The sequence below is a fragment of the Streptomyces sp. CA-135486 genome, from assembly GCF_050936555.1.
Classification (GTDB): domain Bacteria; phylum Actinomycetota; class Actinomycetes; order Streptomycetales; family Streptomycetaceae; genus Streptomyces.
Map to the genome: position 1 here is coordinate 3803903 of NZ_JBNJMM010000002.1, position 57352 is coordinate 3861254.

The window sequence follows — 57352 nt, forward strand, 5'->3', positions numbered from 1 at the left end:
CGTCGGCCAGCACCCCGTCCACCTCCTGCTGTACCCGGCGCAACACCTCACGATGCTTGGAGAGCAGGTAGAAGGCCCAGGTGAGGGTGACGGCGGTGGTCTCGTGCCCGGCCGCGAAGGTGGTGATGATCTCGTCGCGCAGCTCACGGTCGTTCATCTGCTGGCCCGTGTCGGCGTCCCGCGCCGCGAGCAACATGTCGAGCAGGTCGTTCCCTCCGCCCTCGGGTACTCCCGCCGCGCGGCGCTCCTCGATGACGCTGTACATCATCTCGTCGATCCCGTCCATCACTTGATGGAAGCGGCGGTTGCGCGGGGTGGGCCAGCCGGTGGGCGGGCTGAACGGGTTCTGCAGACGGTCGAAGGCGTAGTTGACCGCCACGTCCACGGCCTCGGGACTGAGCGCCTCCCGGGTTCGGCTGACGTCCGTGCTGAACATACAGCGGCTGACGATGTCCAACGTGACCCGCATCATCTCCCCGTGCAGGTCGATCTGATGGCCGGAGGCGTAGGAGGCCTCCATGTGGGCAATCTGGTCCGCCGTGGACTCCGCCATCGAGCGGAACATGCCGGAGAGGGCCTGCTTGGAGTAGATCGGCTGCATCATGCGCCGGTTGCGCATCCAGCTCTCGTGGTCGTCACTGGTGAGCAGGCCCTCGCCCAGGATCAGCCGGAGCGGGTTGTCCGGGCCGAGCTTGCCGTACGTGGCGCTGTCGGTGAGCACCTCGCCGGCCAGCTCGGGGCTGGAGACGCCGTGCACGACGACCGGGCCCAGGCGGTAGCGAACGAGGTCGCCGTGGTCCTGCCATCCCTTTTGCATGGCGTCCAGGATGTTCCTGCGGAAGTCCACCACGTTGCCGAGCATCGGCATGCCGTCTGCTTCCGGCGCGGGCTGCAGCCGATCCTGCGGTCCGCTCGCTGTGGTGACCGGTGCCGCGTCCAGCGCGGACCGTTTGTCCTGTCCGTGTGTCATCTCCCGCACCTCCTCCTCCGTCACTTGCGCCCCAGGGCGCAGACCCAGCCGAGAGAGCGGCGCGGCTCGGCGACGAACCGGGTCTCTCGGAACCCGGCCTTGCCGAGCATGTCCGCCAGTTCCGCCCCGGAGAGGATGTGCAGCCCGTCGCGCTCCGACCGCTCGGTGAACCGCCGACCGAAGAAGCGCTGCACCAGGGACGGGTTGGTGTCCGCCTCCCGGCTCATCTCCAGGGTGATCGACACCTGGCCCCCTGGCCGGAGTACTCGGTAGGTCTCGGCCAGACCCTGCATGGGGTCGGGCCAGAAGTAGAAGGTCTCGATGGCACACACCTGGTCGAAGCTGGCGTCTTCGTACGGCAGGGCGGCCGAATCGCCGTACCGGACCTCCACCCGGCGCCGGGCGACGCCCTCGACGTTGCGCCGCACGGCCTGGCTCACCATGTCCATCGAGTAGTCGACGCCCGCGACGAAGCCCCGGGACGCCCGCTGGGACAGCAGCTTCACTGCCATGCCGCCCCCGCACCCCACGTCGAGGACACGCTGTGAGCGGCGTACGTCCATGTGCTCGATCGCCCACACGGTCAGGGAGCGGTGCTGGAGCGCCATCAGATGCCCGACGAGCTGCCCGGCGGAGCCGGCTGGCTGCCGGAAGTTCGTCTCGACCAGTTCGAGCGGTTTCTTGAGCAGCGTGCCGATCATCCGGGATTCCCTTCGGGACTTCAGTGTGGGACGCGGATCCTGCTGGCGGCGGAGAAAATGACCGCGGCCCTCGCGGCCGGGAAGGCGCCACCGGGAGCGCACATCACGCCTGGATGTGCGCGTCGCCGTGCCGACCGGGGCTCAAGTGACGACCCGTCATGTGTCCGTCTCAGGAGTCGGGCACACTCAACACTGCCCGGGGCGCCGCGCGGAGAGGGCAGGATTCGAACCTGCGAGGGCTTTCACCCGATCCGAGTTGCCTCGGAACCCCGTTGGGCCACTTCGGGTACCTCTCCCGGCGGCGAGGAGCAACCGAGGTCTTCCTCGCCGGTGCCCTTGATTGTGCTGCAGGGCTCTGACATTCCGCTGATACGGTCCTTAGACCCCCAGCTCACTTCCGGACAAGGCGCCTGACGCAGGTGAGGGCGGCAGACAGCCGTGACAGATGTCAGCAGACCGGGGATAGGGTGGGCCTCGTGGCAGACCGCTCGCTGTCCCTCGTACGCGAGGAGAACGACCCTCACTGCCTGCGTGAGGACGAGCCCGGCACGTTGCTGGCCCGGTCGCGCTGGCGTCGGCTCGTCGTGCTCGGCGACGGCAGGACGGAGCGGCGCGCCGAGCGCGTCGACGGCTACGGCCAAGAGCCCTGGTACGACAGGGTCGCCGGCGCGCTGCGCTTGGTGCACCCGGGGCTCGCGTACCTCAACCTGCTCGGCAGACGGGAGCAGCGGGCCGCCGATGTGCGCTCCAGGCAGCTGCCCGAGGCGCTCGCCTTCAACGGCGACTTGGCGGTGGTCCATCTGGCAGGCCACGACCTGCTGCACTCGGCGTTCGACACGAGCGCGCTGGGGACAGAGATCGTCCGGATCGTCGCTCCGCTGCGCGAAAGCGGTTACGACGTCATGCTGGTGGAGCCGTTCGACCTGACGCAGTCACCCTGCGTGCCGCCACAGCACGAGGAAGCACTGCGCACCCGTCAGCGGTTGCAGACGGGGCGGTCCCACACGCTGGCTCTGCGGCACGGAGCGCTCCATGTGGACCTGTCCGCCTGCCTGCCGGAGGCGGGCGCGTCCGTCTGGGCCGGCGAGCGGATCACACTGAACGGCCGCGGGCACGCCGTCGCGGCAGCCGTGGTGGTGCGCGCGCTCGGGGAGTATCTGCGGGCCGGCCGCCCGGCGTTCCCCGCCGTGGGCGAGGGGACAGGCTGACTTGGCCGCTGCGCGGGCCTCGGCGGCTGCCGGCCCGGGCTGGTCGCTTCGTCGGGGCACTCAGCTTTCGAGACTCTCTTTGAGCCTTCGCAAAGTGGTGCGCATGCCCAGCTGGTTGGCCAGGTAGCGCTGGTCGGCGCGGGTGCCGGTGAAGACACGGCCGAGGAATTGGGTGAGACCACTCCACCGCCCGGTGCGCAGGTCCTGCCAGTGCTCGACCACCCTGGTGCCGTCGGCCTCCGCGGCGAACCGGTAGCCCCACAGGGCCACCGGAAGTCCGAACGTTGCGACCCGGAACGCGAAACCTTCCCCAGGCTCGGCCTGGGTGACGCGGCATTCGGTGAACCACACCCACGGCCCCTTGCGGTTGAAGCCGATGAATCGCGCGCCGAGGGCCACCGGCCCGCGCGGCACCCCCCACACGGCTTTGCACTCCGGGCTCCAGTTCCCCATCGCCCGCACGTCGGCCACGGCGTCGTACACCCGCTCCACAGGCGCCTCGATGAAGATGCTCTCCTCAACCTGCCACTGGCGTTCGACCGGACTCATCGCCTTGATTCCCCTCCGGCGCCGTGTACCTGTCAGGCACGGGTGAGCAACAGTACCGCGTTCTGGCCGCCGAACCCGAAGGAGTTGCTGACCACCACTTCGACCGGCGTCGCACGCCCTTCCTTGGCCACGACGTCCAGTTCGATCTCGGGGTCGAGGGTCTCCAGGTTGGCGGTCGGCGGGACGAACGACTCCTCGAGTGTCAGCACGGATGTCACCGCCTCGATTGCTCCCGACGCGGCGAGAGAGTGGCCCACCACGCCCTTGACCGAGGTGACCAGGGGCCGGTCGCCGAGCACTCCGCGGATCATGCGTGCCTCGGTAGCGTCGTTGATCACGGTCGCCGTGCCGTGCGCGTTGACGTGGTCGACCTCGTCGGGTCCGATGCCGGCGTCCCGCAGGGCAGCGCGGAGCGCGAGTTCGGCGCCCACGTATTCCGGGTCCGGTGCTGTCGCGTGGTAGGCGTCGGCGGAGGAGCCGTAGCCGCTGACCATGGCACGGATCCTGGCACCGCGCGCCCGGGCGTCCTCGGCGCGCTCCAGAACCAGGACGGCGGCGCCCTCGGCCGGCACGAATCCGTCCCGGTCGGCGTCGAAGGGACGCGAGGCGGCAGTGATGTCGTCACGTCGCCGGGACAGCGCGCCCATCTGGCTGAACCCACAGACCAGCGAGGGCGTCAGGGGCGCCTCGGCGCCCCCGGTGATCACCACGTCGCAGGCGCCGCTGCGCAGGAGGTCACGCGCCGTCCCGATCGCCGTCGTGCCCGAGGCGCAGGCCGTCGCGGTCACCAGGGAGGGCCCACGGGCGCCGCACGCCATCGACACATACCCGGCGGTCATGTTGACGGACAGCATGGGGATGAGCCGAGGGGAGACTCTGCGCGGTCCCGCATCGAGGAGCTTGCGGTGCTGTTTCTCCCAAGTCTCGGCGCCACCGATGCCGTTGCCGAGGACGACGCCGACACGGCTGCCGTCCCAGGTCGCCGGGTCCAGACCGGAGTCGGCGACCGCCTCCGCCGCGGCCACCAGCGCCAGTTGGCTGGAGCGGTCGAACTGCCAGGCCTGGCGGGCGCCGAGCTCTGCGGTCGCGTCGAAGTCGGTGACGGCGCAGGCGAAGTCGGCCGGGATGTCTGCCAGGGCCGGTACGGCAGTGGCCTGCGTGCCGGCTCCCAGACGGATCCGCTCCCAGGAGGCCGCCGTCCCGATCCCGGCCGCGGTCACCATGCCCACGCCGGTCACTGCGGCGTCGAAACGACCGGCCGTGCCTGTGCGTTCTCGCCGCATCAGACGGCCTTCAGCTTCTCTTCGATGACGCCCGCCGCCTCAGCGAGGGTGGAGTTGGCGCCCAGTTCCTCCTCGGTCAGCGGCACGCCGAACTCCTCCTCTGCGGACACGGACAGTTCGACCAGGGCGAGCGAGTCCATTTCCAGTCCGCTGAAGGTGTCGTCAGGCCGGATCTCGTGTCCTTCCAGCCCGAAGCCAGTGGCCAGCAGCTTGACCAGGCGGTCATAGACGTTACTCATAGCAGGCTCCTTCGTGTCGGCCGTTGTTCGGGTGGTCCTGAGAGCCGGCGGTGGCCGGTGGCCCGGGGCCGGGCGACCGCCGGAGACGGGTGGGTCGGGGATGTATCGGTGGCAGGCGGCCAACTGGCGTGCAGGGACGCTCAGCGGGCGGGAACGCCGGTCACCTCGCCGAGTGCGGCGGAGGGTTGCTCGACCTGGTGGAACCGGTCAAGGAGGCCGATGTAGGCGGGGTGGGCCTCGGGTTCGAAGCTGAGTGCGAACGGCTTCAGAAAGTTGCCGAACAGGGCGCGGTCCCCGAAGAGGTGGACCGGGATGGCCAGCAGCGCCCATTCGGCACCCCACAGCCAGATCCAGGCGAGCACGACCAGCCCCTGGGTGACCAGGCTGTGCATGACGTTGTAGAGGACGAAGTAGGCCTTGGAGATCCGCTTGTCGGGGGTGCGGCGATAGGCGATGGCCCCGGGGAGGTATCCGATGAGGTCGATGTAGGCGAACAGGCCGACCGCCGGAAGCCAGCGGACCTCGTCGAGGTGCGCGAAGAAGAGGACGGCGGACACCACCAGGCCGAGCCCGTACTCCAAGCGGATCAGCCGGTAGGTGACGGGCGTCTCGAACAGATTCCTGGCGTCCATCAGCCAAGCGCCGACAGGCTCGGGGCGGGCTTGCCCGCCGCGGCGGCAACTGCCCGGGCCACCGGCTCGTCACCGAGCACGGTCGCACCGTCGAACAGGCTGGTGACAACCCGCGCGATGGTCTCCTTGAACACCCTCTCCGCCACCGGATCCAGGATTCCGGCCAGGCTGGGGATGCCGAAGTCGAACTCGGCGCCGAAGGCGACGAGGCAGCCCGAACCGTCCGCGCTGATCCGCCAGTTGCCCGAGAACTCGGCGAAGTCCCCGTCGATCTGCTCGAAGGAGATGGTCAGGTCGGCCCGGTCGTATTGGTCGGTCTCGGTCCACCGCAGAATTCCGTTGCGGAAGTACACCTCCCACTCACTGGTCTCCTCCTCGTCCGAGAGCCGATGGACTTTCACGTCCCGGACGACGTCGGTGAGCTGCGGGTAGAGGGCGAAGTCGCCGATCCGGTCGAACGCCGCCTCGGCATGGACACCCTCGATACGGAGCTTCACATGTGCACTACGCATTGTTTCGGCCGCTTCCTGCTGTGGGTGTGTAACGGACCGCCTGCGCACGGCATGCGCGGTCGAATGCCTCGTAGAGGAAATCCACGTCGCTCCGGCTGAGGACGGCGGGCGGGGTGAGGCGGAGGACCAGGTGCGAGTTGAGGGAGTGGTTGGCGATCACGCCCTGCATGATCAGTTCGATGAGCAGATCCCCGGCGGGCCCCGGTTCGGCGAACTCGATGCCCAGCAGGAGCCCCCGGCCGCGGACCTCGCGCACGGTGTCCCCGTAGTGCCGACGGACGATCCGGCGCAGCTCCGGCAGGAGTTCGTCGCCGAGCTCTCGTGCGCGCCCGACCAGATCCTCCTCTTTCATCGCCGCGATGGCTCCCTGTGCGGCGGCCATGGCAAGCGGGGCACCGGAGAACGTGGAGGTGTGCAGATACGGGTCCCGGTCGAAGACGGAGAACGCCTCCTCGGTGGCCACGACGGCCGATACCGGTACGACACCGCCGCTGAGCCCCTTGCCGACCAGCATGACGTCCGGGCAGACGCCTTCCGGGTCCGCCCCCCACCAGGTCCCCAGCCGCCCCAGACCGGTCTGGATCTCGTCGAGCACCAGGAACGCCCCGTAGGTGCGGCAGAGCTCCTGCACGGAGCGCAGATAGCCGGCCGGCGGGATGACGACCCCGGCCTCGCCCTGGACGGGCTCCACGAAGACACAGCACTCACCGGGGGCTTCGGCGAGCACGGCTTCGAGCGCGGCGGCGTCTCCGTACCGGACATGCGTCGTCTCCGGCAGCAGCGGCTGGAAGGGAGCCTGGAAGACGCTACTGCCGGTGAGGCTGAGTGCCCCCATCGTCTTGCCGTGGTAGCCGTTCTCCGTGGCGACCAGCCGGTGCCGGCCCTGGGTCCTGCCGAGTTTGATCGCGGTTTCCACCGCCTCGGCTCCCGAGCCCGCGAAGTGGACTCGCCGCAGGCCGGGTGGGGCGACGGACACCAGGGCCTCGGCTGCCAGCGCCGCCTGCGGTTCGAGGAAAAGCCTGGTGGCGACCGGGTGGGTGGTCAGCTGCTCGGCGACGTGCCGGATCACGGTCGGGTGGCGGGCACCGGTCAGGAAGACGCCGTAGCCGCCGCAGTTGAGGAAGCGCCGCCCCTCAGCCGTGGTGACCCAGGCTCCCTGCGACGCCACCTCGATATGGCCGCCGAACATTTCGCCGAGGGTCGCGCGGCCCTTGTTCATGTAGTCGCGGTAGAGACGCCCGAGCTCGTCACGCCCGAGGGCGCGCCCTTGCGCTGAGGTGGTACGGGTGCCGTCCTCGCTCCCGAGGGCCGGAACGAGAGGTGTGGACGTTGATGTGGGTGTCATGGATCTCCTCAGGCCAGGCGCAGCGGACGGCCCGCCACGTGTTCCAGGTACGGGCCGGTGAAGCTCGTCCGGGACGGCGGGTGGAAGGAAATGCCGTGGGAGGCGGCGGCGAGGCAGGCGATGTCGGAGGAGCTCATGAACGCGGTGCCGCCGAGCAGTTCCACAGCCTGGTTCCTGGCGTCCCCGAGCGCGTCCTGTGCGCCGTACCGGGCGACGAGCGTCCGGGCGAGGGCCTCGTTGTCCGTGTCGCCGGCCGTCACCATGCGCGCGATGCCCTCGAGGAGCTGGGCGGCCGTCTCCAGCCGTATGACCAGTCCGGCGCGTTCGGAGTCGCTTCCGCGCTTCTGGTCCAGGACTCGCTCGACCAGCCCGCTGACCATACCGAGGTAACAGCTGGAGATGAGGAGCTCGAACCATATGAGCCCGACCGTCTGCAGGGCGTCCAGCTGCCCGGCATCACCGAACGTGCTGCGCATGACGAGCTGTTCGTCGACGTAGACGTCGGTCAGCCGGATCTCGTCGCTCTCCGCGCCCCCGAGCGCGTGACTCGACCAGAACGGGTGGACGCTGATCCCCTCGGTCTCCCGGGGGACGAGCAGCACCGCCATCTCCGTCCCTCCGTCGTCGGCGGGCAGCGCCGCGCTGGCGGTGAGCAGGTCCATGGAGTGGGACAGGCTGCACGGCTTCTTGGAGCCATTGATCACGTAGCCGCCGTCGGCCTTCGCCGCGGTCACGGTGGGGGAGAGGATGCCCTGCCCCGGCCGGCCTTCGGCGAACCCCGAGGCGACAAGGAGCCTTTGTTCCGCCACCCCTTCGAGCAGCGCCCACTCCATGCCGCTGCTTTTGACGCTGTCGGCGAGGGTGAAGAGGGTCGCGACGGAGAAGTGGTGCATGGTGGTGGCCACCGACAGGGACGGCGCGCGGGACGCTATGGCCCGGGTCACAGCCATGGCCTGGCTCGGATCTGCTCCGGCCCCGCCGTACTCCTTGGGTATGACCAGCGCGGGTCCGCCGCAGGTGCGAAAGTGTGCGATGGCCGGGCTGCGAGGAGCCTCCATTTCTTCCAGCGGGATCCCGACGAGGCGGTCGAGCAGGCCGGGAAGGAACGATTCACAGGTCTGGCGTGCCGCTTCCAGTGAGCGCATGGTTTCTCTCTGCTCCCTCGGTTCTTCGTTCTTCTGGCCTCTCCCGCGCCGCGGCGTCAGTGCCCGGCGTCGCGCATGGCGTTCCAGGCTCCGAACACCGCCTCCGAGGGCCGGATGCCGTCGGAGACGCTCACACCCTGGATGTGGGAGGTACGCAGGATGGGGTAGTTGGCCTCCCCGAACACGCCACCGGTCAGGCCGGTTCCGCCGTGCGTGGGCAGGTAGGGCAGGAACCCGATGTGCGAGTCGTTGACCTTGAGTAGTCCGCCCTTGGTGACGCGTGTGACGAAGCGGTCGACCACCTCGGGGTTCCGTGCCCACAGGGAGTTCCGCAGCCCGTACGGGTTGCTGTTGACGAAGTCGATGAACCGGTCGAGGAGCACCCCGTCGGGGGCGGCCTCCGCCACGACCAACGGGAGGAGGGGGAAGAACGTCTCGTGCCGCACCGCCTGGACCTCCCGTGCCCGCTCCATCCCGCGGACCAGGACCACCGTCGGTTCGAGGAAGATCCCGGCGGTGTCCCTTGTGCCGTCGGCCTGCATTGCGTGGCCGCCGCACACCAGCTCCGCTCCCGCGGCCAGGGCGTCGTCAAGGCAGGCGAAGAACTTCTCGTTCCGCAGCACCGGGGTGAGCAGGACGTCCTCGTCCCGGACGGAGCCGCCCCGGACCCCCCGCGCCTTCTCGGCCAGGAGCGAGGCCAGTTCGTCGACGATGTCCGGATGGGCGAGCACCTGGTTGGGGATCATGCACAGCTGGCCCGACCCGTAGAAGCTCTCGGTGAGTGCCTCGGCGGCGAAGTCCAGGTTGGCGTCCTTCCACACCACCACGGCGTCGTTGCCTGCGAGTTCGAGAATCGGCTTCTTGCCGGCGGCGACACAGCGCTCCTGGAACCGCAGGCCGGCCTCGCTGCTGCCGAAGTACATGATGTCGTCGACGAGCGGACTGTCGAGCCATGCCGTGAGCATGGGGGCCGGGTCGCCGCACACCGCGCCCAGCGTGCCCGGCGGAGCTCCGATCTCCTCCAGCACGGGTGCGACCACCTCGTGCAGCACGTACATCACGCCCAGGGGGGCACTGCGCGGGGCTCGCACGATGAGGGCGTTGCCCGCCATCATCGAGGTGACGCCGAGCAGGGCGCTGGACAGGGGGGCGTTCTGCGGCGGGTTCAGACACACCACGCCGTCCGGCCGGCGGCGTACGGAGATCCGTCGCTCCCGGTGCCGGAACTCCTGCAACATCTGGCTGCGGTAGAACCCGAGCGACTCGGGTCCGAAGCACTCGAGCGCCCCGGACACCTGCCAGCGGGCCAGCGCGAGAGGGTGGCCCTCCCGCATCAGGATTTCGATGGTGCGGTCCGCCTTCTCAGCCAGTCGGCGTCGCAGCAGCGTGCCGAACTGGTCCAGCCGGACGTCCAGGGGGAACGCGGTCCACTCGCCGACCGCCCTGGACGCCGCCTCGATGGCCTGGGTCACGGTCTCACGGTCTGCCCGTGCCACCCGCCCCACGATGCCGGGGGGCAGGTTCTCCGGGGCCAGACGGCCGCTTTCGAGCTTTCGCTTCAACGTCAGGCTGGCGAAGGCGTCCTCGAGCAGCGCGTCCGAGTCGACGACGTAGACCCACTGGTCGCTCGGAACGCTTTTGCCGTCGATGAGGGATGGATAGGTCAGCAGACCGGCGCTGTCCCCTCTGGGATTGTCGGTGCCGGCATCGTCGAAGTGTGACGCCGGAAGCGTCGTACGGGCGCTGCTCACGCAGATCCTCCGCTTCCCCCGCCCCGCCCTCGGCGGGCGGGAATGTCCAAAAGTGTGCCTCGCACAGACCTTCGCAGCCGGTCCTGACAATCGCCGGAGAGGGACCTGAGATGCGCGTATCAGGGCGATGGAAGCGCCTCCCGGCAGCATGGCCTGGTACGCCCGCCGGACCGGACACGACAACAGGGGGAAGCGGATGACCACAGTCAACCGGGAGATCGGCCGGGACGAGGTCCTCTCAGCACTCCGGAAAGGGTCGGACAACCCCAGTGCCTTCCTCGCCCTGAACACAGGGAACGAGTACTTCACCGATCCGGCCGTGGACGGCGTCGTCGCCTTCCGCAGAGCCGGTAGGTATCTGATCCAGTTCGGCGGAGTCTTCGCTGCGGAAGCCGACCAGGAGCGCGTGCTGCGTGCCTTCCTCGACTTCGCCCGCTCCGGCAGGCGCAAGGTGGTGGCGATCCAACTGCAGCGCGCCGACGCTGATCTGTACGCGCGGTGCGGCTTCACGGTGAACCAGGTCGGCTCGTCGTACGCGGTGCGGCTGCCCGGGTACACCCTCCGCGGTACGCGCTTCATGAAGCTGCGCAACAAGATCTCCAGGGCGAAGCGCAGCGGCCTGGAGGTCACGGAGGTTCCCTACGAGGAGTGCTCCGGCGACATCGCCGCGATCGACCGTGAGTGGCTGCGGTCCAAGGGGCGTCATGTCAAGGAGATCGAGTTCCTGGTGGGCGAGTGCGGCGGGCCGGTGCAGCATCACCGGCGGCTCCTGGTCGCAAGACACGACGGCGCCATGCTGGGCTACATCTCCTACTCACCCGCCTACGGGTCGCGCCCAGGTTGGCTGCACGACCTCAGTCGCAGGGCGGCGGCGGCTCCGCCGGGCGTGATGGAGGCGATCAACCTGCACGCGATGGAGGGCTTCCGGGACGAGGGCGCCCAGTGGCTGCACTTCGGCTTCACCCCCTTCACGGGCCTCTCCCCTGAGCATGAGGTCCCGGGCGCGAGCGGGATGACGAGCCGCTTCATGCGACTCCTGGCCGACCGGGGCGAGAAGGTCTACCCGGCAGCCGGCCAGCTGGCATACAAGGAGAAATGGGGCCCGCAGCTGGTGCTCCCCGAGTACCTGGCTTTCGACGGACGCGCCAGCTTCGCGGCGATCTGGCAGATCCTGCGGGTGACCAAGTCGTTGTGAGGCCTGCCTTGTTGGCGGTTCCCGTGTGGGGCCCCTGGCGTGGGTGACTCTGCGCCAGGGGGAAGGGTCGTGCCGCCGATGCCCGTCGAGGCCTTCCGGATGGACGTCGGCGACCGGTCTGCCGAGTGCGCTTAACCCCCGGCCGGCTGTCCGGAGGGCGCTTCCCCGGACGGTGGGGCTGTCTTGGGCGTGCTGGCGGATTCGCCGGCGTTCTGCTGTTCGGGCATGGGTCTCCTTGTGGGCTAGCGGGTCGCCGGGCGTAGGCCGCCAGGGCGTGGGAGCCGGTGTACGACGGCGAGTGCGGGGGTGGGTGTGCCCACTGCCCGTGCTCGTCGGTTGTGGGGGTCTGGTGTCAGTGGCTGTGCGGCGCGTATGGCTTCTCGGTGGATTGCCGGATGCTCCGCCCGGGCCGCCTCGGCGGCCTGTTCGAACCTTCCGATCGCGGCGTCGTCCTGCCGGTCGCGTGCGCAGCGCTGTCCGGCTCTCAGGAGGGCACGGGCGAGTTCCTCGGCCGGCACCACTGGTCCGGCCTGTAGCAAGTGGGTTGCGGTGAGGGCGGGATGACGGCCCGGCAGTGTGTCCAGGGTGGTGGCGAGGTTCGCGTGCAGCAGTTGCCGGGCGGCGGGGGTGAGGGTGGCGAGGACCGCGTCGCGCAGCATGCCGTGGAATCTGTAGCGTCCGGCGGGCCCGTCCGGTTGGGCGTCCTGCCAGAGGAGGATCCGCGCCTGGCAGGCGTTGTCGATGAGCGCGAGCAGTTCTTCGCGGGAGAGGTGCTGAAGGTGGGCGAGGACTTCGATGTCCAGGACTTCACCGTTCACGGCCGCGTGCACGAGCATGGTGCGTACCTGGTCGGGCAGGGCTTCGAGACGGGTGAGCACCACGCTCTGGACGGCGGCGGGGATCTGTGCGGTGGGGCCCATGCGCTGGGCGGGGGGCAGTTCGAGCAGTTCGAGCAGCAGGAACGGGTTGCCGTCGCTGCGGCGGTGCAGTGCGGTCGCCTCGACGATCGAGTCGGCCTCCCCGGCAGCGGTCAGCAGCTGGGCCACGTCTTGGACGTCCAGCGGTGCCAGGTGCAGGCGGGCCGCGCGCTGCCGTGCCAGTTCGGCCAGGAGCCGGCCGGTCTCCGGTTCGTCCGGTGCGCTTACGGCACACAGCACGGCGAGCTTCTCCTGGCGTAAAAGGATGGCGAGTCGGTGCAGCAGGCGAAGGCAGGCGGGACAGGTTCCGTCGAGGTCGTCCACCATGCACAACACCGGCCGGGCAGCGAATTGCCGTACCAGTTCGGCGAGGAGGGTGTCTTCGGACCGGTCTTGTGGGCGGGGTTGGGCAACGCCCTCGCCTTCGATGTGCGGGGCAGGCGTTTGGCTGCGGAGCTCGGCGAGCAGTCGTGCGGCGGGGCCGAGGCCGGCGCATTTGCGGCTGTTGTCGACCGCGGGGCAGCAGCGCAACCGGGCCACGGCGAAGCCTTGTTCTGCCGCACGTGCCGCGGTCTCCTCGAGCAGCCGGGTCTTCCCCGAACCGGCCTCGCCGGACAGCACGGCCCAGCACACCCGCCCGCCGGCTGCCGCAGTCAGCAGAGCACCCAGCCGGGCCAACTCCCACGACCTCCCCACCACGGGCAGTTGGCCGCCGCTGCTCTCGTCCCGCGGGGCGAGAGCGATCCGCTGGGGGCGGGCCGGACGCAGCACGGCGGAATCGTGGCGCAGGATGGCAAGGTGCAGGTCCCGCAGCTCCGGCCCGGGATCGACGCCGAGGTCTTCGGCAAGTGCGATGCGGAATCGCTCGTACTGCTGCAGTGCCTCAGCCGAACGCCCGGTGGCATACAGCGCCCTCATCAGCAGCGCCCAGGATGCCTCGCGCAGCGGTGCGGAAACGATCAGACCCTCGGCGAGACCCACCGCGGCCTGAGCCTCACCTCCTTCCAGGAGGAGGGTCACCCGGAGTTCTTCGGCCAGTTGACGGCTCGCCTCGAGTCTCGCTATCTCCGCTGCGGCGAACTCATGGTCGGCGGCTTCGCGCAGCGCAGGCCCCCGCCACAGCTTCAGCGCCTGCTCGATCTCTTGGCGTGCGTCGACGGTGCGGCCTGAGTTCTGCAGTTCCCTGGCCCTGTTGACCGAGGTCTCGAAAACAACGCTGTCCAGTGCATCGCGTGGGGCTTCGAGTACGTACCCACCCGTGCGGCGCACCAGCAGCGTGGCTGGCTCGTTGGTGGCGCGGCGCGGCTCAAGTACCGTACGCAGCCTGCTGATATGTGCGTGCACCGACGAAACGGCCCCCGAAGGGCGGCGGTCAGCCGGCCACAGATCCCGGCATAAGTGGTCGACCGAGACGGGTTGGCCGCCTTCGATGAGCAGCCGGGCCAGCAGCACTCGCCGCTTCGGGGGCCCCAGATCCAGGCCCTCGGTTCCTTGCCACGCTTCGAGGGGGCCGAGGAGTCCGAATCGAATCCCTTGATCTTGCACATTCGTCCCCGTTCGCCGAAATGAAATGAAGTACCGGACTGGGTACGCAGTGTTTTCCGGCCATACCTGTATCCGCGGTGTGCCGCCGTTGACTCGATGAAGCTTGAGCGGTACCGCATAATCGCCTGGTCGCGGCACGGTCGGGAGCAGATTCGTCACTGCCGTAAAGCACTCGGCGCAGGCATCACAAAGTCTGCTCGGGTACGCCGAACCTCACGGCACCACCAAGTGGCGTAGGTCGACTAAAGCGCCGGTCTGTCCCGCCCGCACGAGCACACAATGCTGTCGTCCTGCACTGACACGCAGGTGGGACTGGGCCCTCGCACGTGGCGCCGCAAGGCTCCCGCTCGCATACGGCGGGCGGGTTCACGCAGCAGTCACCAGCGACTTCACCACCTCCGTCCGGCTCGGCGGCACCCGACTCCTCCGCTAATTCTCCCGGCGTCGCTTCGCTGGAGGCCGGACGCTCACTGTGACCCAACTGCTTCTCCTTTCCCACGCGTTCTCGTATTTCCGCGCGAACGGATCGCACGCCGGTTGCGTGAACTGAATGGTGGCCAGTTTTGCCGGTCGGTCGCGGCAGGCCCATTGCACCTATCGCGCCGCATTGATGTCAAGTAATCCCTTGGCATTCTCCTTCCTGTCATTTCACTTCGGGCGAGAAATGCAACTGACATGGGGTCAAACAGGCACCGCGAGGGGGCGAAAAGTCCGAAGTAAGCCCAATAGGTGATCTATTTCCCGGGGGTGAACGGGCAGGAATCGGAGGCAGAACCAAGGGATCCGGTCTGACGGCCGACCGCATAATTTCCTGCGGTCACAGCCCGGTCCGTTCCCGCTGTCGACCACACGCGGGACGTTGGGACCCACAGGTCCCAGGTATCGTGCCGGGGCTTGTTGGCCAGCACGAACGGCAGGCCAGCGGCGCACAGGCCGGCGGGGAAGCTGTCCTGATCGCCGTAGACGTGGTCGGCGGGCACCGTGCGGAAGCCCGGCCGGGGTGTTCGCCCTGTTGTTGTCCCGTGCCATTGAACCGCAGCGGGAACGATGCGCTGCTGTGCGGCTGTTAGAGTCCCGGACCGATGAAGGGGGGCCGCTCGTGGCCAAGGTCAACATCAGTCTCGATGCCGAACTGGTGGTGGAAGTGATGGTCCTGGCCGGGGTCGGCTCGCCCCAGGACGCCGTCGAAGCGGTCGTGCGTGACTACATCGCCCGGGGACACCGAACCGAGGCACGCACCGAGCTCAAAGACCAGAGCCTGCGCGAGGTCGAGGTCAAACCGCAGGAGCCTCACGGCTGACCACCGTGATCGCGTGACGTCGCTCCTGCTCCATTGCACGCGTCCAAGGCTCGAGGACAGGGCAGTTGCAAGTGACGAGCCTCTCGGGATCCCATTCCGGGAGGCATGGCCACCAGACTGTGCGAGTGACGATTCGAGTACGCGCCCGCGAGGTCGACGACAACGAGGGCAGTCGGCTGCTGCGGATCATTCTGGCGAAACCGCCACGCCGACGACCGGCGCCTACGCGCCGTCGTCGACAGGGCGAACGTTGCCTGATGCGGCGCTGGATAACATCGGCAGGGGCAGTACGTCCTCCAGGCGCGCGCTGCACGTTTCTGCTACCCGGTGCGGCAGCACTAGGAGCAGGACGGCGTACCGAGGCGGGCGGCTCCGGTCGTCAGCCGATAAAGCCCGCTGTGGCCCTGCCGGTTCGGCCGGACCATCGCAGGCGGTCACGCTGTCGAGATCGCCTGGCGCTCAGCATGGGAAACCTTCACTGATGCCCTTCGCGTACCGGCGATGGCGGGAATCGTGGCCAGGACAGTGGCCGGCGCGACGCTCCGGGCTCGTGCGGCCGCCATGGGGCGGCGAGATGGTGCTGCAGGTCGATGTGACGGAATTGGTGGACTGTTCCTACCTGGCGCAATACACCGCGTCGTTCGTGGGCGTCGGTGAGGAAGGCGGTCAGGTCCCGGGGGAGGTGTCGGCGCGCCGCCAAGTGGTAGCGGGTAAGGGTGTAGTACCACCAGGCGTTGTGGCCGAGCGCCGCCGCGAGGCCGACGGTGAGTCCGTAGGCGAGACCGCGGTCGATGATGTGGGGCGGACTCATCGACATCGCCTGTCCGCCGGTGGTCCCTCGGCCCAGACCGTAAAGAAGCCCGCCCTGTACGGCGTATTCGACGCCGTAGCACAGCAGGAACGCGGCGCCGACCGCGAGGCCGACGACAGTCCACAGCCTGCGGAAGATCCTTCGGTCCTGCTTCAGGAGGGCGGCCGGTCCGACCGAGGTGGCGAGATCAGCCGGTTTGCCGGCGAGGCCGTGGGCGATTCCGACAGCAAGCCCGAACGCGCATGAGAAGGCGAGCATGGTCGTGAAGGTGTAGGAGGGAGTGCCGGTGAGGAGCGACTGGATCCTGAGGACCCCCCAGTGGGTGACGCCGATGGTGGAGCCGCTGGCGAGGCCCACCGAAAAGCCCCGCCAGTTCCAGGCCCACAGCGTGCGCACGGTCGGGATGGCGTTCGGGCGGCACGCGGACAGGCTGCTTGCCCGAGCGCCGATGGCTCCGCCGGCCAGTGCGTAGACTGCCCCGTTGACGAGCGCACCGACGGCCGCGGCCGTCGGGCCGTAGTTGTGGCGGAACGCGAACCAGAGGACGGCCCCGGCGGTGAAGCCGAGGGCACACATGCGCCAGTCCCAGAGCCGGCAGTGTGGGCGCCCCGAGGGCGTCCCGGGCTGCCGAACCGCGAGTCTGCTCGACAGGGCACCGACGATTCCGCCGGCGAAGCCGTAGGCGAGTCCATAGGCCAACGTGGCCGATAGCCATCCTGGCTGCCCCGTGCTGAGCACGTGGGGCACGCCCTCGGCGACGCCCCCAATCACCCCTGCGACGATGCCGCAGCCGATGCCGCCTGCGATGCCTCCGGCCAGGCCCGCGACGACGGCTGCGGGCGGGCCCGTCTGCCACCCGGAGTCGAGGCCGGCGAGTAGCGCCGTGAACCTGCCCACCACGCTGGCGGCGGTCCAGGCGACGACACCGAGGACAACTCCTGTCACCACCTGGGCGATAGGGGACGGCAGCGCACGGCGCACCTGCCACCAGGCCAGGTCGGCAGTACCGCCCAGGGTGTGTTGCAGGTGTCGCGCCAGAAATTGCAGGGCGTGCTCGGCCTGCTGGGGAGACCAGCGACACGGATACCGCGGATGTGGCCGGTAGGCGGCCGGCACGTACGCGTCGAAGAGATGGGCCCGGACAGCTGCGGTGTCGGGGAAGCGGGTCGGATCGCACAGGTCGGCAGGCGTGGGGAGGACAGTGGCTTGTTCCCCTGGCCGGGGGTTGTACACCGTCCTGGCCAGAAAGAGCATCAGTGGTGTGGTCAGTGCACGCGCCACGGGGGCATCGGTGCCGAGCAGGCGAATCACCGGATCCCAGCGGGCAGCCGCCGCTGTGTGCTGGCCCCCGGCATCCCGTTTCAGATAGTCGGCGATGTCCGGCGCGTCCAAGGGGTGCAGCTCCACGGCGGCGGCACCGCAAAGCCTGACCGGTACCCCGCGGGCCGGGGCCTGCGTGTCCCCGTACTCCGTCACGCGGCTGGACAGCACCAGCGGCTGGCCGAGTGGCAGGGCGGCGTTGATCGCATCCAGCGCCATGGCGCGGAACGGTTCGGGAATCTCGTCGAACCCGTCCAGGACCGGCAGGATCAGTTGGTGCTCCAGCAGTGCTCGGGCATGGCTGACCTGCCCAGGGTGCTCCGCATGCCCCACCTCTGGGCTGCCAAGACCGCTGTAGTCACGCGCGAGGCGTTCCGCCATCCAGAATTCCAGCGTCTGCTCCGCAGGATTCCACGAGGCCAGCGGGAACAGCACCGGAACCGGGCTTCCCTCTGTGCGCTCGGCGGCCAAGGCCAACAACAGGCGGATCAGCAGCATCGTCTTCCCGCTTCCCGGGTTGCCGAGGACCACAAGGCGGCGGGTCGGCACCCGTTCCAGGAACACCTCGGTGATCTCCCCGCCTGTCCCGGCCAGTCCAGCAGGCCCAGTGGCCCAGCCGGAGGGAGGAGCCGACCGGCCGGACGGCCAGTCCCCGGCCATCTCCCGCAGGAGGGACCACGACTCGCCGAATCGCGGATCGGCTGCCTGCCAGGAGACCGGGAGCGGATAGGGGTCGTTCAGCCGCCGCACCCGGGCCTCCGACTCCCACTGGCTCCGCACGGCCACTGCCAGCCGATCGGCGATCTGGGCCACGCCGTACCCGTCGGCTGCCTCCCGCCGATCGGCCCGGAAGGTTGCCCAGGACAGGTACAGGCCGCCTACGGACGGAAGCAGAGCCGCTACCGTCTCTGCCACCCGCAGGTCGAAACGGACGGCAATGCACACGGCCCCGGCCATGCCGCCAACTGCCAACACGAGATAGAGCACGCCAACCCGCCGCGTCCGCCTGCCATTCCCCATGGCCGGATTTTCCAGCGGCAGGAACAGGAGGCTTGCGGGAACAGCGGCCCCGCCCCACGTACGAGTGACAGGTTGCCGGCCTCGCCCGGGATTTCGCTGTGGTCGGGGCGCACCTTTCGTCCCGGCGGGCTGGAGGCCGGTGCCCCAGCCGATCCGGTCAGGGCAGCCCCGCCGCTGCTCGCGGCAGCTCCGTGCCGACCGCCGCGCCGAGAGGAGGGTGGGACGCGGTGAGGGCGGATGGTCAGCGAGGTGGTCCGATGATGCGGTTGCCGCGCAGGGCGGCGGCTTCGGCGAGCTTGGCTTTGGTGATCTCGAACCCGTCAGGGCGGGGGGTGGTGACGTCGTGTCCGGCGTGCCGGAACATTTCCTCTATGCCCGCGGGGGTGGCGATGAGGAGGAGGTCTGCGCCGTCGGACGTGATGCGGTAGCCATGGGGGATGTTGCGGGGCAGGTAGACGACGCCGCCTTCGGACAGCTCGTGGCGTTCGTCTCCGACCCACACGAGGGCTTCGCCCTTGAGGAGGAGGAACACCTCGTCCTCGCGGGTGTGGAGGTGGAAGGGTGGGGCCTCGTCCTTGGGGACGTCGAACCGTCCGACAGTGAGCTGTCCTTCGGTGGCCTGGCTGTCGAGCAGGATCGTGAACAGCCCGCCGTCGAGCCATTCAAGGGTCTGCTGCTGGTCGGGTTGGGCGAGGTAGGCCATGGTCATGGACGTCTCCGGGGTGGGTGCGGCGGCTCGCGTGGGGCGAGTCAGGCGAGGAGGAGGCCGACGCCGGCGTCGGCGACGACCTGGAGCGGGGCCCAGTTTGAAGCGCGGTAAGCATGGGGTAGACGCTGCCGACGTCGTTGGTGACGCCGGCGATCGCACCACGAGCTCTTCGGATGGGCTGAGCCTGGCGTCAGGATCGGCGCAGTGACGTGATCACGAATGCGGGGATCACCGCCGCGCCGACGATCAGGTGCGTCAGGGCCAGCAGGAGCTGGTCGGATGTCGTGATGCCGGCCCCGTTGTAGGGAAGACCGCCGACGAGCACCAGAACCGTGAGCGCAAGCCAGATGACGGTGGCCCGCCGTGGGACGAATCGTTCCAGCAGCTCCAGGAGTCCCCAGCCGATCAGCGCCGGGACGACGGAGGCGGCGATCACCACGCTGATCAGGATGGGCTGGGCCGGCCGGCCGAACACAGCGGGAGTCCTGAGGTCGTACCCGGCGACGTCGGTGAGGACGAGCACGTACGCGAGGTTCGCGAGGAGAGCGATGCCGATGGCGGCCGGTCGCAGTACCCGGGCGGGGGTTTCGGTGAGGCGGCGGGTGGATGGTCTCGGTGCAGACGATGTGGTGGGCATGATGGTTGCTCCGTTGGAAGAGGTGGGGGTCAGCTGATGACGGGCAGGATGAGGTGGGAGGCGTGGTCGGCGTCGTGGTGGATGAGGTCGCGGCCCACCTGGTGGCCGTAGTAGTGGTGGAACAGGCCGTCGGCGACCGGGGAGTCGCCGTTGGCGATCTCCAGGCGGATGCGGCTGCCCTTGGGGAAGAGGTAGGAGGTCGGCCAGACCTCGATCTCGTAGCGGACGACGGTCCCCGGCTCGATCGGCTGCGGCGGATGGGTGCGGTGGGAGGCCTTCAGCCAGCCGCGGGTGACCATCGCGGAGGGCGGCGGCACGTTCTTGGCGACCTTGCGCATGAGGGCCTCCTTGAGCTTCGGAACGGCCTTCTGCTCGGAGACCTTGACGTGGAAGTCGGTGTCGGTCTGGTCGGACTCGGCGTACAGCACCAGGGTGATCTTCCCGGTGACCTCGGTGTCGTGTTCCAGCGGCGGGGTGGTGAAGGTGAGGATGCCGCGGGTGGGCTGCGGGATGCCGTCGGTGATGACGGTGGTGCCCACCGTCCACTCGGGGTTGGGGTAGTCGTAGGCGGTCGGCTCGCCGGCCGGCCGGGTGGGTCGGGTGGTGGTGAGGCTGCCGTCGTTGAGTGAGCGCACGGCGTGTGCGGGTTCGGGGTGCAGGTAGAACGTGGTCGGCACGGCGCGCTGGGGCGGCCATTCGGATTCCGCCCGCGGTCGGCTCCCGGTGTTGCCGACCTGGATACGGACCGGCGGGCCGTCCATGACACCGTTGTTGACGCCCTTGAGCCAGTGGTCGTACCAGGGGCGGATGTAAGTGTCGAGGAACTCGGGTTGGTAGTAGCGCTCGTGGCTGTCGATGCCGGCGAGCACGACGAGGCGCTTGTCGGCGCCCTTGAGCCGTTCGTAGCCGTCGAGCTGACCGCGCAGGTGAAGGCCGACGCCGTACCACCAGGCGATGTTGAGGACCGGGACGTCGATGTCCTCCACCTTCACCGCTCGCTGGTCCCACCAGTCGTCGACGACGGGCCGGTCCAGGGTCATGCCGATGATGTCGGCGGTGATGCCGCCGGGCCGGGGCGGGGTGCCGCCGCCGATGGTGGCGCTGGCGCGGAGGGTGTCGGTCGACCAGAAGTTGAGGAACCCCATGGAGTAGACCCCGCCGTGGTAGACCGCGTCGTGGTAGAGGTCCGTGAACCCGCTGTAGATCAGCGCGCAGGTCAGGTGCGGCGGGCGCTGCGCGGCGGCCAGCCACTGGTTCACGCTGTAGGCGCTCTCCCCGATCATCGACACCTTCCCGGTCGACCAGGGCCGGGAGGCGATCCACTCGATGGTGTCGTAGAAGTCGCGCTGCTCGGCGGGCCCGAACAACTCGAACTCCCCCTCGGACCTGCCGGTGCCGCGCTGGTCGCCGACCACGACCGCGTAGCCGTGGCCGGTCCAGTAGTCGAGCGGGCCAGTCTCGATGTACCGGAACATCGACACCGCCGGCAGGTACAGCAGGTCCTTCTGGTAGGGCGCTACCGCGTACAACGCCGGGAACGGGCCGTCCCCGTCGGGCAGGTACACATCGCCGCAGATCCGGACGCCGTCGGACGCCGTGATCCACTCATCCTTGATCGCGTACATGACCAACTCCTAATTTCCCCACATGTGGAAACTAATTTCAGCGTATGCTGAAACTGTCGCGGACGGAAGTCCCTTCTCTGACCTGTTACGGAAGGTGATGCGGTGTGACTGGGCGAGGCCCCCGGGGAGAGCGCGGAGAGCAGGCGGACAAGATCATCGCCGCCGCCCGCAGATCCTTCGCCAGCCGTGGCTACGCCGCGACCTCACTGCGGTCGGTCGCCCAGGACGCCGGCGTCGACCCCGGCCTGGTGCACTACTACTTCCGCACCAAGACCGGGCTGCTGGAAGCGGTCATGCAACCCCCCGAGGCGTTCGGCGCAGCCGTGGCCGCCGCCGCCGAGCAGCCCATACACCAGCGCGGACGCGCGTTCGTACAGGCCACCTTGCGCCTGTGGGAAGACCCCGCCTCCGCCGAGATCCTGCGTGCCATCATCCTCACCGCCGCCCAGGAACCCACCGCCATGCACCGCCTGCGGCAGTTGTTCTCCGAACTCGTCCTGGCCGTCGTCTCCCACGGCCTGCCCGACACCGAACGCACCCTGCGCGCCAGCCTCATCGCCACCCAGATCGTCGGCATGGTCATGAACCGCTACATCTGGCAGGTCGGCGACATCGCCACCCTCCCCGCCGACACCGTCACCGACCTCCTTGCCCCCACCATCCAGCACTACCTCGCCGACACCCTGCCCACGAAGTTCGGCGACGGCTGGGGGCTGAGCTGACCGGCCCGTCCGGTGAACGGCGAGGACGAAAACCCCGGCTCGTAGTCGGCTTCCGCAGGTCAGGCAGCGTGGCGTATCACCGCGAAGCGGCGCTTCGGCAGGTTTGGACGCAGCGAGTTCCCGCCGGCCTACGTCATCTTTCGGATAGCCCTGCGGGGGCTCGTGGGTGGGTGGACAAGGTCCTTGGGCAGTGCCGCGCTGCTACGTGCCGTTATGTGCCGGTGTCGACACCGGTGCGGGTGGTGCGGGATGCGAGGTGTGGGCTTGTTTTGGAAGGTAGTTGTTGTTCTGCCCAGATGGTTTTGCCTTGAGGGGTGTAGCGGGTTCCCCAGCGTTGGGCGACCTGGGCAACGAGGAAGAGTCCGCGTCCGCCTTCGTCGGTACTGAGGGGGCGGCGTAGGTGTGGTGAGGTGTTGCTGCTGTCGGATACTTCGCAGATGAGGGTGCGTTCTCGGATCAGGCGGAGGCTGATGGGCGGGGTGGCGTGTCTGATCGCGTTGGTGACAAGTTCGCTGACGATGAGTTCGGTGGTGAATGCGGCGTCCTCGAGGTTCCAGGCGGTCAGTTGCCGGTTGGTCATCTGTCGGATGGTGTGTACGGCTGAGGGGACGGCGGGTACGTCCCAGGTGGCGACGTCGTCGGTGCTGAGTGCGCGGGGTCGGGCGACGAGGAAGGCGACGTCGTCGCGCGGGTGCTCGGGCAGCAGCATCCGGACCATGGTGTTGCAGATTTCGTCGAGTGGGCGGTCGGGGTGGGCCAGCGCGAAGCACAGCCGTTCGAAGCCGACGTCCACGTCGCGGTCGGAGGCTTCGATGAGGCCGTCAGTATAGAAGGCGATCACGCTTCCTTCCTTGACGTCGATCTCGGCGGATTCGAACGGCAGGCCGCCCAGTCCGAGGGGTGGGCCTGCGGGTATGTCGGGGAATTCCACTGGTTCACGCAGGTGCGCTATGGCGGGGCTGGGATGTCCGGCCCGTGCCACGGTGAGTTTGCGTGAGATGGGGTCGTAGACGGCGTAGACGCAGGTCCCGCCAATCACCAAGGCGCCGTCGGCGGTGGCATCGGCTTCGTCTGCGAGTCGGATCACCAAGTCGTCGAGGCGGCCCAGGAGTTCGTCGGGGGGCAGGTCGAGGTCGGCGAGTGTCTGCACGGCGGTGCGCAGTCGGCCCATCGTGGCCGCGGCGTGGATGCCGTGTCCGACGACGTCCCCGACGACCAGAGCGACCCGTGCACCGGACAGCGGGATGACGTCGAACCAGTCTCCGCCGACCCCGGCTTCGGTGTCGGCGGGAAGGTAGCGGTAGGCCGCCTCGACCGCGCTCTGCTCGGGCAGTCCGTGGGGGAGCAGGCTGTGCTGGAGGGCGAGTGCGGTGTTGTGTTCGCGGGTGAAACGTCTGGCGTTCTCGATGCAGACGGCCGCGCGGGCTGCCAGTTCTTCGACGAGAAGCTGGTCGTCGTCGTCGAAGGGCTCTGAGTGCTTCCACCGCAGCAACGTGGCCACGCCCATGGTCATGCCTCGGGCCTGGAGGGGGACGACCAGGTGGGAGTGCACGCCCAGAAGATTCAGTTTTGCCCTGCGCAGCGGGTCCTGGGCCAGCCACGACGTTGACTCGTCGATGACCGGGTCGCGGATCGAACGACCGGTGTTCAGGCACCGGCTCTGCGGGGAGGCCAGCGGGTAGCGGGTGGGGTCCCCGGCCGAGACAACGACGTCGGGGAGACCTTCCTGGATCGAGAGATGCGCTGCGCGGCGCAGTTCTGTCTCGCCGCCCACCGCGACGGGCGTGAGCTCGCGGGCCGCCAAGACCGTTTCCAACAGGTCGACCGCGACGAAGTCGGCGACCTGGGGCACCACGATCTCGGCCAGCTCGCGCACGGTGCGGTCCAGGTCCAGAGTGGTGCCGATACGGCTGCTCGCCTCGTTCACCAGGGCGAGTCGCTGGCGGGCCCGGTCGTGGTCGGCGACGTCCACCGTGGTCTGGCACACGCCCAGGACGCGGCCCGTGCGGTCCTGCAGACGGAAGGACGCACAGAGCCTGACGCGCTCACGGTCCTGTCGGTGGGGCTCGCCAGGGTCAGGTACGTCGCGCTGGAACGTCAGCAGCGTCTGCCCGCTGCCCAGCGCCTGCCTGGCCTGCCACTCGAGGGTGGATTCTGCTTCCCCGGCCGTCGCCTGCCCGACTCTGCGGCCGACGCGCAGCTGGAAAGGCACACCGTCCATGCTTTCCAGCACGCGGTTGACCAGCTGGTACTGCAGCTCGGTGTCCACCACAGCTATCCCTATGGGCGACTGGTCGAGCAGGCCGTGCAGCACTGCCTGGTGCAGTTCCCACCTGCGGGGCGCGCTCACCTCGCTGCCCACGACAAGCCAGCTTCGGCGCCCACCACCGTCATGGAGCGGGCAGATGCGCAGTGCCAGCTCTACGTGGTGGCCGGCGCGATGCCTGACGGCGATCAGACCTTCCCAGCCGTTGCCCCCACGGCGCGGCTCGGACACTGCGGACGCGAGGTCTGCTCCGCCGGTCAGCAGCGAGGCCGCAGGCCGCCCCAGAATCTCGCGTGCCTGGTAGCCGAGCAGCGCCTGTGCGCCCTTGCTCCATCGCTCGATCAGACCGTGCGCGTCAATACCGACCACAGCCGCATGGGTGATGTCGAACGGCTCAGTGAGGTATTCGTACGCCGTGCCCTGTGTCGCCATGGTGTGGATCCCCTCGAGGGGCCTAGTCCATAGGACCACAATCTCACGCCGGTGCACGGCCTTGCGCCGTGCGCCGCTGCCGCGCCGGATTGCAGGCCGGGGGTGGCGTGCGGCCGCGGGGCTCGTGGGCCGGGTCGGGGTGGGCGCGGGTGTGCCGTAGGAGGCTGTGGTGGCGTGTGTCCTGGGGGTCCGGGCGGGTGGGGGTCGGGCTGCTGTGTGTGGCCGGGAGTGTGGCTGTGCTGCTGTCGGGTGGTGTGTTTTTCGCGTGCTTTTACGCGACGTTTATGGGTGTGTCAAGCCACGACTTGTCGGAACGTGACCGGGTGGCGTGGTTCGGGCCTACTGGAAGTGCGGCCTCACCGGAAGAAAAAAATGAGGCGGCACGGTGAAAGGGAATTCCTTTCCGAGGGTTTTCCTCCTTTTACACGTCATCCCGGTTTCCCGGGAAATTCAATGAATCCATCTATTTCAGTAGGAGTAAGTCATGTCTCGCACCGTTAACACCCACCGTGATGCCCGTTCCAAGCGTCGGGGTCTGCGTCTGGCGACGTTTTTCGCCTCGGGCACTTTCGTGGCGGGGGCCGCCATCATTCCGGCTTCCTCCGCGATGGCGGCCCCGATGCCGGCCTCGCCGGCGGTGAGCCTGGCCACCCATGTGGACAAGCACGACACCAAGCACGACAAGAAGCACGACAAGAAGAAGGTCGTCGTCAAGGTCGTCATCAAGAAGGACAAGCACGGCAAGAAGAAGGTGGTCATTGTTGTCGTCAAGCACGACAACAAGAAGGACGACAAGCACGACAAGAAGCACGACAAGAAGCACGACAAGAAGGACGAGAACAAGAAGGGCGACCCGAAGAAGAAGGACGACCCGAAGAAGGACCCGAAGGACAACAAGAAGGACGACCCGAAGGTCGACCCGAAGGACAACAACAAGAAGGACCCGAAGGCCGACCCGAAGGACAACAAGAAGGAGGAGCCGAAGAAGACGGGTGGTGCTGGTGGTACCGGTGGCGCTGGTGGTGTCGCGGGCGGTACTGGTGGCGCGGGTGGCAAGGGTGCTGACACGGGTGGTGCTGGTGGTACTGGTGGCGCTGGCGGTGTCGTGGGCGGTACTGGTGGCAAGGGTGGTACCGGGGGCACCACGGGTGGTGCCGGTGGCACGGGCGGCACCGGTGGTGTCGTGGGTGGCGACGGCGGTGCGGGCGGCGACGCCGTCTGAGGCGGCTGTTTCACCCTGTGGTCACATCGGCGGCCCGGACGGCTATGCCGTCCGGGCCGTCCCGGACCACCCCTCGGCGGGGTGGAGGCCCCGAAGGCCTCCACCCCCTGCCGGTCTTCTGACCGGGTCCCGGTCACCGCGCCGCGCTGCGGCCGCTGACCGGCGGCCGGACGTACAGCGCCCGCGGGCGCCACGCCCCTGTGTGAGGGAAACGGAGAACCTCATGTCTGGAAGTTTCTGGCAGCGTCGTTTTGTCCTGGCGCCGGTCTCGCTGGTTTTCGCGGCCGGTGTCGCCTGTGCCGCGCAGGCGCCGCACACCGCTGCGGCAGGCCCTGGCCAGCGGGCCGAGGCTGCTGGGCTCGCCGGTAGCGCCGGTAGCGCCGGTAGCGCCGGCACGGGCGGCAGCGGTGGTGTCGGTGGTGTCGGTGGCACGGGCGGTGAGTGCGGCACGGGTGGTGAGGGCGGTAAGGGCGGCGACAGTGGCAGGGGTGGCGGCCCGGGTCGGTCGGGGGAGCCGGGCAAGCCCGGCACGCAGGGCTGTACCCGGTTCGAGGACCTGCCGGACAAGCCGAAGGACAAGCTGACGCTGGCGGACCGGGTCAGGATCGTGATGGTCGTCCTGCACGGACCCACGACAAGCGCCGAGGCCGCCAGGAAATACAAGATGCCGGCGCACGAGATCGACACCTGGAAACGGCAGTACCTCGCCGGCGACTGGGCCGCGCTGATGGGTAAGGATGTCCCCTCCTGATACGCGGCCACGGGACGCAGACCGGAATGTCGGCGACCGGGCCCGCACACGCGGGCCCTTCCGGTTGCGGGCGCCCGCCCGCCGCGCGGTCCCCTGACGCCCGCCGCCGAGGGGCGACAATTGATGTTGCGTGGGAAGCATGGCGCTTGCATCATCCCTGGATGGACGACGCACCAAACACATTCCCAACTGCTCTGCCCGCGTTGCGCGTTGCGGCGCATGAGGCGGGCTTCACCATGTCGTGTGAGGAGCGAACCGGCAGCTTGCTGGCCGTACTCGCGGCTGCCCGGCCGGGTGGCCGCATTCTTGAACTCGGTACCGGCGTGGGCGAAGGCACCGCTTGGCTCCTGAGCGGGATGGACGGAGCCTCTCGTCTGGTCACGGTCGAACTCGACACTGCTGTCCAGGCGGTTGCCCGCGAGCAGTTGGGGTCTGACCCGAGGGTGACCTTTGTGGCCGGAGACGGCGGCGAATGGCTGGAAGGCTACGACGGGGAGCCCTTCGACTTGGTGTTCGCGGATACGTGGCCTGGCAAATTCACCCACCTTGAACGAGCCTTGGAACTCGTAGCCCCTGGAGGGACCTACCTGATCGACGACCTGTTCCCGCAGCCAGGGTGGCCAGCGGCCCACGAGGCCTCCGTGAAACGTTTGCTGGCCGAACTGGAAGGATGTCACGATTTCCGATCCGTCCGACTGGCATGGGCAAGCGGACTTGTCATGGCTGTGCGGGGTGCATCGGAGTCAACGGCCCGTTCATGATGGGGTCTGCGCCAGCGATCAGCTCGAGGGCTTGGGCTTCTTGGTCCAGGCGTCCGCGCAAGGGTTCTTGTCTGGTCAGGCCGTCGGGGTCATCACCGTAATGAGCGCCCAGTTCAAGTGAGCTTCGGAGTGCTGGGGCAGGCGTTCGTCGTCGCGGACGTTGCGGCGGGCGTTCATGATCCAGCAAAGCGTCCGCTCGACCCTCCAACGGCGGGACAGGACGACGAACCCCTGGTGCCCTTCGGCCTGGAGACGATGGGCAAGGTGATCCAGAGGCGTTCGCGGGCCCAGTCCACGAGTTCGCCGGCGTATCCGCGATCGGCCCCCACCTGGGTGATCTGCGGCTGTGCGAGACGGAGTCGCCAGAACACATCCCGCGCGGCGTCACGGTCCTGGAGGTCGGCGGGCGTCACCGTGATCACCTTTTCGCGGCGCCGTAGCCGCGGCTGTTCAGTCCGACGGTGGAGGCACACTGCGACTATCCTCCAGCCCTCTTCATCAGCTCCACCACGCTGGAGAAGCTGTCCGCCCCAAGTCCGGCGTCCATGCCGCGCCGGAACAGATCGACCACGGCGGCTGGAAGCGCTGTGTCGACGCCTGCGTCGGCGTTGGTGTGCAGAACGTGTTCGACGCTGGCCATGCCCATGGAGAGGCGGTCCACGTCGCCGCTGTGCTCGCCGGCGTCGATGCGCTCGGCGTAGAAGGAGAGAAAGCCCGGCATCCCGGTCATGGTCTCGGTGGCGTGCGGGAGGATGTCCGCCGCCGTGAGGCCGTTGGCGTCGGCGAGGGCGATGGCCTGCCAGTAACTGAGCATGGATGTCCAGAACATGACCATGCCGATCTGGTACATGAGCGCGGCCAGGCCGGGATCCTCACCCCGGTAGTCCGTGCCGGTCAGGACTTCGAGGGTGGTCCGGTGCGCCTCGAACACCTCGCGCGGCCCGCTGTAGAAGGTGGACGACTGGGGCTGGCCGATGCCGGAAGGTGGGACAGTGACGCCACCGGTGAGGTGGACCCCGCCGTGCTCGGACACCCACCGCGCCCCGGCGCGGGTCTTCTCCGGGGTGTCGGAGCTGAGGTTGACGAGCACGCGGCCGGTCAGGGCGTGGGACGCCGGTTCCAGCACGGCGTACATCGCGTCGTAGTCGGTGAGGCTCAGGACGACGAGCTCATTGGCCGCCAGGGCGCCTTCGGCGCTCTTTGCGAGAACGGCGCCGCGCGCGACGAGGGCATCGGCACGGGACGCGGTGCGGTTCCAGACGGTGACCCTGTGGCCCTTGTCGAGTAAGGCGTGAACCATTGCCTGCCCCATGGGGCCGAGTCCGATGACGGTCAGGGACTGCTTGCTGCTCATTGGGAAAGACCTCCGCGGTACGAGTGACGACGGCTTACTAAAACGAGCGCTCTATCTAGAGCGCGGAGGCAATGTAGCACGGCTCTAAAACGAACGTTCTAACCAGTAAGGTGTGGACATGGGACAGGCCAGCACCCGGGACCGGATCGTCATCGCCGCAGCGCGCCTCCTGCAGCGCCAGGGCTATGTCGGCACGGGCATCAAGCAGATCGCCAAGGAGGCGGAGGCAACACTGGGCTCCGTCTACCACTTCTTCCCGGGCGGCAAAGAGAGCGTCGCGGTCGCTGCCATCGAGTACGGCGGCCAAGAGTTCGCGATGCTCCTCCGTGATGCGCTGGACAGCGCGGACGATCCGGGCGCGGCCGTGGAGGCCTGTGCCCGGCAGCTCGCCGAAGGGCTGCGCGCATCGGGTTGGACCGACGGCTGCCCGGTCACGGCAACGGCGCTGGAAACGCTGGGGAGCGAATCCGACATCCAGCAGGCATGCGCCAAAGCGCTGCGCAGTTGGGAGCAGATCGTCACCGAAAAGCTCCTGCACTCCGGCTTCCAGGCCCCCGACGCCGGGGAGTTGGCGACCATCATCATCAGCGCCCTGGAAGGCGCCGAGGTGACGGCCCAGGTCAACCGCAGCGAGGAATCTTTGCGGGCGACTGGCCGGCAACTGGCCCGCTTGGTGGGTTCGTACGGAGTGTCCCGATCGTAAGTACCACTTGTGATGGGGAGACAGGACCTTACATCGCCTCCCTGCTGCGGAGGGAACTGGGTGACGCTCAAGCGCGGGAGCACCTTTTCAATCAAGGTGACACGCGTGGCTCCCAACGCCGTCAAGAGCCTGTCCACCCTGCTTGAAGAGGCGCGCACCTGGACCACCTCGGACTGACCCGAAAACCGGCCCCACCTGGTCAGTTAGAAACGATCAACACATTACGGGTAATTCGATTGCCCAGGACAGGTGTGGCTGGATTTCAGCTCTCGGTGAGGGTTTGTTCGGTCCAGACGGTTTTGCCGATGGGGGCGTGGCGGGTGCCCCAGCGGTGGGCGAGTTGGGCGACGAGGAGGAGGCCTCGTCCTCCTTCGTCGAAGGTGCGGGCGCGTCGCATGTGGGGGGCGGTGTTGCTGGAGTCGAAGACTTCGCAGATGAGGGTGGTGTTGGTGTGGATGAGGCGGAGTTGGATGGGTGGGTGGCCGTAGCGGATGGCGTTGGTGACGAGTTCGCTGACGGTGAGTTCGGTGGTGAAGGCGGCGTGGTCGAGGTTCCAGGTGGTGAGTTGGTCGGTGGCGTTTTTGCGGGCTTGGGCGACGATGGCGGGGTTGCTGTCGAGGTTCCAGGTGGCGACTTTGTCGGTGTGGAGGGCGCGGGTGCGGGCGATGAGGAGGGCGATGTCGTCGTCGGGGTGGTGGGTGAGCATGGTGGCGAGGATGGTGTCGCAGAGGGTGTCCAGGGTGGGGGCGGGGCGGGCGAGGGTGGCGAACATGGTGTCCAGGGCGTCGTCGATGTCGTGGTCGCGGGCTTGGAGGAGTCCGTCGGTGTAGAGGGCGAGGAGGCTGCCTTCGGGGAGTTCGGTTTCGTAGGTTTCGAAGGGCAGGCCGCCCAGGCCCAGTGGGGGGCCGGCGGGGACGTCGAGGAAGTGGACGGTGCCGTCGGGGGTGACCACGGCGGGTGGGGGGTGGCCGGCGCGGGCGAGGGTGCAGTGGCGGGAGACGGGGTCGTAGACGGCGTACAGGCAGGTGGTGCCGATGCCTCCGGCGGTTTCGGCGGCGCCTTCGGTGCCGGCTTCGTCGGCGGAGAGGTGGATGACGAGGTCGTCGAGGTGGGTGAGCAGTTCGTCGGGTGGCAGGTCGACGTCGGCGAGGGTGCGTACCGCGGTGCGTAGCCGGCCCATGGTGGCGGAGGCACGGATGCCGTGTCCGACGACGTCGCCGACGACCAGGGCGACTCGGGCGCCGGACAGGGGGATGACGTCGAACCAGTCGCCGCCCACGCCGGCCTGGGTGCCGGCGGGCAGGTAGCGGGAGGCGATCTCCAGGGCCGCCTGATCGGGCAGCGTGTGGGGGAGCAGGCTGCGCTGCAGGGTCATGGTGGTGGTGTGCTCCCGGGGGTACCGGCCGGGAGCGGGAGGGAGATCCTCCCCGGACCCCGAGTGCGCCGCCAGGTACTCCCCGGACCCGGGGTTCGCCGTCAGGCACACGGCCCGCACCCGCCCGTCGCGGTCTTTCAGCGGAACGAGGGAGGCGGGTCGGTCGCGCTCCGCGCCGGCACCGGTGGGGTGGAGGCGGGCCTCCGTGTGCTGCACCTTTCCGCTCTCCAGTGCCCGGCGCATCGTCGTCTCCGCCTCCTCGCTGACGGGATGCGGCACGATTTCCGGCAGCCGCAGCCCGCGCATCTGCTCCTGCGTGAGCAACAGCGCACGCTCCATGCCGGCACTGGCCCCCACCAGCCGCAGGTCCGCATCGAAGAGGGCCAGGAGGTCGGGGGACTGGCGAAACGCCCACTCCTGCAGCGCCTCACCCTCCGGCGGGCGGGCCTGGCCGGCCACGGCCGAGACCACGAGCCACCCGCCGCCCGGGGTGCGGCGGTGCGCGAGCAGGTGCTGCTCGAGCCGGCGGCCGTCCCGGTGCCGCAACGCCACGGTGCCGCTGAACCGCTCCCGCCCGCCCGCATCCCGCCACGCCCCCTCCCCGGCGTCATCGGCGTCATCGGCGAGCAGCCGGGCAGCGGCCCGCCCCACCACCTCCGAAGGCAGATAGCCCAGCAGCCGCCGGGCACCCTCGCTCCACCCCGTCACCATGCCCTGCTCATCGACGGTGGCCGTCGCGGTGCAGGCCGGCCCCGGGGTGGCGTCCGACGCGTCCGGCCGCTCACCGGGAGGGGTGGGAAGTCGCTCCATCGCCGCTCATCTCGCCGTTCGGGAACCTGCACGCCCCGGGCCCCCCTGACCAGCATGATCCTCACAGGCACCGAGCACCAACCCAGCGCTGGCACGAAGGGCCCTGCCCCAGGCTCTGCCGCCGGAGGGGACTGGCGGCTCACCAGCAGGCCCGGCACGCCCCCGCCCGGCCCCCGCCAGGCAAGGCCCGGCCTGGGGCGGGAGAGCATCTTCGCAGCCATGCGGCTCTTGCTGTGATCGCGCTGTGGCGTGCCTGCGGACCCCTGTGACAGGCCTGTGACAGTCGGCGGACACCGTCATGAAGTAGCCCCGCCAAGCTCTTCAAAAGGGACAAAACGCAGCATTCCAGCGTATGTCCCCTGCTTCCGAGGGTGTGAGCAGTGATGACCGAGCCGATCCGTCGGAGGAAATCCCATGAGTCTCACCCTCACCACGCCGTACGCCGAAGCCCCCGCGCCTGCGCTGGCCCCGCGTGAGCAGGAGACACTGCGGCATATCGCCGCAGGGCGCACCTACCTGCAAACAGCCCGCCACATGGGACTCTCCCGGCACACGGTCGACGCCTACCTCCGCCGAATCCGGACCAAGCTCAACATCACCACCACCGCCGAACTCACCCGACTCGCCATCTCCCTGGGACTGTGACGCCATGACACCCGCCCGCACCAGGCGGAAAACCGCAAAGAAAACGGGGAGCGGCCGCGCACGTGGCCGAGTTCCCCACGTCGGCCCGGTGAGCAGTGGCACGCCAGGGCCACAGTTCCGTTGCTGAGCGGTCTGAACCAGCACTGGGCGCTGTTCCCGGCGCGTGGCAGCCGGGGGCGGAGGGTGCATGCCCGCTGTCGGCCGGACGGCCCGGATGCCAGGGATTGACGAGGCCCAGCTGCTGAGCCTGCAGCACCGTGGTCACACGGTCATGGATCCCGAGTTTGCGGTAGATGTTTTCCAGGTGCCGGTTGACGGTGTGATGAGAGATCGCCAGGCGCCGTGCCATCGCCGCAGCCGTGCATCCTAGGCCAGGAGGCCGAGCACAGTCAGCTCTCGTGGCGTGATGCTGCACTGCGCGGCCTCACGCCAGGGGGCGGTTCCGTGTGGCGAAGGCGAGGTCCCGCTCGCTAAATCTGCCCCGGCCTGCCGAGGATGAAGCCGCGGATCGCCTCACGCGAAGCGGAGAGCGGGAGGTTCATCTGCCTCGTCGTGCCGTAGATTTCGCGTGCTTCGTTGTAGGTGTCCGATCGGCGCCAGATCCGCCGCTCGGTGATGGAGTCCACGGTGGTGGGCGCGGGCTGCCCGTTGCAGACATGTTGAAACAGCGGATGCCTCTGCCGCATGCGACGGTGCACCAGATCCGCCAGAGGCGTTCCTCCTACCAACAGAGGTGCCCATCCCTCGGCCGTTGCTGTGCGTGCCTTCCACCGCAGATCGACGAAGGACTGCGACAGCGAGATCGAGCATCTCTCGTAGTCCCGCCTTGGTAAATCCCCCATGGCACCAGCATCCGGCATGACGCGAGATCGATTCACGCTTGGATGCCCGAACCATCTTCATGCCACTCGCGTAGCGTCCCCCGCCGCCGCACTGCCCGTCGCGGATCCGTCCAACCGTACGCAGTAGTGCCGCGTGGAGGAGCGGGCGCTGATCCCAGATCCCGGCAGACGCCACCCCTGCGGATTCGATTGTCGGGCTGCACATGAACTCGACGACAACGTGCATGTGAATCAGTCGCACCCGCGGACGGGAGGCGCATGCCGCGTCTGCGGTACAGGGAGAGAGCGATTACGGGATAACGGCTTCGGTATATTCCTCTTCGTCGCCGCCCGTCGCCGAGGTGCTGCGGGCACGGTATGCGGGTCGGCTGCCCGCATCTCTCGACGATCTCTCCGGGCCGTCCACGGCCAGGTCGAGCTCCCGCTCCACGTCGCCTGGTCCGGGCTCGGTACGGATGACCTGGACCGCCCGAGGCAGCGGATGAGCCTGTACCGCACGGTGCTGGCCGAAGGGCAGCACGACGACCTCGTTACTTCCTCAACCGGAGTCTTCTCCTCGCTCAGTGGCCGGTGCTGCGCACGCTTGTCAGCCAGCACATTCGCCACGTGCGGGAGGACGCTTTCCCCGTGCTCGCCAGCCGGACGTCCGTCGCGGCGTGAACCTTGGCGATCTGCACCGTCGGCTCCTGGGCGACGCCCTCACCATCGGTAGCCCGTACTAACTGGTCATCACCGGCGGATACGCCGTGCAGACCCGTGGCCTGGTCGAGTGCCTGAGCCAGGACCTCGACGTCGACGGCGACGACATGGCAACAACAACTCGACCCGGTCGCACAGTCGTTGGCGCGCCCTCACGCCACCGTTACGCTGTCGGCCCGACGGAGTCCTTGATGCCGTACATGCCATTGCCGATGGGGGCACCTCAGACACTCAAGACACTCAGCGCGCTGCAACGGGTCGCCCCGGTCGGCCTCGAGCAATCATCTAGACCTGTGGATCGGCTCAGAAGTCGGGGTGAACGCGTAGCCTGGCGAGGGCTGCGGGTGCGTTATCGGCCTTGAATGACCAGCCCGGCATGCCACCCCAAGAGATCGACAGCCGCAAGTAGTCGACCAGGGTGATGTCCGGCCGCCCACCAACGCCGTGGATGACGGGGTCAGCGACTGTGCGGGCCAGCGAGACGTCGTGAGTGGATCCGCTGATGCTGGCCTTGTGAAGCTCGTCCGTTGCGAAGTCGAACACGAATCCCTCTTCCGCGAGTTCGGGGTCATCCTCCAACTGCTCGCGGTACTCGGTCCAGCTGTAGCGAAGGTACTCAACGTCCGGAGGAACCAGAGCATCGGGAAGCACGCCGGCAATGCTGTACTGGTCCGCTGAGTGGTAGCACTCGTCCAGAGCTGGACAGTCCCCTGCGAACCACACTCCACCGACGTATCGAAGACAGGCATCGAGGGCTATGGGCATGGCGACGATTTCACCGGCGAGTACGGACAATTCCTCCCGGTCCGCGTCCGTCGGGGGTGTCAGAAGTGTGCCGCTGGGCACCAGGCCGAGGTCAGTCAACTGCTCCGCCAGTCGGGCAACGTGACCGGTCACCAGTTGCATTGTCTGCGCCGCCACGACAACGCAGTCCTCGATCAGGGCATCAGGAATGGGTCCCAGGCATCGGAGGTCTGCCCAGACACCCTCATGGTCACCGCCGATGTAACGCTGCGTGTAGGAAGCCATCGGGGCAGCCTGCCCGACTTTCATCATGGGCAGCAAGCTCACATGACTCACGCCACGGCCTCCTGGCGCTCCGCCGAGACACCACGCTTGAACCGCGCCCCGGCACGGACGAGGGCGACGAGGTGGGGTGCGTTCACGGGCCGCCACCGCTGCTGGGCGGACTCGACGAGCTTGAAGACCGTTGCGAGGGCTGCGGTGCGGGAGCCGGCGCGCGGGTGACCTTGGTGCGCGGGCGGACGATGGCGAACGTGGACTCGATCGGGTTGGTCGTCCGCAGGTGGATCCAGTGCTCGGCGGGGAAGCTTTCCCTCGGCTGCGCGGACCTGTCGCAACCGCAGAGAGCGCGGCGAGGGCCAGGACCACGCTGTACAGGCCCTGTTGCCTGCCTCCGTGGTGCTGCCCTCGCCGCTCCGGCCGCTCTTCCCCCGCAGGCCTGTGATGGGCTTGGGCCTGTCGGTTCACGGCATTCCGACGGGCTTAGCGGAGTCGCCAGTGCTGGTTGGCGCCGCCGTGGCAGCCGCCCGACCAAGCGATCACCGATGTTCCGTTCGCCGCGCTCGCGTTGTAGACGTCGAGGCAGTCGCCGTCGTACTCACTACGGATCAGGTAGTACCCGTCAGCCGCGTACTCGAGATACCACTTCTGGTGGCTCCCACCATGACAGGGCCACTGGAAAGTCGACCTGTTCGCGCCTGACGACGACAGGCAACTCGCGGTGGCGCGTCAGCGGTTGCGGCCGCAGGACTGACGGATCGCTCTGAACCATTACCCGGCGGCAGTGGGTTGGGGCCGGCGGGTCTGGGGGCCGGCGAACGCCTGGCACGTCCTACGAGCGAATGAACCGCATCTCCGGGTAGCGGGCGCAGGGTCCGGTCAGGATGGCGGGTCGGGCCTGCCGCAGGTGCAGATCGAAGAAGGCCCGCAGATAGGCGCGTTCCACGGTAATGGCCCGCTGCCCGTCGAGCGGCCCGAGCGCTGCGGTGAGCTGCTCCGGGCTGATCCCCAGCGCGGGCGCCGCCTGCGGCAGCAACACCGACAGGTCGGTGAAGGAGGCGTGCCGGGAGCCGGTCAGCCGCAGCTCCCGCCGCCAGCCGCGGAGGTGGGGCCAGAGCGCTTCCCAGGTGCCGTCGTCCTCCTGGTCCGCGCCCATCAGCAGGAAGGGCAGGTCCACCCCGGCGGCGCTGACGGACCGTGTGACCGAGCCGTCCATGTTGACCCCCGCCCGGATGCGGCGGTCGCGCCCCATCAGTGCCGCGGCGGTCGCCCCGCCCAGGGAATGCCCGAACATCCCGGCCCGCGACAGATCGAACGCTCCCCGTCCGATCCCGGCCAGCCGGTCCAGTACGAACCGGGTGTCGGCCACCCTTACCTCAAGGGCCTTGACGATCACCGGGTCGCCGCTCTCGTCGCCGGCCAGGGGGATCTTGCCGGCCTCCACTCGGCCGTCCGGGAACTCCACCTCCGATGCGTCATAGGTGTGGTCGACGGTGACCACCGCGTACCCGTGGCTTGCCAGCTCCTCCACCAGCGCGGTGCTGGAGGTGCGGTCCTGCCCGAAGCCGGGCGAGTACACCACGACCGGCAGGGGCCCGCGGCAGATGTCCAGCGGGGCGCCCGGATGTCCGTGGGTCACCGGGAGCCGCACCGCGTCCTCGGGGATCCCGGTGGCCTTGCGGTAGTGCGCGGCGGCCCCGGGCGACATCCAGGGTGCTTTTGGTCGCCCCTCGGTGTCCCGGGCCGGGTACCAGAGTTGGACCATGATCTCCCGGTAGGGGCGGCCGGACCCCCAGGGGTCCGGCCGGGACCGGTCGACCAGGTGAAGCGAACGGGTGCCGATCCGCCGCCGGTACGGCCCGCCCGGGCCGGGCAGCGTGAGCCGCACCGGAGCGGCGGCGAGGGCGGTCTTGGCGGTGGCGGGGCCGGCCGCCAGAACCGGCATGAGCGTGGCCCCGAACATCATCAACGCCCTCCGGCTGATCCCTTGGGGAGTTCCCTGAGCTGTGGTTGTCCTCATGGCCCCAGCGTCAGCCGGGAACCCGGCCCTCGGCAGTGCGCAATGTCCCTGCTTTCACTGACATTTGTCATGCCGTCAGTCCTCCTGCGGACGGCCCGAGTCGGTGATGACGTCGTGCGGTCCGGCGCGCGAATGAAGGCGCTCAAGGCCGTACCTCGGCCGCGTACTCGGCCGCGGTCATCGTCCAACGGCCATGCTGCTGGAGCATCGTGAAGGAACCGGAGTCCATCCCCCAGTGACCGGCAGCGCGCGGCAGGGTCCTGTACCACACAGGGCGGTTGCGGGAGATGCGAGGCGGCACGTTGGCGAACTTCTGGCAGCCGCAGCCAGTGCACCATGTGCGCGGTCAGGTTGTGGACGGCGTTGTGGGCTGGCCTGCCGCCCGCGGCGGGCACGGTTCACTGTCCGTGATGCCCTGAATCGCGGAATTTCCGGTGTATGGGTAATTTCTTGATCAGGCGCCCTCTTGCGCGGATGCCCGTGACGGCCTCGTGACGGTCCCCGCAAGAGTCCGAGGCAAGGAGAGCAGCATGTCCCGACCCGTCGCTGTGGGAGTGGACGACTCCGACGAGAGCCTGGCGGCAGTGGACTGGGCCGCGGACGAGGCCGCCGCGCGCGGCACCGGCCTCCGGCTGGTGAACGCCTCGCAGTGGCAGCAGCAGCAGCCCCATGCCGTGAAGCCGTCCCGCGAGACCCGGACCGACCAGGAGCAGAGTTTGTTGGGCGCGATGGAGGAGCGCGTCCGGGCGCGCCAGTCGGGGGTCGCCATGGCCAGGGAGGAGGTCGAGGACGCCCCCGCCAGAGCGCTGCTGGCCGCAGGCTCCGACGCGGACCTGCTCGTCCTGGGGTCGCCCGGACTCGGCACCGTCGGCGGCTTCATCGTCGGCTCGGTGGGGCAGGAGGTCGTGGCGGAGACGAAGCACCCGGTGGTGCTCGTACGGCCGGATTACGGCGAGCGCGAGGCAAGCGCCGACGCCCCGGGTGGCGATGGACGCCGAAAAGTGGTCCTCGGTCTGGACGTACGCGATGTGAAGGACGAACTTCTCGACTTCGCGTTCGCCTTCGCGGCACGACACGCCGTCCCGTTGCACATCATGCACACCTGGCACTTTCCGGGCCTTCACCACCATGCCGCGGCTGCCGGGCACGGCGGCCCCGACCCCGGGACCAAGGCGGAGCGGGAGTCGGCGCTGTCCGGCGCGGTGCGCCCCTACCGGGACAGATTCCCGGGCGTGAAGGTGTTTGAGGAGACCGCTCCCGGACGGGCGGCCAGCCATCTCGTCGAGGCCGCGTTCGATGCGGGACTTGTTGTCGTCGGCCGGCGCAGGGCGGCATCGGGCGCGCACATCGGTTCGGTCACCCACGCGGTGATCCACCACGCTCGCTGTCCCGTCGCCGTCGTTCCGCACGCCTGACGCATGTCACCCGTCGCGGGTGAGGCATCGCAGCGGGCGCTCCCGGCGTCCTCCGAGCAGGATCGCCAACGCTGCGCGGCCCTCCCAGCGCCGGACTGCCGTCGCCGGGCGCTCCGGGCGGCGGACCGACCTGAGCCCACCGAGAGGGGGGAACGCTCATGACCGACCTGGACACGCTGTCGGTGAACACCGTCCGCGGTCTCTGCATGGACACCGTCCAGAAGGCCCAGTCCGGCCACCCGGGCACGCCCATGGGGATCGCGCCCGTCGCCTACACCCTCTGGCAGCGGTTCCTGCGGTTCGATCCCCAGGACCCGATCTGGCCCAACCGCGACCGCTTCGTGCTCTCCGAGGGGCACGCCTCGACGCTGCTGTGGTCCCTGCTCCATCTGACCGGCGTCCGTGCCGTCGACCCGGACTACGAGGTGCTGGGACGGCCGGCGGTGACGCTCGACGACCTGAAGTCGTTCCGTCAGCTCGGCTCCCGCTGCCCCGGTCACCCCGAGTACCGCTGGACGAGCGGTGTCGAGGCCACGACCGGGCCGCTCGGCCAGGGGGTGGCGGACTCCGTCGGGATGGCGATGGCCGGCAGGTGGCTCGCCGCGCGGTACAACCGGGAGGACTTCCCCCTCTTCGACTTCGATGTGTACGCGCTCGCCGGGGACGGCTGCATGATGGAGGGCGTCGCCTCGGAGGCCGCTTCGCTCGCAGGGCATCAACGGCTGTCCAACCTGTGCTGGATCTACGACTCGAACCGGGTCACCATCGAGGGCTACACCAGCATCACCTTCACCGAGGACGTCGCCGCCCGGTTCCTCGCGTACGGCTGGAACGTGACCACCGTCGCCGACGCCAACGACCTCGACGCCGTCGCCCGCGCCTTCCACTCCTTCCGGGCCGAGACCGAGCGTCCCACCCTGGTCCTGGTGCACAGCCACATCGGCTACGGCTCACCCGTCGAGGACTCACCGAAGGCCCACGGAGCACCGTTCGGACCGGACGGCGTCCGGGCGACCAAGCGTTTCCTCGGCCTGCCCGAGGACGAGCAGTTCTGGATTCCCGAGGAGGTACGTGACTGGTTCGGCCAGGGCATCGGTGCGCGTGGTGCACAACTGCGCGCCGCCTGGGAGAAGCGGTTCGACGCCTACCGCGCCTCCTGGCCCGAACTCGCCGACGAGCTGGAGCGCATGCAGCGCCGTGAACTCCCGGCCGGATGGGACAGCAAGCTTCCCGACTTCCCCGCCGACCCCAAGGGCCTGGCCACCAGGGACTCCTCGGCCCAGGTGCTCAACGCCCTCGCGCAGAGCGTTCCCTGGCTCCTCGGCGGCTCCGCCGACCTCGCGCCGTCGACCAAGACCCATCTCACCTTCGACGGCGCGGGAGACTTCCAGCCGGAGAGCCCGTCCGGGCGCAACCTCCACCTCGGCATCCGGGAGCACGCCGCGGCGGCCGTCGCCAACGGTATGGCCCTGACCAAGCTGCGGCCGTACTGGTCGGGATTCCTCATTTTCTCCGACTACGCCAAGGCAGCCATCCGGCTGTCCGCGCTGATGGAGATCCCGGTCGTCCACATCTTCACGCACGACTCCATCGGCGTCGGCGAGGACGGACCCACCCACCAGCCGGTCGAACAGCTTGCGGGCCTGCGCGCGATGCCGGGACTGCTGGTGTTCCGCCCCGGCGACGCGGGCGAAGTCGTCGAGACCTGGCGGCTGGTCGCCGGTCTGCGCCACGAGCCGGCGGCACTGGTCCTCTCCCGCCAGGCGCTGCCCACGCTCGACCGAACGCGGCTGGCCGCCGCGTCTGGTGTCGCACGCGGTGCCTATGTGCTGTCGGACCCGCCCTCCGGCGAGCCACAGGTGATCCTGCTCGCCACCGGATCCGAAGTGTCTCTGGCGCTGGCCGCCCGGGACGAACTCGCAGCCGACGGCATCGGGGCCCGGGTGGTCAGCATGCCGTGCTGGGAGCTGTTCGACCGTCAGCCGCGGGAGTACCGCGAGGAGGTCCTGCCGCCGGCGGTGACCGCGCGGGTCGGCATCGAGCAGGCATCGACGTTCGGCTGGGACCGCTACGTGGGAGAGAGGGGCGCCCTCGTCGGCATGCACACCTACGGTGCCTCGGCGCCCCTGAAACAACTGCTCACGAAGTTCGGGTTCACCCCGCAGAGGGTGGCCGAGGTCGCACGGGAGCTGGTGGAGTCCCGTCAGGAGGCGAGGACATGAGCCGGACCTCGCGCCTCGAGCCGTCCGCCAACGCTCTCATCCGTCATCATCACCGCGCTCTGAAGAACGGGGAAGCCGGACATGACCACTGACACACCCATGCAGCTCGGCATGATCGGGCTCGGCCGGATGGGCGCCAATCTCGTGCGCCGGCTGATGCGTGACGGTCACCGATGCGTCGTCTACGACCTCGACCGGGAGGCCGTGCAGGAGCTGGAGAAGGAGGGGGCAACGGCCGCCACCTCGCTCCATGACTTCGTCGACAAGCTGGAAAAGCCCAGGAACGTCTGGCAGATGCTCCCCGCCGGGGTGGTGCAGCCGACACTGGACCAGCTGGCCGCGCTGCTGGACCCCGATGACACCGTCGTCGACGGCGGCAACTCGTACTACCGGGACGACATCGCCCGGGCGCAGCAGCTCGCTCCCCGCGGAATCCACTACGTCGACTGCGGGACCTCGGGCGGCGTCTGGGGCCTCGAACGGGGCTACTGCCTGATGATCGGCGGCCCGGACGACGCGGTGGCACGGCTGAACCCGGTCTTCCGCACCATCGCCCCCGGCGCCGGCAGCGTCGAGCCCACCCCGGGCAGGACCCGCGCCGACGGGACCGCGCCCGAGGGCTATCTGCACTGCGGCCCGAGCGGCGCGGGCCACTTCGTGAAGATGGTGCACAACGGAGTCGAGTACGGGATGATGGCCGCCGTCGCCGAGGGGCTCAGCATCATCAAGCACGCGGACGCGGGCCTGCGCCACAGGGCCGTCGACGCCGAGACCGCCCCGCTGCGCGAGCCGGACGCCTACCAGTACGAGATCGACGTCGCCGAGGTCGCCGAGGTGTGGCGCCGGGGCTCGGTCGTCAGTTCATGGCTTGTCGACCTGGTCGCCGACGCGCTGGCGCGCTCGCCCGAGATCGACACGTTCACCGGCCGCGTCTCGGACTCGGGGGAGGGCCGCTGGACGGTCCTGGCGGCGGTCGACGAGAGCGTGCCCGCTCCGGTCATCACTTCTGCGCTGATGCAGCGGTACGAATCGCGCGGGCTGGGCGAGTTCACCGACAAGCTGCTGTCCGCTATGCGCGGCGAGTTCGGCGGTCACGCCGAGAAGGCGGGGTGAACCGTGGCCGGCCTTTCCCAGCCGGAAAGCCGTCCCCCGGTCCCGGAGGACCACGTCATCGTGCTCTTCGGCGCGACCGGCGACCTGGCCCGGCGCAAGCTCCTGCCGGGGCTGTTCCACCTGGCCAAGGCGGGGCTGATGCCGACCCGCTTCCGAGTCATCGGTTCGGCGCCCTCCCAGGTCGCGCTCAGCGACGACGAATTCCGCAAGCGTGCACGGGAGGCGGTCGCCGAGTTCGGCAGGTCGAAGCCCGAGGGCCAGGCGTGGCAGGAGTTCGAGGACGCGCTGTCCTTCGGCGCGGCCGACCCTGACGCCCCCGAGCCGCTCCTGGAGGCTGTGCGGGAGGCCGAGCGGACCGTCGGCGGCAACCCCCGGCGCCTGTTCCACCTCGCCGTGCCACCCAAGGCCTTCGGCTCCGTCGTGGAGCTGCTCGGTACGACCGGCCTCGCCGACAATGCCCGTGTCATCGTGGAGAAACCCTTCGGCACGGACCTCCCCTCGGCCCAGGCCCTCAACGCGACGATCCACGCGGTCTTCGACGAGTCCCGCGTCTTCCGCATCGACCACTTCCTCGGCAAGGAGTCCGTCGACAACATCCTCGCCCTCCGCTTCGCCAACGGCCTCCTCGAGCCCGTGTGGAACCGCGACCACATCAGCCATGTGCAGATCGACGTGCCGGAGAAGATCGGCATTGAGGGCCGCGCACAGTTCTTCGAAGGGACCGGCACCTTCCGGGACATGATCGTCACTCACCTCTTCCAGCTCATGGGGTTCGTGGCGATGGAACCCCCGACCGCCCTTGCGGCGAAGCCCCTGCGGGATGAGAAGGAGAAGGTCTTCGAGAGCATGCGGCCGCTGGATCCACAGGTCGTCCGCGGCCAGTACGAGGGCTATCGCGACGAGCCGGGCGTCGACCCCCGGTCGGACACCGAGACCTTCGTGGCACTGCGCGTCGAACTCGACAACTGGCGGTGGGCCGGAGTGCCCTTCTACCTGCGCTCGGGAAAGGCGCTCGGTCAGGGGCGGCACGTCGTGACGCTCGGCTTCCGGGAACCGGCGCTTCGCATGTTCCCCCTGGCCGCGCACTGCGGCACGGAATCCCGGAACAACGAGTTGGTGATCGATTTCGATGACCCCGGCCGGATCGCCGCCCGTTTCCTGGTGAAGGAGCCAGGGCCCGCCATGCGCCTGAGCGAGGCCGAGATGGTCTTCAACTACGCCGACTCCGTCAACTCGATGTACGCGCTGGAGGGATACGAGCGCCTCATCCTGGACGCGATGCTCGGGGACCAGTCCCTGTTCACCCGCTCCGACGGGATCGAGCGGCTCTGGGAGGCATCCGCCCCGCTGCTGGAGAACCCGCCGCCGGTCGAGCTCTACGCACCGGGCTCCTGGGGCCCGGCGTCGGTCGACGGGCTCATCGCGCCCTACCGGTGGAGCCTGCCGGACGCTCAGTGACACCCGCGAGCGACCCCGCGGCCGGGCCCGGAGCCCGGCCGCGCCCGCGGCTGCTCCGGATGACACCGGCACATCATCCCCACGGGCTACGCGCGGCGCGGCGCGCGGCATCTGCCGCCCCCGGCGACCGCCTCACCCTTCTAGCCTCGACGACATGCTGGGGCTTCCGGATCACGTACGCACTTGCCTGTTCGACCTCGACGGCGTCCTCACGCGCACCGCGAAGGTGCACGCGGCGGCATGGAAAGAGATGTTCGACGACTACCTCCGCCGGCGCGCCGAACGTGAGGACGTTCCCTTCGAGCCGTTCGACGCCGTGCGGGACTACGACGAGTACGTGGACGGCCGGCCGCGCGAGGACGGAGTGCGCACCTTCCTCGTCTCGCGGGGGATCCGGCTGCCCGAGGGTGCCCCCGACGACGGGCCGGACAGGGAGACAGTGAACGGCCTGGGCACCCGTAAGAACGCGCTGATGCTCCGTACGATCCGTGAGCAGGGGGTGGAGGCGTACGAGGGCTCGGTGGCGTATGTGAGCGCCGCCAGGGACGCGGGTCTGCGGCGTGCCGTGGTCTCTTCGAGCGCCAACTGCCGCGATGTGCTGGCCGCGGCGGGCATCGAGGATCTCTTCGAGGAGCGCATCGACGGGATCGTCGCCACGGAGCAGCGTTTGCGGGGCAAGCCGCAACCGGACACCTATCTGGCCGCCGCCCGTGCCCTGGGCGCCGAACCGGGTACCGCGGCGGTCTTCGAGGACGCCCTGGCGGGCGTGGAGGCCGGCCGGGCAGGGGGGTTCGGCCTTGTCGTGGGCATCGACAGGACTGGGCAGGCCGCGGAGCTCCGGCAGCACGGCGCGGACATCGTCGTGAACGATCTCGCCGAACTGCTGGAGTCACGATGATCACCCATCCCAGCTATGTGGTCGAACCGTGGTGCCTGCGCGAGACCGAGCTGAACCTCGACGTCCTCGCCCAGAGCGAGTCCGTGTTCGCGCTCGCCAACGGCCACATCGGATGGCGCGGCAATCTCGACGAGGGCGAACCGCATGGGCTTCCCGGCGCCTATCTCAACGGTGTCCACGAACTGCATCCGCTGCCGTACGCCGAGGCCGGCTACGGCTATCCGGAGTCCGGTCAGACAATGATCAACGTCACCGACGGGAAGATCATCCGGCTGCTGGTGGACGACCACCCCTACGACCTGCGGTATGGCGAACTCTCGGCACACGAGCGGGTGTTGGACTTCCGCACAGGAGTCCTCCGCCGCACCGCGGAGTGGACCTCCCCGGGCGGTCGCGCCGTCCGCATCACCTCGTACCGGCTGGTGTCGTTGACCCAGCGCGCCATCGCGGCGATCGCGTACGAGGTGGAGCCGCTGGACGCCGGGGCCACCGTGGCCGTCCAGTCCGAGCTGGTCGCCAACGAGCAGATGCCGCACGACACCGGCGACCCGCGGGTCGCGGCCGCGGTCGAGTCCCCGCTCGAGGCGGAGGAGGACTTCGCCCAGGACACCCGGCTGCGCCTGGTGCACCGCACCAGGAAGAGCGGCCAGCGGGTGGCGGCCGCGGCCGACCACATCGTCGAGGGCCCCGAGGGGACGGCCTGGTCGGCCGAGAGCGAGCCCGACGTCAGCAGGCTCACGGTCACCGCCACCCTGGCGCCCGGCGAGCGGCTGCGGCTGGTGAAGTTCGTGGCGTACGGGTGGTCCGCGGAGAGGTCGCTGCCCGCCGTGCACGACCAGGTCGACGGTGCGGTCGCCGCCGCCCGCAGCACCGGCTGGGACGGGCTCCTCGCCGGGCAACGGGCCTATCTGGACAACTTCTGGTCCGGCGCGGACGTCGAGGTGGACGGGGACGCGGAGATCCAGCAGGCCGTGCGCTTCGGGCTGTTCCATGTGCTGCAGGCCGCGGCCCGCGGCGAGGAACGGGCCATCCCCGCCAAGGGGCTGACGGGGACGGGCTACGACGGGCACTCGTTCTGGGACGTGGAGTCCTTCGTCCTCCCGGTGCTCACCTACACGGCCCCCCAGTCCGTCGCCCCGGTCTTGCGCTGGCGGCACGCGACCCTGCCCGCGGCCCGGGACCGCGCCCATCAGCTCGGGCTGGCCGGAGCTGCGTTCCCGTGGCGGACCATCACCGGCGCGGAATGCTCGGCGTACTGGCCGGCGGGCACGGCCGCGTTTCATGTCAACGCGGACATCGCCGACGCCGTGCTGCGGTACGTGACTGCCACCGGCGACGAGGCGTTCGAGCGGGGACCGGGACTGGAACTGCTGGTGCACACCGCGCGCCTGTGGCACTCGCTCGGTCACCACGACGCGGAGGGCGTCTTCCATATCGACGGCGTCACGGGCCCCGACGAGTACAGCGCCATCGCCCGCGACAACCTCTACACCAACCTGATGGCGCGCCGGAATCTGGTGGCTGCCGCGGAGGCGGCGGTGCGCCACGTCGAACGCGCGGAGGAACTGGGGGTCGACGACGAGGAGACCGCCGCATGGCGGGACGCCGCCGCCCGGATCGCCGTGCCGTACAACGAGACGCTCGGCGTGCACGAGCAGTCAGCCGGGTTCACGGGCTTCCAGCGGTGGGACTTCGACAACACCTCCCCGGAGCAGTACCCGCTGATGCTGCATTTCCCGTACTTCGACCTCTACCGCAAGCAGGTCGTGAAACAGGCGGACCTGCTCCTCGCCATGCTGACCTGCGGCGACGCCTTCACCGCCGAGGAGAAGGCCCGCAACTTCGCCTACTACGAGCAGCTGACCGTGCGGGACTCCTCGCTGTCGGCGTGCTGCCAGGCCGTCATGGCCGCCGAGACGGGACACCTCCGGCTGGCCTATGCCTATCTGGGCGAGGCGGCCCTGATGGACCTGGAGAACCTGGAGCACAACACCCGCGACGGTCTGCACATCGCCTCCCTTGCGGGCACCTGGATGGCGCTGGTGCTCGGGCTCGGAGGAATGCGCCAGTGCGACGGGGAGAGCGGTGGGGGCGGTCTGGGGTTCGCCCCGCGGCTGCCCGAGCGGCTCTCCGGGCTTCGGTTCACCGTGCTGGTGCGGGGGCGCAGGCTGCATGTGGACATCCGCAGCTCCGCAGCCGTCTACACCCTGGTGGAGGGGGACCCGTTGAAGATCCTGCACCACGGCGAGCCGTTCACCGTCACGGTGTCCCGGCCCGTGGAGCGTCCCCTGCCGCCGATGCCCGTACAACCGGAACCGCAGCAGCCCAGGGGCCGTCGCCCTGCCGACCGCATGGGCGGCGCGGCGATGACCGGCGGGGAGGCGGTCGGCTGAATGTCAGCCCGCCGTCCGCTCCACAGAGGCGGAGTCTGGAGAGCCCATGGGCAACCTCGCAGTCGGGGAGGTCACGTGAGCCGAAGTGGACGGTCCATGCCCGGCCGGGCTCGCGGGCGGATCGGGGCGGGCACCGCGCAGAACGAGGCGTCGTTCGGTGCCGGCGTGTCCGCTCTCGTCGGTGCGGACCTTGGAGATGGCGGGGTCGAGAGCCCGCGAGTTGGCGAATTCCAGGGCGCCCGTGTGCGTAAAGCCGCGCGGGTAGGTTTGGTTGAAGGCTTTCGGCGAGCGGGTTGCGCCGCTACTTCATCACGTCGACGCGGCCGCGTCCGACAGATCAAGAGGGCGAGTGGCGCGGGCATCGGCGGTGCGCCAAGTGCTCGGTGGCTGTCCCGTGCCGCGCTGGAAGAAGGTGGTGAAGTTCGCGGCGTCTCGGAAGCCGAGGCGCTGTGCGCATCTGCTCACCGGCAGGTCGGTGTGGGCGAGGAGCCGTTTGGCCTCCAGCAGGATTCGCTGGTCCAGGAATTCCTTGGCGCCAACGCCAGTGGCGGCGCGGGCAGCCCGGGTCAGCGTTCGCCGGTCGTAGCCCATCACCCGGGTGTAGTCAGCGACTTGGTGCCACTCGGTGAAGTGCTCCTCGACCGCAGCCCGGTAGCGGGGGAAGACATCCCGACAACGCCCCCCGCTGACGGTGGGCGTGGGGGCCTCGACGGGCAGCACGCGCAGGACCAGCGCCGCCAGAAGGTGGGAGAGCAGCGCAGGGAAGGCCAGCCGCGGTACCCGCACTGCCACGTCGTGCTCGCGTCGCAGATGATCAGCTGCCAGCAGGGCGAGCGGTTGCACCTGCGGTGCCAGATGCCAGGAGGCGGGCGCGGAGAGGTCCCACGCCGGAGTCGGGCCCAGGTCGGGCAGGAAGCCGGGCCGGAAGAGAATCAGGGGACCGTCAACGCCGTCGACGTCGCTCCAGCGGTGCACCATGCCCGGCCGGATCCACACCACGCTCCCTTCCCGCAAGAGATACGTCTCGAAGTCCGCTACGTGACCGCCCCACCCGGAGGCGACCAGGGCGAGCACATGGAAATCCGGTCGCTGCGGCCGGGTACGGACGCCTGCGCCGTCCATCTCCCGCAGCTGCGCGAAGCTGAGGACCTCCACACCGTATGCCGCCCCGAGGGCGGGCATGTAGTGCAGTTGCCGCACAGAGGGGTGTCCGTTTTTCACAAGAGCCGTGTCTCTTTCTACCGGGGGCGCCTGCGTATCGACTGTAGCTTCGAGGGTGTCAGCTGCTGATCAGAGCAGGTGGAGATTGCACACTCGCGCGGATGTGGCAGCGCTTCGCTCTCCGCCGACGTTGAGGAGGGCGCGGGAATGACGGAAAGCACAAGCAATGTACGTGTGTTGGGCGGCACGATCGAGGTGCGCTCAAAGGGGCACACCGGGCCGGCGCTGGTGTTCGTCCACTACTGGGGCGGCTCCGCCGCCACCTGGGACGGGGTCGTTGGACGGCTTCCGGCCGAACAGGCCACGGTCCGCTTCGATCAGCGCGGCTGGGGCACGTCACAGGCACTGCCCGGCTCCTACGCCCTGGACCAGCTCGCCGACGACCTCACGTGCGTGGTCGAAGCCTTGGACCTCGGGCCGTTCGTGCTTGTCGGCCATTCGATGGGCGGAAAGGTGAGCCAGCTCGTCGCGGCGCGCCGGCCTGCGGGGCTGGCGGGCGTGATTCTGGTTGCGCCCGCGCCGCCGGAGCCGCCCGCCGTGGTGACCCCGGAGTACCGGGAGGGGCTCTGTCACGCGTACGACTCGCCGGAGTCCGTCGGGCAGGCGCTCGACCATGTCCTGACCGCCGTAGCGCTGCCGGAGTCGCTGCGGGCCGCTGTCGTACGCGACAGCCTCGCCGTCCACCCCGAGGCCCGGCGGGAGTGGCCGCTGCGGGGGATAGCGACGGACATCACGGATGCCGCCCAGGCGATCGAGGTTCCGGTGACGGTCGTGGCTGGGGAGAACGATGCGGTGGAGCCGCCACAGGTGCTCCGAGATCACCTGCTGCCGCACATCCCGCACGCTCAGCTCAGCACTGTCCCCGGTGTCGGCCACCTGCTGCCCCTGGAAGCGCCCGATGCGCTCGCGGCAGTGCTGCGCAGCGTCACTGCCCGTCTCGGCAGCTGACTGCTCCCGCCTCTGAGAAGTGGGCGGGCGCCCTGCCTCTGGGTCGGAGAACAGGGGCCTCGGATTAGCGGCCCCTGCCGCTTCGGGTGCTGCCTCACAATCTGGGGACACTCCACAACCTGGTGACCCCGTCGGCTGCGGCGGCGAAGAGACGGCCGTCCCGGCTCCAGGCCATCGTGTCGATGTTTGACAAGTGCCCGGTGAATGGGGCGCCGAGCGGATGGCCGGCAGCGTGCCACTGCTGTGCCGTTGGCCCGTGGGCGACGATGAGGCGGCTCCCGTCGTCGTTCATGATCCATTCCCCGGAGCCCGCCATAGGTACCGGGTTCCCCACGGGAGACCCCGTGGCTACATCCCACACCGTGACGTTGTGATCGTCGTGGACAGCCAGCCGCGTACCGTCACGGCTCAGCCTGACGTCGTCTTCGGAGGACGGACCAAGGGGCATCGGCGGACCGGCCGTGCGTCCGGAGGGCAGTTCGCTGACCGTGACACCGGCTGGGGCTGCACTGAGGATGCGCGTGCCGTCGCCGCTAAGGGCCATCATCACTCCTTGCCGCGCCGCCATGTCGACTGGCCTGCCGGTGGCCACGTCCCACAGCGTCGCGGTGGGGGAGCCGGGGGCGATGATGACGCGTGTGCCGTCACGGCTCAGGACAGGGTCGTTCTGGTAGGTCTCGGACTGGCAGTGCAGGTCCCGGTGCGTGTGCTTGGCCTCGGCCGGTTCGAGCAGGTGCAGTCGTGCAGCCGACGCGCCCTCCGTCGCCACGACCGCCGTGCCGTCGGCGCGTATTGCGAAGGAGCGCACTCCGTCCGCGCCATGCCGCAGCCGCACAATGTCGAGGCCTTCCGCGCTGTCCCACTGGGTCAGGAGCCCGTCATCACCGAGCGTCGTCAGCGTCTTTCCGTCCTGACCGAACTCCATCGCCCTGACGTATCCAGTGACCAGCATGACCTCGGAATCGTCGTCCGGAAGAGCACGGGCCAGTGCCACGCCGGGGATGAGCAGGAAGGCCAGCGCGAAGGTGATGCGTCGACGACGGCGACGGGCCGCCGAGACAGCCTCATCACGTGCCCGGTCCTCGGCGAGATCGCGGCTGGCCAGCCGTTCCTGTAGTCGCATGTGGCGGAACTGATAGGTCACCCCGGACTCGCGCAGCAACTGACGGTCCCGGGCGTCGGCCAGAAACCGCATGAGGCGCCATGGAAGCTGTCCGCGAGCCGCCAGCACCAGCCGCACCACAAGAAACCTCGCCCAGGCGGTGGTGATCAGGCTGAGGAGTGCGCAGGCCGCTGCGGGCAGAACCGTGAGCGCCGCCGTCTCCAGGGAACCGAGCTCGTCAATGGAGAATCCGGCAGCAGGAGCGAAGTCGGCGAGAGGCGGTTCGTGGGACCAGCCGGTGAGGGCCAGCAGAACCATGAACCCCGCGGTCACACTGCTCATCAGCACGGGGATGGCGGCCAGCCCGAGTGCTGCCCCCGCGGCAAGCGAGGCACCCAGTGCTGATCGGCGGTCCTGTTGCAGACAGTCCCGCGGGCTGGCCTTGGACGACTGCTCCGGAGGAGCATCGAGCCAATTGCGTACCCCCAGAGCCAAGCCGACCACCGCAGCGACCCCGGCCACCCCGAAAGCGGCCAGCAGCAGCCCCGCGACATCCTGGGCGGTCCACTGATCAGTGATCAGGAGTGTGACGACGCTGGCGGTCACCAGAGGTACTCCGGGGACCGCAGTCAGGGCGAGGCCGGCCGTGAACCCCCGGCGCAGCCTGTCCAGGGAGCCACGCAACGCCAACGACAGACGTCCGGGCGGCTGGTCGGGAACTGCGTACCAGGTGAACATTGCCAGCACGGTGAAGCCGCCTCCGACACCGGCGCCCGCACCCATGATGTCCTCGCTGCTGATCGGCTCGGCGGACAGCACAGGGGTCGCCAGGAAGGCAGCCAGCATCACCAGCAGGCCGACGCCGAGGGCGACCACCGGACCTGCCCAGCGGGACAGCAGGCGCTGGCTCATCAGCCACCACGCCAGATCCCGTTCGCGGTAGCGGTGCAGATACTTCGCCAGATAGGTGAGCCAGGCCTCGGCCTGTTCCGCCTGCTTCCGCCAGCCTGCTTCCGCCGCGGTCTGCTCGTCCACCTCCCCGGCCGGGGCGTAAGCCGCAAGGACGACCCGGTCGACCAGTTCCTCCTCCACATCGTGTCGGCTTTCCAGGCCGATCAGCTCGCTGGGGTCCCCGCCGCAGCGCTGGTAGACCGTGCGGGCCAAAGACAGCATCAAGGGGGTCGACAGCGCCGTCGACAGGGCACTGCCAGGGTTGACGGCCAGATGTTCGTACACGCGATTCCAGTCGGTGCCGACTGGCCAGTCATTGACGGGGGCTTTGAGGTAATCGATCGCCTCGTGTGCGGGAACCGGAGTGATCTCCACCACCGGGGCCCGGCGCAGCACCGGGGCGCCGGCCTCGATCACGTCCTCGTACTCCGCCGACCGGCATGTCAGGACCACCCCACGGCCGTTGCGGCAGGCATTGTTGATCGCACGGATCGCGGTCCGGCGGGCCGGCTCCGGCATCTCGTCCAGCCCGTCCATCACCGGCAGCAGGACTCGCCGATCCAGGAGCCGCCGGGGGATCTCGGGGCGGCCACTGAAGTGCGCGGTGGCCAGGGTGTCGACGATCCAGTCGTCCAACGAATCGCACACCGGGTCCCAACTGGCCGCCGGAAGCAGTACAGGGACCGGGTCGTCATCGCCACGTGCCCTGAGCAAGCCAAGGACGAGCATCATCGTCAGGACGGTCTTCCCGGCGCCTGGTTCTCCGAGCACGACCAGGCGCCCACTGGGCACCCGCCGGTACCCGTCCGCCAGCAGCCGGGACGCGTCGTCGAAGTCACCGGCCAGGCGGCCGCTCAGCGCCAGTCGCACGACCCTGAGATCCGCCCGGCCCAGGATTGCTGCCCTACCGTCCGAGACGGGCCGCTCGGTGGCCGACCAGGCGAGCGGAAGGAGTCCCGGCTCGCGCAGCTGCCGCTTCTCCGCCTCGTCCTCCCATTGTTCGCGGACCGTCTCTGCGAGCTCCGCGGCGAGTTCCTCCACACTGCGGTCGGGAACCGGTGGCAGGAGCTGGACCAGCGACGCCGCCAGGCACGCGATCGAGACGAAGAGGCCTGCCACACCGACCATGTTCTGAACGGTGTCGTCGCTGGAGGACCTCAGCCACAGACCCAGCCCGGCGGAGGCCAGGGCGAGCACGCCGAGCAAAGCGAGCAACACGCGCCGCTGGCGGATATGTTGGGGTAGCCGTATCACCCCGAGCAGCGTGGCCGAAAGGGACTCCAGGCTGCCTGCAAAACAGACCAGGTACCACCCGTACGGGTGATGCCTGCCCTGCCGTACGCCGCCCGACCTCCGATCAACGATCCACCCCAAGCCCCGGCCAGGGCGGCAACAACTGCAAGCAGCGCTTCAACCACAGATCGCCAACATGGCGTCGCGCGGATCGCGCCGGGGGTTGCGTGAAATTCACCGTGAGCCGCCTCATCGTCAGGCCCGGCAGATAGGCAGGGTGTCTCGTCGGTCGGCCTTGTCGTAGGTAGCACCGGTAGGCCACCTTGCGCAGCCTGGCACGGGGATGGCGGATGTGGGACCACTGCGGCATCGCCTGAGCGAACGCTTCGTGGGCGGCGTCCGCTGCTCGTACGGAGACGCGCCGAATCTCACGAGACCAGATGCGGCATTTCCTGCGGTGCAGGCTGTCGACGCTGCCGTAATCCTGCGATGGGAGGAGCGTGTACGGCGGAGGCTTGGCCAGACTGGAACTGTGGATCGGGCAGGAGACCGCGCCATGGACGATCCGGACGACCGGCGTTTCATCACCGCCTTCGCGCGCTGGGACCGTATCGCCCGCATCCGGCGACGCGCTCGCGGCAAGCCGATCTCGGCCTCGACTGCGGACATCACGCAGACCCAGATCGCCAAGGCGATGCTCTTCCTGGCCTGGCTCAAGGACCAGGGCGAGACGCTGGCGATCTGCCGACAACCACACAGCTGGATCGAGCCGCCGCGTCTGCCGAGTCACTGCCCTGCTCGGCGAGTTCCTCAGGCGTGCCGATGAACGCGGGGCCGCAGTTGGACGGCAGCCGCTCAACGACCATGGCAACTGCCTCCTGTGCTGTTTCGGCCCTACCGATCTTCTGTGTCCGAGAGGGTCCCGCGACGTAGTACGGCCCGGTATGTTCCGGGCCGGCCGCCGTTGGGCCGATGTACGGCACATCCCACGTCCAACGGGGCTCCGTACAGCGACTGAAATGCAGCTCCCACATTCCGAGCCAGGGGAAGAGCTGCCGCAGTTGCGGCTCGGCGTATGCCGCCGCAACCAGCTCCGCGCTCACTTGGTCGGAACCGAGTAGCTCCTGCCATGCCGCTTCCACCATGTCTGTGCCCGGGGCGTTCGTCGTCATGTTCGGATTCTCTACGGCGGCCCAGTGTGCTGGCTGTGGTGGGGTCATGAGCCCTACTCCGCACCATCGAATATCCGAACCTACCGGGTGCCGAACTCGTCGCACCGCACGGAAGTTTCGTCTGTGTCCCCGACATCGATGGGTGTGGGCGACTGCTTCGTACGCTCCACGCCGCGCCTGAACGTTCCGCGATCGGACCGCGAGAATGTGGATCACAGTCGTATGAACGGTGCCGCAGTCACCTGGGCCGGTCCAGGATCTCGGTGGACGGGACATCGTCGCCGAGAACCTGGCCTGGCTCACGGGGCCCGGGCGGAGCGTGGGTTTGGGTGTGGTGGCAGCCTTCGATCGGCCGCCCGGCTTCGTGGAGGTGATCGTCGGTCAGCGCCGGATAAGGGCGAGCGACGAGCAGCGTGGTGGCTCAGTTGCCAATGGTGTTGTGGGTCAGGTGGCCAGCAGGCCGCCGTCGATGTACAGGTCGTGGGCGTTGATGCCGGTGTTGCGGAGCAGGAAATCGGTGGCGTCGGCGATCTCGGCCATCGTCACCAGTCGTCCGATCGGTGTCTGGGCCGAGTGCGGCGGGTTGGGAACGTCGCGCCATTTGGGGCTGTCGCCGATCAGGCCCGGATGCAGGGCGTTGACGCGATGCGGAGCCATCTCCACCGCGAGGGTCTTCACCAGGCCGGTGATTCCGGCGTTGAAGGTGGTGACGACGGTCGAGCCTGGATACGGGCGTTCTTTGGCGAGCCCGCCGAAAAGAACGACGGAAGCGCCTGGGCTCAGCCGGTCGCGCAGCACACGGACGGTCTCGGCGTAGCCGACGAGCTTCATGGTCACGGCCGTCACGGCATCAGCGATGTTGAACTGCGCCAGCGTGTTCGCGGCCTGCCCGACCGCGGTGATGACAAGATTGTCGACCTCGGCCACGTCGGCCAACGAGGCGCTGATCGTTTCGGGTTGGGCAAGGTCGAGGGCCAGCCCCCGGACGCCGACGCCGATCCCGGCGGCGATGGTCTCGGCCCGTGCCTTGTCCCTGCTGGTGATGATGACGTCGTCACCGCGGTCTGCGAAGTACTGGGCGATCACTCCGCCCAGGCCGCCGCTGCCGCCGACGATGAGTGTGCTGGTCACGCGATGACCGTCCTTACGTTGTCGGTTGTGTGAAGGCTGTTCAGGGTGGCTTTGGCCTGCTCACGCATGGCCGGCACGAGGGGAAGAACGGCTTGCGGCAGGTTCGCTGTGACCACCGCGAGCTCGGCGGGAGTGCCCACCTGTTCGAAGAAACCAACGTTGAGGTGGGCCCCTACGGGCGGGGCCGAGGCGATCACCGCGCGGGAGAACTCGGTCCAGGCTTCATCTGACATGTGCGCTGCCAACGCGGGAAACAGCACCGGTTCCTCGTGCTCAAGGTGCTGGTGCACCAGGTCGCGCACACTGGCTGCCGCGGCGGCCACCGCTGCCCGGTCCGCAGCGTCCTGCACGGGAGCGACCGCGAGCGCGTCCAATGCCGCGTCCAGCGCATCGTGTTCCGTGCTGAGTTCGCTCAGCACGGCGCCGGCCACTGGGTCGGCGGCGATCAACTGCGGCCAGAGCACATCGTCTTCGCTCTCGTGGTGATGCCGCAGCGCCGCCACCAGGAAGTCACGCAGTTCGGCCAGTGCGGCCGACGGGGCATTGTCGCGCTGTGCGGCGTCGGCCAGCAGGGACGTCGCGGCCCGGTGCATCTTGTGCAGTAGCCCGCGGACTCCGGCGGATTCGTGCTCACAACAGCCTCCAATCTCAATGGACCCTTAATGTCCACTTGGATATTAAGGGTATCAGCGGTCAGCGAGGACCCTGGTGGCCGGCACTACAGTGATCAGATGAAGGAGTCGCCATGAACGGTCAGGAAGCGTCCGAGAAGCCACTGCGCACGCGCCGACGGGACCCGGAGGGACACCGAGCAGCCATTCTGGAGGCGGCCCGTCACACCTTCGCCGAGCGTGGTTACGCCCGCACGACCCTCCGCGAAATCGCGCGCCGAGCCGGTGTCACCCACGGTCTGATCACGCGTCAGTTCCAGTCCAAAGAGCGGCTCTTCCTCGCGGCTGTGCCCGGTAACAGCGACCTGGAACGGGTAGTTGCCGGAGACCCGGCGACACTGCCCGACCGGATCGCCCACGCCTTCGTCCAGCGGATGGAGACCGACGCCGTCAACGACCCACTCGTCGCCCTCGTGCGCAGTGCCGCGTCCGACGAGCGTGCAGCCGCTCACCTCCTGGTCGCGATGCAGGAGCACAGTGCCGCTGCGTACCGGTCCGTGCTCTCCCCCAGCGCACCGGCAGCGCTCGGCGATGACTTGGACACCCGCGTAGCACTCGTGGGGTCACACATGATCGGAGTGGTCTTCAGCCGGTACATCGCACGAACCGAGCCACTTGCCTCGATGCCACCCGAGCAGCTCACCGAACACCTCACCCGGATACTGCGGCACATCCTCTTCGATGATGCCCCCGCACCTCGGAATCCGCCCCAGTGAACAGGGGCTTCGTCCACGCGGAGGTCCGCGTCGGGGACTACGAGGACATCGCAGCCGATCAAGACATGAACGACAGACGAGTCGGAACATACGCCGAGACAGTTTCGACTGCCGCGGGGCGGCGGCGCAGGTTGGCGACGGCAAGAAGTCAACCGGCAGACCATCGCCAACGTCCTGGCCAGCGCCACCTGGCCCGACCTGCTGCCGCCTGCCCCTGCCGACCCCGAGCCGTCTCCCACCGGACCGGCCAAGATCTGCGCCCAGCAGTCGATCACGATCCCGCCCGAGGCCGGAGCCCAGCACCACCAGGCCCTTGCCTACGGCAGCCCCGACTGGCAGCGCGTCTACTTCCGGCTCCGCAACAGCGTCGAAGGCTCCAACGGCTTCGCCAAAGACCCCCACTACGAGGCCATCGAGCAGCCCGGCACCCGCCGCATCGCCGCCCAGACCCTCCTGCTGGCCCTCCAGCTCGCCCACGCCAACGGTCGCAAGAGCGACCGCTGGCTCGCCACCATCCCGTCCCACGGGCACCCACCCCACCGGCGTCCACCCCACCGGCGTCCCACCCGCCGCCGGCCCACCAGACCACTCGGCAACTGGACCCCCACAGGCCACCTCACCACCCAGTGAGAGAGACCTCACACCGACAGGAAGATCACACCGCCAACAGCCCCGCCTCGCGGCCCGGGGCTTCGCCGTTCCCGACCGGCCCGGCCTGCGGCTCAAGACGCTGGCGGACGTCTTAGCCTACGCCGAGGTCGAGGGGGTCGAACTGCGGCTGGACGGGGCGGAGACCCAGGTCCGCCGCCCGCAGGCGGCGCGCCCAGGCCGCCGGGCGTTCGTCTCGGTCAAGCCCGGCAGAACACCATCAAGACAACGACGTTCAGCGACGGCCAGGGCCGCATGGTGCTGTCCGGTGTCGTCCGGCCAGGCCGCATACACGATCAGACCGCCGTCCGCAGCGAGGGCATCGCCGAGCAGTTCCGCCAGCACCCCCGCGTGAAAGCCAAGGTCGACTCCGGGTACCAAGGGCTGGCCAAGGAGTTCCCCCGTCAGGTGAGCGCCCCGCCGAAGAAACCCAAGGACGATGCCTGCGACGGTGACAAGTACGCCTGGCGTGAGGCGAGGCGCCGCCAGTCCTCGGCCCGCATCTGTCGAGCACACCAACGCCGAACTGAGGCAGTGGGCTCCGCTCCGACGCTTCACCGGCCTCCGTGCAACCTAGGCCGAGACCCACCTCGCGATCGCCAGCCTGATCTCCGACCGCGCAGCCAAGCGCCCCACCCAGCGCCGGACAAGCACCGAACTCGTCTTCGCCCGCGACACTGCCTGCTGATCAGCCAAACCGCCAGGCCAACACGCCCCGAACTCAATTCCCCCCAAGGTCGTTAGTTCGGAGCAGGGGTGTGAGGCACCGTGCAGAAGCGCGTGCTTGCCTCACAGGTATCCACGGGTTCATGAGGCATGTTGGTCATGTGATGCATCACGCGGCCTGACCTGGTTCGACCGAACCGACGTGGCTTGCCCGATGCCGATCGTGCCGCGCTCCCGACCGGCACCATCCACGGCCGCCTCACCCGACGAGGCCGGTCCTCGGCCCTATCGGAGCTCCGCACCCCGTGAGGGGCCCTCGAACGCCGGGGAGGCCGTCGCCCCCAGAGCCCGGGAC

The 57352-nt window shown here is 68.9% G+C and carries 46 protein-coding genes, 1 tRNA gene and 4 pseudogenes (1 of these 51 only partly in view); 20 read left to right on the top strand and 31 right to left on the bottom strand.

Annotation, left to right across the window (positions count from 1 at the left end; genetic code table 11):
• The 3 genes from ACQEVG_RS36790 to ACQEVG_RS36800 form a co-directional block, all read right to left on the bottom strand.
• Positions 1-970, bottom strand: partial view of a cytochrome P450 gene (locus ACQEVG_RS36790; RefSeq protein ID WP_432992137.1) — the 5' portion only. 515 nt of this gene lie to the left of the window's left edge; 970 of the gene's 1485 nt are visible here — the first part of the coding sequence; the start codon lies at positions 968-970; its stop codon lies off the left edge, out of view.
• A 20-nt stretch (positions 971-990) separates the two neighbouring features.
• Complete coding sequence (locus ACQEVG_RS36795; protein WP_432992140.1) at positions 991-1671, bottom strand: class I SAM-dependent methyltransferase; 681 nt, start codon at positions 1669-1671, stop codon at positions 991-993.
• 209 nt (positions 1672-1880) lie between these two features.
• Positions 1881-1967 (bottom strand) — tRNA-OTHER (locus tag ACQEVG_RS36800).
• Positions 1968-2147: 180 nt separating this feature from the next.
• Here ACQEVG_RS36800 and ACQEVG_RS36805 point away from each other — a divergent pair.
• Positions 2148-2879: a GDSL-type esterase/lipase family protein gene (locus ACQEVG_RS36805; RefSeq protein WP_432992143.1), complete on the top strand. Its 732-nt coding sequence runs from the start codon at positions 2148-2150 to the stop codon at positions 2877-2879.
• Positions 2880-2939: 60 nt separating this feature from the next.
• On the opposite strand, the gene ACQEVG_RS36810 is transcribed toward ACQEVG_RS36805, so the two are convergent.
• From ACQEVG_RS36810 to ACQEVG_RS36845, 8 genes are all read right to left on the bottom strand, one after another.
• Positions 2940-3428: an SRPBCC family protein gene (locus ACQEVG_RS36810; protein ID WP_432992146.1), complete on the bottom strand. Its 489-nt coding sequence runs from the start codon at positions 3426-3428 to the stop codon at positions 2940-2942.
• Positions 3429-3460: 32 nt separating this feature from the next.
• Entirely contained in the window at positions 3461-4711 is a 1251-nt protein-coding gene (locus ACQEVG_RS36815; RefSeq protein WP_432992149.1) for a beta-ketoacyl-[acyl-carrier-protein] synthase family protein, read from the bottom strand.
• Positions 4711-4950 (bottom strand): acyl carrier protein, encoded by a 240-nt coding sequence (locus tag ACQEVG_RS36820; RefSeq protein WP_432992152.1) that lies wholly within the window; start codon positions 4948-4950, stop codon positions 4711-4713. The genes ACQEVG_RS36815 and ACQEVG_RS36820 overlap by 1 nt, the downstream gene beginning before the upstream one ends.
• Before the next feature lie 140 nt (positions 4951-5090).
• Complete coding sequence (locus ACQEVG_RS36825) at positions 5091-5582, bottom strand: hypothetical protein (RefSeq protein WP_432992155.1); 492 nt, start codon at positions 5580-5582, stop codon at positions 5091-5093.
• Positions 5582-6094, bottom strand: coding sequence for a type II toxin-antitoxin system RatA family toxin (locus ACQEVG_RS36830; protein ID WP_432992158.1), 513 nt, complete (start codon positions 6092-6094; stop codon positions 5582-5584). Before ACQEVG_RS36830 ends, ACQEVG_RS36825 begins: the two co-directional genes overlap by 1 nt.
• The gene (locus tag ACQEVG_RS36835; protein WP_432992161.1) at positions 6087-7439 is read right to left on the bottom strand and encodes an aspartate aminotransferase family protein; all 1353 of its coding nucleotides are present in this window, start codon (positions 7437-7439) and stop codon (positions 6087-6089) included. Before ACQEVG_RS36835 ends, ACQEVG_RS36830 begins: the two co-directional genes overlap by 8 nt.
• An 8-nt stretch (positions 7440-7447) precedes the next feature.
• Positions 7448-8584 carry an acyl-CoA dehydrogenase family protein gene (locus ACQEVG_RS36840; RefSeq protein ID WP_432992164.1) on the bottom strand — a complete coding sequence of 379 codons (1137 nt, stop codon included), beginning with the start codon at positions 8582-8584 and terminating at the stop codon, positions 7448-7450.
• Positions 8585-8640: 56 nt separating this feature from the next.
• Complete coding sequence (locus ACQEVG_RS36845) at positions 8641-10335, bottom strand: aldehyde dehydrogenase family protein (protein ID WP_432992167.1); 1695 nt, start codon at positions 10333-10335, stop codon at positions 8641-8643.
• A gap of 196 nt (positions 10336-10531) precedes the next feature.
• Between ACQEVG_RS36845 and ACQEVG_RS36850 the strand changes: the two genes are divergently transcribed.
• On the top strand, positions 10532-11530 hold the full coding sequence (locus ACQEVG_RS36850) for a bifunctional lysylphosphatidylglycerol flippase/synthetase MprF (protein ID WP_432992170.1): 999 nt from the start codon (positions 10532-10534) through the stop codon (positions 11528-11530).
• Between the two features lie 242 nt (positions 11531-11772).
• Here the strand turns inward: ACQEVG_RS36850 and ACQEVG_RS36855 are convergent, their stop codons facing one another.
• The gene (locus ACQEVG_RS36855) at positions 11773-13992 is read right to left on the bottom strand and encodes a BTAD domain-containing putative transcriptional regulator (RefSeq protein ID WP_432992173.1); all 2220 of its coding nucleotides are present in this window, start codon (positions 13990-13992) and stop codon (positions 11773-11775) included.
• 1099 nt (positions 13993-15091) lie between these two features.
• Here ACQEVG_RS36855 and ACQEVG_RS36860 point away from each other — a divergent pair.
• Positions 15092-15292, top strand: a complete 201-nt coding sequence (locus ACQEVG_RS36860) for a type II toxin-antitoxin system VapB family antitoxin (protein WP_432992176.1) — start codon at positions 15092-15094, stop codon at positions 15290-15292.
• Positions 15293-15767: 475 nt separating this feature from the next.
• Here the strand turns inward: ACQEVG_RS36860 and ACQEVG_RS36865 are convergent, their stop codons facing one another.
• The 4 genes from ACQEVG_RS36865 to ACQEVG_RS36880 all read right to left on the bottom strand — a co-directional run bounded on the left by ACQEVG_RS36865 (position 15768) and on the right by ACQEVG_RS36880 (position 21414).
• A complete protein-coding gene (locus ACQEVG_RS36865; protein WP_432992179.1) occupies positions 15768-18338 on the bottom strand; it encodes an NACHT domain-containing protein in 2571 nt (856 codons plus the stop codon).
• Positions 18339-18684: 346 nt separating this feature from the next.
• Entirely contained in the window at positions 18685-19152 is a 468-nt protein-coding gene (locus ACQEVG_RS36870; RefSeq protein ID WP_432992182.1) for a cupin domain-containing protein, read from the bottom strand.
• Positions 19153-19342: 190 nt separating this feature from the next.
• Positions 19343-19789, bottom strand: a complete 447-nt coding sequence (locus ACQEVG_RS36875; RefSeq protein ID WP_432992185.1) for a DUF6069 family protein — start codon at positions 19787-19789, stop codon at positions 19343-19345.
• Positions 19790-19818: 29 nt separating this feature from the next.
• Positions 19819-21414, bottom strand: coding sequence for a CocE/NonD family hydrolase (locus tag ACQEVG_RS36880; RefSeq protein ID WP_432992188.1), 1596 nt, complete (start codon positions 21412-21414; stop codon positions 19819-19821).
• Positions 21415-21518: 104 nt separating this feature from the next.
• On the opposite strand from ACQEVG_RS36880, the gene ACQEVG_RS36885 reads away from it, so the two are divergent.
• Entirely contained in the window at positions 21519-22136 is a 618-nt protein-coding gene (locus ACQEVG_RS36885) for a TetR family transcriptional regulator (protein WP_432992191.1), read from the top strand.
• 211 nt (positions 22137-22347) lie between these two features.
• On the opposite strand, the gene ACQEVG_RS36890 is transcribed toward ACQEVG_RS36885, so the two are convergent.
• Complete coding sequence (locus ACQEVG_RS36890; protein WP_432992194.1) at positions 22348-24834, bottom strand: SpoIIE family protein phosphatase; 2487 nt, start codon at positions 24832-24834, stop codon at positions 22348-22350.
• A gap of 484 nt (positions 24835-25318) precedes the next feature.
• On the opposite strand from ACQEVG_RS36890, the gene ACQEVG_RS36895 reads away from it, so the two are divergent.
• The 3 genes from ACQEVG_RS36895 to ACQEVG_RS36905 all read left to right on the top strand — a co-directional run bounded on the left by ACQEVG_RS36895 (position 25319) and on the right by ACQEVG_RS36905 (position 27568).
• A complete protein-coding gene (locus ACQEVG_RS36895; RefSeq protein WP_432992197.1) occupies positions 25319-26056 on the top strand; it encodes a hypothetical protein in 738 nt (245 codons plus the stop codon).
• Positions 26057-26279: 223 nt separating this feature from the next.
• Positions 26280-26807 (top strand): hypothetical protein, encoded by a 528-nt coding sequence (locus ACQEVG_RS36900; RefSeq protein WP_432992200.1) that lies wholly within the window; start codon positions 26280-26282, stop codon positions 26805-26807.
• A 161-nt stretch (positions 26808-26968) separates the two neighbouring features.
• Positions 26969-27568 (top strand): O-methyltransferase, encoded by a 600-nt coding sequence (locus ACQEVG_RS36905; protein ID WP_432992203.1) that lies wholly within the window; start codon positions 26969-26971, stop codon positions 27566-27568.
• Positions 27569-28046: 478 nt separating this feature from the next.
• Here ACQEVG_RS36905 and ACQEVG_RS36910 read toward each other — a convergent pair whose 3' ends face one another.
• Positions 28047-28922, bottom strand: coding sequence for an NAD(P)-dependent oxidoreductase (locus ACQEVG_RS36910; RefSeq protein ID WP_432992206.1), 876 nt, complete (start codon positions 28920-28922; stop codon positions 28047-28049).
• Positions 28923-29040: 118 nt separating this feature from the next.
• Here ACQEVG_RS36910 and ACQEVG_RS36915 point away from each other — a divergent pair, with 118 nt between their 5' ends.
• Complete coding sequence (locus ACQEVG_RS36915) at positions 29041-29625, top strand: TetR/AcrR family transcriptional regulator (RefSeq protein WP_432992209.1); 585 nt, start codon at positions 29041-29043, stop codon at positions 29623-29625.
• 262 nt (positions 29626-29887) lie between these two features.
• Here ACQEVG_RS36915 and ACQEVG_RS36920 read toward each other — a convergent pair whose 3' ends face one another.
• Complete coding sequence (locus ACQEVG_RS36920; protein ID WP_432992212.1) at positions 29888-31810, bottom strand: SpoIIE family protein phosphatase; 1923 nt, start codon at positions 31808-31810, stop codon at positions 29888-29890.
• Positions 31811-32224: 414 nt separating this feature from the next.
• On the opposite strand from ACQEVG_RS36920, the gene ACQEVG_RS36925 reads away from it, so the two are divergent.
• Entirely contained in the window at positions 32225-32455 is a 231-nt protein-coding gene (locus tag ACQEVG_RS36925) for a response regulator transcription factor (RefSeq protein WP_432984269.1), read from the top strand.
• On the opposite strand, the gene ACQEVG_RS36930 is transcribed toward ACQEVG_RS36925, so the two are convergent.
• Together ACQEVG_RS36930 and ACQEVG_RS36935 are read right to left on the bottom strand one after the other, a co-directional pair.
• Positions 32424-32870 carry a response regulator transcription factor gene (locus tag ACQEVG_RS36930; RefSeq protein ID WP_432992215.1) on the bottom strand — a complete coding sequence of 149 codons (447 nt, stop codon included), beginning with the start codon at positions 32868-32870 and terminating at the stop codon, positions 32424-32426. The genes ACQEVG_RS36925 and ACQEVG_RS36930 overlap by 32 nt on opposite strands.
• Positions 32871-32925: 55 nt before the next feature.
• Positions 32926-33141, bottom strand: coding sequence for a hypothetical protein (locus ACQEVG_RS36935; RefSeq protein ID WP_432992218.1), 216 nt, complete (start codon positions 33139-33141; stop codon positions 32926-32928).
• Between the two features lie 452 nt (positions 33142-33593).
• On the opposite strand from ACQEVG_RS36935, the pseudogene ACQEVG_RS36940 reads away from it, so the two are divergent.
• Together ACQEVG_RS36940 and ACQEVG_RS36945 are read left to right on the top strand one after the other, a co-directional pair.
• A pseudogene (locus tag ACQEVG_RS36940) lies at positions 33594-33957 on the top strand (hypothetical protein).
• A pseudogene (locus ACQEVG_RS36945) lies at positions 33954-34095 on the top strand (nucleotidyl transferase AbiEii/AbiGii toxin family protein); the annotation flags it as partial. The pseudogenes ACQEVG_RS36940 and ACQEVG_RS36945, both read left to right, overlap by 4 nt.
• 204 nt (positions 34096-34299) lie before the next feature.
• Here the strand turns inward: ACQEVG_RS36945 and ACQEVG_RS36950 are convergent.
• The 5 genes and pseudogenes from ACQEVG_RS36950 to ACQEVG_RS36970 all read right to left on the bottom strand — a co-directional run bounded on the left by ACQEVG_RS36950 (position 34300) and on the right by ACQEVG_RS36970 (position 37340).
• Positions 34300-35076: a hypothetical protein gene (locus tag ACQEVG_RS36950; RefSeq protein WP_432992221.1), complete on the bottom strand. Its 777-nt coding sequence runs from the start codon at positions 35074-35076 to the stop codon at positions 34300-34302.
• Positions 35073-35326: pseudogene (locus tag ACQEVG_RS36955) on the bottom strand (IS256 family transposase); the annotation flags it as partial. The pseudogene ACQEVG_RS36955 and the gene ACQEVG_RS36950, both read right to left, overlap by 4 nt.
• A 176-nt stretch (positions 35327-35502) precedes the next feature.
• Positions 35503-35733 (bottom strand): annotated as a pseudogene (locus tag ACQEVG_RS36960) (RICIN domain-containing protein); the annotation flags it as partial.
• Between the two features lie 118 nt (positions 35734-35851).
• Entirely contained in the window at positions 35852-36985 is a 1134-nt protein-coding gene (locus ACQEVG_RS36965; RefSeq protein ID WP_432992224.1) for an alpha/beta hydrolase family protein, read from the bottom strand.
• Positions 36986-37181: 196 nt separating this feature from the next.
• A complete protein-coding gene (locus tag ACQEVG_RS36970; protein ID WP_432992227.1) occupies positions 37182-37340 on the bottom strand; it encodes a DUF7221 family queuine tRNA-ribosyltransferase-like protein in 159 nt (52 codons plus the stop codon).
• Positions 37341-37569: 229 nt separating this feature from the next.
• Here ACQEVG_RS36970 and ACQEVG_RS36975 point away from each other — a divergent pair, with 229 nt between their 5' ends.
• From ACQEVG_RS36975 to ACQEVG_RS37000, 6 genes are all read left to right on the top strand, one after another.
• On the top strand, positions 37570-38454 hold the full coding sequence (locus ACQEVG_RS36975) for a universal stress protein (RefSeq protein ID WP_432992230.1): 885 nt from the start codon (positions 37570-37572) through the stop codon (positions 38452-38454).
• A 158-nt stretch (positions 38455-38612) separates the two neighbouring features.
• Positions 38613-40676, top strand: coding sequence for a transketolase (gene tkt, locus ACQEVG_RS36980; protein WP_432992233.1), 2064 nt, complete (start codon positions 38613-38615; stop codon positions 40674-40676).
• An 81-nt stretch (positions 40677-40757) separates the two neighbouring features.
• Positions 40758-41789: a phosphogluconate dehydrogenase (NAD(+)-dependent, decarboxylating) gene (gene gnd / locus ACQEVG_RS36985; RefSeq protein ID WP_432992236.1), complete on the top strand. Its 1032-nt coding sequence runs from the start codon at positions 40758-40760 to the stop codon at positions 41787-41789.
• Between the two features lie 3 nt (positions 41790-41792).
• On the top strand, positions 41793-43247 hold the full coding sequence (gene zwf / locus ACQEVG_RS36990; RefSeq protein WP_432992239.1) for a glucose-6-phosphate dehydrogenase: 1455 nt from the start codon (positions 41793-41795) through the stop codon (positions 43245-43247).
• 154 nt (positions 43248-43401) lie between these two features.
• Positions 43402-44145, top strand: coding sequence for an HAD family hydrolase (locus ACQEVG_RS36995; protein ID WP_432992242.1), 744 nt, complete (start codon positions 43402-43404; stop codon positions 44143-44145).
• On the top strand, positions 44142-46538 hold the full coding sequence (locus ACQEVG_RS37000; RefSeq protein ID WP_432992245.1) for a glycoside hydrolase family 65 protein: 2397 nt from the start codon (positions 44142-44144) through the stop codon (positions 46536-46538). The genes ACQEVG_RS36995 and ACQEVG_RS37000 overlap by 4 nt, the downstream gene beginning before the upstream one ends.
• 309 nt (positions 46539-46847) lie before the next feature.
• On the opposite strand, the gene ACQEVG_RS37005 is transcribed toward ACQEVG_RS37000, so the two are convergent.
• The gene (locus ACQEVG_RS37005; protein ID WP_432992248.1) at positions 46848-47738 is read right to left on the bottom strand and encodes a helix-turn-helix domain-containing protein; all 891 of its coding nucleotides are present in this window, start codon (positions 47736-47738) and stop codon (positions 46848-46850) included.
• Between the two features lie 168 nt (positions 47739-47906).
• Between ACQEVG_RS37005 and ACQEVG_RS37010 the strand changes: the two genes are divergently transcribed.
• A complete protein-coding gene (locus tag ACQEVG_RS37010) occupies positions 47907-48707 on the top strand; it encodes an alpha/beta fold hydrolase (RefSeq protein ID WP_432992251.1) in 801 nt (266 codons plus the stop codon).
• Between the two features lie 94 nt (positions 48708-48801).
• Here the strand turns inward: ACQEVG_RS37010 and ACQEVG_RS37015 are convergent, their stop codons facing one another.
• Entirely contained in the window at positions 48802-51978 is a 3177-nt protein-coding gene (locus ACQEVG_RS37015; RefSeq protein ID WP_432992254.1) for a hypothetical protein, read from the bottom strand.
• Positions 51979-52549: 571 nt separating this feature from the next.
• Here ACQEVG_RS37015 and ACQEVG_RS37020 point away from each other — a divergent pair.
• Positions 52550-52819, top strand: coding sequence for a hypothetical protein (locus ACQEVG_RS37020; protein ID WP_432993213.1), 270 nt, complete (start codon positions 52550-52552; stop codon positions 52817-52819).
• Here the strand turns inward: ACQEVG_RS37020 and ACQEVG_RS37025 are convergent.
• The 3 genes from ACQEVG_RS37025 to ACQEVG_RS37035 form a co-directional block, all read right to left on the bottom strand.
• Entirely contained in the window at positions 52707-53441 is a 735-nt protein-coding gene (locus ACQEVG_RS37025; protein ID WP_432993177.1) for a DUF6193 family natural product biosynthesis protein, read from the bottom strand. The genes ACQEVG_RS37020 and ACQEVG_RS37025 overlap by 113 nt on opposite strands.
• Positions 53442-53609: 168 nt before the next feature.
• Positions 53610-54296 (bottom strand): SDR family oxidoreductase, encoded by a 687-nt coding sequence (locus ACQEVG_RS37030; protein ID WP_354732517.1) that lies wholly within the window; start codon positions 54294-54296, stop codon positions 53610-53612.
• The gene (locus ACQEVG_RS37035) at positions 54293-54889 is read right to left on the bottom strand and encodes a hemerythrin domain-containing protein (RefSeq protein WP_432992257.1); all 597 of its coding nucleotides are present in this window, start codon (positions 54887-54889) and stop codon (positions 54293-54295) included. Before ACQEVG_RS37035 ends, ACQEVG_RS37030 begins: the two co-directional genes overlap by 4 nt.
• 152 nt (positions 54890-55041) lie before the next feature.
• Here ACQEVG_RS37035 and ACQEVG_RS37040 point away from each other — a divergent pair, with 152 nt between their 5' ends.
• Positions 55042-55683 carry a TetR family transcriptional regulator gene (locus ACQEVG_RS37040; RefSeq protein WP_432992260.1) on the top strand — a complete coding sequence of 214 codons (642 nt, stop codon included), beginning with the start codon at positions 55042-55044 and terminating at the stop codon, positions 55681-55683.
• Positions 55684-57352: the final 1669 nt, after the last annotated feature.

Coding starts and splice junctions, on each gene's coding strand:
- tkt (WP_432992233.1), top strand. CDS start 38,613: ATGACCGACCTGGACACGCTGTCGGTGAACACCGTCCGCGGTCTCTGC.
- ACQEVG_RS37000 (WP_432992245.1), top strand. CDS start 44,142: ATGATCACCCATCCCAGCTATGTGGTCGAACCGTGGTGCCTGCGCGAG.
- ACQEVG_RS36935 (WP_432992218.1), bottom strand. CDS start 33,141: ATGCGGCAGAGGCATCCGCTGTTTCAACATGTCTGCAACGGGCAGCCC.
- ACQEVG_RS36880 (WP_432992188.1), bottom strand. CDS start 21,414: ATGTACGCGATCAAGGATGAGTGGATCACGGCGTCCGACGGCGTCCGG.
- ACQEVG_RS36975 (WP_432992230.1), top strand. CDS start 37,570: ATGTCCCGACCCGTCGCTGTGGGAGTGGACGACTCCGACGAGAGCCTG.
- ACQEVG_RS36890 (WP_432992194.1), bottom strand. CDS start 24,834: ATGGCGACACAGGGCACGGCGTACGAATACCTCACTGAGCCGTTCGAC.
- ACQEVG_RS36965 (WP_432992224.1), bottom strand. CDS start 36,985: ATGATGTTCGGGGCCACGCTCATGCCGGTTCTGGCGGCCGGCCCCGCC.
- gnd (WP_432992236.1), top strand. CDS start 40,758: ATGACCACTGACACACCCATGCAGCTCGGCATGATCGGGCTCGGCCGG.
- ACQEVG_RS37010 (WP_432992251.1), top strand. CDS start 47,907: ATGACGGAAAGCACAAGCAATGTACGTGTGTTGGGCGGCACGATCGAG.
- ACQEVG_RS36795 (WP_432992140.1), bottom strand. CDS start 1,671: ATGATCGGCACGCTGCTCAAGAAACCGCTCGAACTGGTCGAGACGAAC.
- ACQEVG_RS36815 (WP_432992149.1), bottom strand. CDS start 4,711: ATGCGGCGAGAACGCACAGGCACGGCCGGTCGTTTCGACGCCGCAGTG.
- ACQEVG_RS36910 (WP_432992206.1), bottom strand. CDS start 28,922: ATGAGCAGCAAGCAGTCCCTGACCGTCATCGGACTCGGCCCCATGGGG.
- ACQEVG_RS36870 (WP_432992182.1), bottom strand. CDS start 19,152: ATGACCATGGCCTACCTCGCCCAACCCGACCAGCAGCAGACCCTTGAA.
- ACQEVG_RS36915 (WP_432992209.1), top strand. CDS start 29,041: ATGGGACAGGCCAGCACCCGGGACCGGATCGTCATCGCCGCAGCGCGC.
- ACQEVG_RS37035 (WP_432992257.1), bottom strand. CDS start 54,889: ATGCACCGGGCCGCGACGTCCCTGCTGGCCGACGCCGCACAGCGCGAC.
- ACQEVG_RS37020 (WP_432993213.1), top strand. CDS start 52,550: ATGGACGATCCGGACGACCGGCGTTTCATCACCGCCTTCGCGCGCTGG.
- ACQEVG_RS37025 (WP_432993177.1), bottom strand. CDS start 53,441: ATGTCCCGTCCACCGAGATCCTGGACCGGCCCAGGTGACTGCGGCACC.
- ACQEVG_RS36920 (WP_432992212.1), bottom strand. CDS start 31,810: ATGGAGCGACTTCCCACCCCTCCCGGTGAGCGGCCGGACGCGTCGGAC.
- ACQEVG_RS36900 (WP_432992200.1), top strand. CDS start 26,280: ATGTCTGGAAGTTTCTGGCAGCGTCGTTTTGTCCTGGCGCCGGTCTCG.
- ACQEVG_RS36995 (WP_432992242.1), top strand. CDS start 43,402: ATGCTGGGGCTTCCGGATCACGTACGCACTTGCCTGTTCGACCTCGAC.
- ACQEVG_RS36825 (WP_432992155.1), bottom strand. CDS start 5,582: ATGGACGCCAGGAATCTGTTCGAGACGCCCGTCACCTACCGGCTGATC.
- ACQEVG_RS36850 (WP_432992170.1), top strand. CDS start 10,532: ATGACCACAGTCAACCGGGAGATCGGCCGGGACGAGGTCCTCTCAGCA.
- ACQEVG_RS36925 (WP_432984269.1), top strand. CDS start 32,225: ATGAGTCTCACCCTCACCACGCCGTACGCCGAAGCCCCCGCGCCTGCG.
- ACQEVG_RS36840 (WP_432992164.1), bottom strand. CDS start 8,584: ATGCGCTCACTGGAAGCGGCACGCCAGACCTGTGAATCGTTCCTTCCC.
- ACQEVG_RS37040 (WP_432992260.1), top strand. CDS start 55,042: ATGAACGGTCAGGAAGCGTCCGAGAAGCCACTGCGCACGCGCCGACGG.
- ACQEVG_RS36905 (WP_432992203.1), top strand. CDS start 26,969: ATGGACGACGCACCAAACACATTCCCAACTGCTCTGCCCGCGTTGCGC.
- ACQEVG_RS36820 (WP_432992152.1), bottom strand. CDS start 4,950: ATGAGTAACGTCTATGACCGCCTGGTCAAGCTGCTGGCCACTGGCTTC.
- ACQEVG_RS36810 (WP_432992146.1), bottom strand. CDS start 3,428: ATGAGTCCGGTCGAACGCCAGTGGCAGGTTGAGGAGAGCATCTTCATC.
- ACQEVG_RS36830 (WP_432992158.1), bottom strand. CDS start 6,094: ATGCGTAGTGCACATGTGAAGCTCCGTATCGAGGGTGTCCATGCCGAG.
- ACQEVG_RS36875 (WP_432992185.1), bottom strand. CDS start 19,789: ATGCCCACCACATCGTCTGCACCGAGACCATCCACCCGCCGCCTCACC.
- ACQEVG_RS36835 (WP_432992161.1), bottom strand. CDS start 7,439: ATGACACCCACATCAACGTCCACACCTCTCGTTCCGGCCCTCGGGAGC.
- ACQEVG_RS36895 (WP_432992197.1), top strand. CDS start 25,319: ATGTCTCGCACCGTTAACACCCACCGTGATGCCCGTTCCAAGCGTCGG.